General features: G+C 71.6%; 56 protein-coding genes, 1 tRNA gene and 1 riboswitch (2 of these 58 only partly in view). Of the genes, 29 read left to right on the top strand and 28 right to left on the bottom strand.

Annotated elements, in window-relative coordinates; genetic code table 11:
- Nucleotides 1–774 carry the 3' end of a helicase-associated domain-containing protein gene (locus tag ACZ4SF_RS18585; RefSeq protein WP_468385258.1) on the top strand. It extends 1,812 nt beyond the left edge of the window, so only the last 774 of its 2,586 coding nucleotides appear in the window; the start codon falls outside the window, past its left edge; it ends in the stop codon at nt 772–774.
- A gap of 201 nt (nt 775–975) precedes the next feature.
- Here the strand turns inward: ACZ4SF_RS18585 and ACZ4SF_RS18580 are convergent, their stop codons facing one another.
- Complete coding sequence (locus ACZ4SF_RS18580) at nt 976–1,521, bottom strand: hypothetical protein (RefSeq protein ID WP_468385255.1); 546 nt, start codon at nt 1,519–1,521, stop codon at nt 976–978.
- Nucleotides 1,522–1,704: 183 nt separating this feature from the next.
- Between ACZ4SF_RS18580 and ACZ4SF_RS18575 the strand changes: the two genes are divergently transcribed.
- The gene (locus ACZ4SF_RS18575; protein ID WP_468385252.1) at nt 1,705–3,348 is read left to right on the top strand and encodes a DNA repair helicase XPB; all 1,644 of its coding nucleotides are present in this window, start codon (nt 1,705–1,707) and stop codon (nt 3,346–3,348) included.
- A gap of 20 nt (nt 3,349–3,368) precedes the next feature.
- Here ACZ4SF_RS18575 and ACZ4SF_RS18570 read toward each other — a convergent pair whose 3' ends face one another.
- From ACZ4SF_RS18570 to ACZ4SF_RS18560, 3 genes are read right to left on the bottom strand one after another with little or no spacing between them, the layout of a single operon-like run.
- A complete protein-coding gene (locus ACZ4SF_RS18570) occupies nt 3,369–3,698 on the bottom strand; it encodes an SH3 domain-containing protein (protein ID WP_468385250.1) in 330 nt (109 codons plus the stop codon).
- Nucleotides 3,662–4,849: a glycosyltransferase 87 family protein gene (locus tag ACZ4SF_RS18565; protein ID WP_468385247.1), complete on the bottom strand. Its 1,188-nt coding sequence runs from the start codon at nt 4,847–4,849 to the stop codon at nt 3,662–3,664. Before ACZ4SF_RS18565 ends, ACZ4SF_RS18570 begins: the two co-directional genes overlap by 37 nt.
- Nucleotides 4,850–4,867: 18 nt before the next feature.
- Entirely contained in the window at nt 4,868–5,050 is a 183-nt protein-coding gene (locus tag ACZ4SF_RS18560) for a hypothetical protein (RefSeq protein WP_468385244.1), read from the bottom strand.
- Between the two features lie 263 nt (nt 5,051–5,313).
- Here ACZ4SF_RS18560 and ACZ4SF_RS18555 point away from each other — a divergent pair, with 263 nt between their 5' ends.
- On the top strand, nt 5,314–7,383 hold the full coding sequence (locus tag ACZ4SF_RS18555) for a HelD family protein (protein ID WP_468385242.1): 2,070 nt from the start codon (nt 5,314–5,316) through the stop codon (nt 7,381–7,383).
- 42 nt (nt 7,384–7,425) lie between these two features.
- Entirely contained in the window at nt 7,426–8,184 is a 759-nt protein-coding gene (locus ACZ4SF_RS18550; RefSeq protein ID WP_468385240.1) for an LppU/SCO3897 family protein, read from the top strand.
- Between the two features lie 95 nt (nt 8,185–8,279).
- On the opposite strand, the gene ACZ4SF_RS18545 is transcribed toward ACZ4SF_RS18550, so the two are convergent.
- Nucleotides 8,280–8,978 carry a copper homeostasis protein CutC gene (locus tag ACZ4SF_RS18545; RefSeq protein ID WP_468385237.1) on the bottom strand — a complete coding sequence of 233 codons (699 nt, stop codon included), beginning with the start codon at nt 8,976–8,978 and terminating at the stop codon, nt 8,280–8,282.
- 344 nt (nt 8,979–9,322) lie between these two features.
- Between ACZ4SF_RS18545 and ACZ4SF_RS18540 the strand changes: the two genes are divergently transcribed.
- Both ACZ4SF_RS18540 and ACZ4SF_RS18535 read left to right on the top strand, forming a co-directional pair.
- Complete coding sequence (locus ACZ4SF_RS18540) at nt 9,323–9,967, top strand: HD domain-containing protein (protein WP_468385234.1); 645 nt, start codon at nt 9,323–9,325, stop codon at nt 9,965–9,967.
- Between the two features lie 26 nt (nt 9,968–9,993).
- A complete protein-coding gene (locus tag ACZ4SF_RS18535; RefSeq protein ID WP_468385231.1) occupies nt 9,994–11,094 on the top strand; it encodes a GNAT family N-acetyltransferase in 1,101 nt (366 codons plus the stop codon).
- Here the strand turns inward: ACZ4SF_RS18535 and ACZ4SF_RS18530 are convergent.
- On the bottom strand, nt 11,076–11,351 hold the full coding sequence (locus ACZ4SF_RS18530; protein WP_468385228.1) for a DUF4031 domain-containing protein: 276 nt from the start codon (nt 11,349–11,351) through the stop codon (nt 11,076–11,078). The genes ACZ4SF_RS18535 and ACZ4SF_RS18530 overlap by 19 nt on opposite strands.
- A gap of 7 nt (nt 11,352–11,358) precedes the next feature.
- Nucleotides 11,359–11,742: a hypothetical protein gene (locus tag ACZ4SF_RS18525; protein WP_468385226.1), complete on the bottom strand. Its 384-nt coding sequence runs from the start codon at nt 11,740–11,742 to the stop codon at nt 11,359–11,361.
- 56 nt (nt 11,743–11,798) lie between these two features.
- On the opposite strand from ACZ4SF_RS18525, the gene ACZ4SF_RS18520 reads away from it, so the two are divergent.
- From ACZ4SF_RS18520 to ACZ4SF_RS18505, 4 genes are all read left to right on the top strand, one after another.
- Nucleotides 11,799–12,704 carry a MurR/RpiR family transcriptional regulator gene (locus tag ACZ4SF_RS18520; protein ID WP_468385223.1) on the top strand — a complete coding sequence of 302 codons (906 nt, stop codon included), beginning with the start codon at nt 11,799–11,801 and terminating at the stop codon, nt 12,702–12,704.
- Nucleotides 12,705–12,836: 132 nt separating this feature from the next.
- Entirely contained in the window at nt 12,837–13,760 is a 924-nt protein-coding gene (gene murQ, locus ACZ4SF_RS18515) for an N-acetylmuramic acid 6-phosphate etherase (RefSeq protein ID WP_468385221.1), read from the top strand.
- 16 nt (nt 13,761–13,776) lie between these two features.
- The gene (locus ACZ4SF_RS18510; protein WP_468385218.1) at nt 13,777–15,165 is read left to right on the top strand and encodes a PTS transporter subunit EIIC; all 1,389 of its coding nucleotides are present in this window, start codon (nt 13,777–13,779) and stop codon (nt 15,163–15,165) included.
- A gap of 40 nt (nt 15,166–15,205) precedes the next feature.
- The gene (locus ACZ4SF_RS18505; RefSeq protein WP_468385215.1) at nt 15,206–15,775 is read left to right on the top strand and encodes a hypothetical protein; all 570 of its coding nucleotides are present in this window, start codon (nt 15,206–15,208) and stop codon (nt 15,773–15,775) included.
- Nucleotides 15,776–15,911: 136 nt separating this feature from the next.
- On the opposite strand, the gene ACZ4SF_RS18500 is transcribed toward ACZ4SF_RS18505, so the two are convergent.
- From ACZ4SF_RS18500 to ACZ4SF_RS18485, 4 genes are all read right to left on the bottom strand, one after another.
- Nucleotides 15,912–16,643, bottom strand: a complete 732-nt coding sequence (locus tag ACZ4SF_RS18500; RefSeq protein ID WP_468385214.1) for a sulfite exporter TauE/SafE family protein — start codon at nt 16,641–16,643, stop codon at nt 15,912–15,914.
- A gap of 269 nt (nt 16,644–16,912) precedes the next feature.
- Entirely contained in the window at nt 16,913–18,469 is a 1,557-nt protein-coding gene (locus ACZ4SF_RS18495) for a carboxylesterase/lipase family protein (RefSeq protein WP_468385212.1), read from the bottom strand.
- Nucleotides 18,470–18,538: 69 nt separating this feature from the next.
- Nucleotides 18,539–19,666, bottom strand: a complete 1,128-nt coding sequence (locus ACZ4SF_RS18490; protein ID WP_468385210.1) for an NADH:flavin oxidoreductase — start codon at nt 19,664–19,666, stop codon at nt 18,539–18,541.
- A gap of 114 nt (nt 19,667–19,780) precedes the next feature.
- The gene (locus ACZ4SF_RS18485) at nt 19,781–20,083 is read right to left on the bottom strand and encodes a hypothetical protein (RefSeq protein ID WP_468385208.1); all 303 of its coding nucleotides are present in this window, start codon (nt 20,081–20,083) and stop codon (nt 19,781–19,783) included.
- Between the two features lie 115 nt (nt 20,084–20,198).
- On the opposite strand from ACZ4SF_RS18485, the gene ACZ4SF_RS18480 reads away from it, so the two are divergent.
- The 6 genes from ACZ4SF_RS18480 (at nt 20,199) to ACZ4SF_RS18455 (ending at nt 24,428) form a co-directional block, all read left to right on the top strand.
- Nucleotides 20,199–21,038, top strand: a complete 840-nt coding sequence (locus ACZ4SF_RS18480; RefSeq protein ID WP_468385206.1) for a helix-turn-helix domain-containing protein — start codon at nt 20,199–20,201, stop codon at nt 21,036–21,038.
- Nucleotides 21,022–21,219, top strand: a complete 198-nt coding sequence (locus tag ACZ4SF_RS18475) for a DUF397 domain-containing protein (RefSeq protein WP_468385203.1) — start codon at nt 21,022–21,024, stop codon at nt 21,217–21,219. Before ACZ4SF_RS18480 ends, ACZ4SF_RS18475 begins: the two co-directional genes overlap by 17 nt.
- Nucleotides 21,220–21,485: 266 nt before the next feature.
- Nucleotides 21,486–22,307, top strand: a complete 822-nt coding sequence (locus tag ACZ4SF_RS18470; RefSeq protein ID WP_468385969.1) for a hypothetical protein — start codon at nt 21,486–21,488, stop codon at nt 22,305–22,307.
- Nucleotides 22,308–22,365: 58 nt separating this feature from the next.
- A complete protein-coding gene (locus ACZ4SF_RS18465; RefSeq protein ID WP_468385202.1) occupies nt 22,366–22,707 on the top strand; it encodes a hypothetical protein in 342 nt (113 codons plus the stop codon).
- 102 nt (nt 22,708–22,809) lie between these two features.
- Nucleotides 22,810–22,938 carry a hypothetical protein gene (locus tag ACZ4SF_RS18460; protein WP_468385199.1) on the top strand — a complete coding sequence of 43 codons (129 nt, stop codon included), beginning with the start codon at nt 22,810–22,812 and terminating at the stop codon, nt 22,936–22,938.
- A 101-nt stretch (nt 22,939–23,039) separates the two neighbouring features.
- Entirely contained in the window at nt 23,040–24,428 is a 1,389-nt protein-coding gene (locus tag ACZ4SF_RS18455) for an MFS transporter (RefSeq protein WP_468385197.1), read from the top strand.
- Between the two features lie 10 nt (nt 24,429–24,438).
- Here the strand turns inward: ACZ4SF_RS18455 and groL are convergent, their stop codons facing one another.
- From groL to thrC, 4 genes are all read right to left on the bottom strand, one after another.
- Complete coding sequence (gene groL / locus ACZ4SF_RS18450) at nt 24,439–26,061, bottom strand: chaperonin GroEL (protein WP_184965634.1); 1,623 nt, start codon at nt 26,059–26,061, stop codon at nt 24,439–24,441.
- A gap of 356 nt (nt 26,062–26,417) precedes the next feature.
- Nucleotides 26,418–26,621, bottom strand: a complete 204-nt coding sequence (locus tag ACZ4SF_RS18445) for a cold-shock protein (RefSeq protein ID WP_004986573.1) — start codon at nt 26,619–26,621, stop codon at nt 26,418–26,420.
- A 433-nt stretch (nt 26,622–27,054) separates the two neighbouring features.
- On the bottom strand, nt 27,055–27,330 hold the full coding sequence (locus ACZ4SF_RS18440; protein WP_468385193.1) for a MoaD/ThiS family protein: 276 nt from the start codon (nt 27,328–27,330) through the stop codon (nt 27,055–27,057).
- The gene (gene thrC, locus ACZ4SF_RS18435; protein WP_468385192.1) at nt 27,327–28,610 is read right to left on the bottom strand and encodes a threonine synthase; all 1,284 of its coding nucleotides are present in this window, start codon (nt 28,608–28,610) and stop codon (nt 27,327–27,329) included. The genes ACZ4SF_RS18440 and thrC overlap by 4 nt, the downstream gene beginning before the upstream one ends.
- A 17-nt stretch (nt 28,611–28,627) precedes the next feature.
- Nucleotides 28,628–28,784: riboswitch (SAM riboswitch) on the bottom strand.
- Between the two features lie 160 nt (nt 28,785–28,944).
- Between thrC and ACZ4SF_RS18430 the strand changes: the two genes are divergently transcribed.
- Together ACZ4SF_RS18430 and ACZ4SF_RS18425 are read left to right on the top strand one after the other, a co-directional pair.
- Nucleotides 28,945–29,916, top strand: a complete 972-nt coding sequence (locus ACZ4SF_RS18430) for a glucosyl-3-phosphoglycerate synthase (RefSeq protein ID WP_468385190.1) — start codon at nt 28,945–28,947, stop codon at nt 29,914–29,916.
- A 73-nt stretch (nt 29,917–29,989) separates the two neighbouring features.
- On the top strand, nt 29,990–31,444 hold the full coding sequence (locus ACZ4SF_RS18425; protein WP_468385188.1) for an alpha,alpha-trehalose-phosphate synthase (UDP-forming): 1,455 nt from the start codon (nt 29,990–29,992) through the stop codon (nt 31,442–31,444).
- Here the strand turns inward: ACZ4SF_RS18425 and otsB are convergent.
- The 3 genes from otsB to ACZ4SF_RS18410 form a co-directional block, all read right to left on the bottom strand.
- Nucleotides 31,432–32,265 carry a trehalose-phosphatase gene (gene otsB / locus ACZ4SF_RS18420; RefSeq protein WP_468385187.1) on the bottom strand — a complete coding sequence of 278 codons (834 nt, stop codon included), beginning with the start codon at nt 32,263–32,265 and terminating at the stop codon, nt 31,432–31,434. The two genes, ACZ4SF_RS18425 and otsB, sit on opposite strands and share 13 nt — an antisense overlap.
- 306 nt (nt 32,266–32,571) lie before the next feature.
- On the bottom strand, nt 32,572–32,805 hold the full coding sequence (locus ACZ4SF_RS18415) for a DUF3263 domain-containing protein (RefSeq protein ID WP_468385184.1): 234 nt from the start codon (nt 32,803–32,805) through the stop codon (nt 32,572–32,574).
- A gap of 35 nt (nt 32,806–32,840) precedes the next feature.
- A complete protein-coding gene (locus ACZ4SF_RS18410) occupies nt 32,841–34,115 on the bottom strand; it encodes an ABC transporter substrate-binding protein (RefSeq protein ID WP_468385966.1) in 1,275 nt (424 codons plus the stop codon).
- A 112-nt stretch (nt 34,116–34,227) separates the two neighbouring features.
- On the opposite strand from ACZ4SF_RS18410, the gene ACZ4SF_RS18405 reads away from it, so the two are divergent.
- The 3 genes from ACZ4SF_RS18405 (at nt 34,228) to ACZ4SF_RS18395 (ending at nt 37,467) form a co-directional block, all read left to right on the top strand.
- Entirely contained in the window at nt 34,228–35,172 is a 945-nt protein-coding gene (locus ACZ4SF_RS18405; RefSeq protein WP_468385963.1) for an ROK family protein, read from the top strand.
- Between the two features lie 116 nt (nt 35,173–35,288).
- Entirely contained in the window at nt 35,289–36,416 is a 1,128-nt protein-coding gene (gene nagA, locus ACZ4SF_RS18400) for an N-acetylglucosamine-6-phosphate deacetylase (protein ID WP_468385960.1), read from the top strand.
- A gap of 121 nt (nt 36,417–36,537) precedes the next feature.
- Nucleotides 36,538–37,467, top strand: a complete 930-nt coding sequence (locus ACZ4SF_RS18395; RefSeq protein WP_468385181.1) for a 1-phosphofructokinase family hexose kinase — start codon at nt 36,538–36,540, stop codon at nt 37,465–37,467.
- Between the two features lie 20 nt (nt 37,468–37,487).
- Here ACZ4SF_RS18395 and ACZ4SF_RS18390 read toward each other — a convergent pair whose 3' ends face one another.
- Both ACZ4SF_RS18390 and cdgB read right to left on the bottom strand, forming a co-directional pair.
- Nucleotides 37,488–38,420 carry a carbohydrate-binding protein gene (locus ACZ4SF_RS18390; protein WP_468385179.1) on the bottom strand — a complete coding sequence of 311 codons (933 nt, stop codon included), beginning with the start codon at nt 38,418–38,420 and terminating at the stop codon, nt 37,488–37,490.
- A gap of 117 nt (nt 38,421–38,537) precedes the next feature.
- Entirely contained in the window at nt 38,538–40,232 is a 1,695-nt protein-coding gene (cdgB, locus tag ACZ4SF_RS18385; protein WP_468385177.1) for a diguanylate cyclase CdgB, read from the bottom strand.
- Nucleotides 40,233–40,581: 349 nt separating this feature from the next.
- On the opposite strand from cdgB, the gene ACZ4SF_RS18380 reads away from it, so the two are divergent.
- Together ACZ4SF_RS18380 and ACZ4SF_RS18375 are read left to right on the top strand one after the other, a co-directional pair.
- Nucleotides 40,582–41,154, top strand: a complete 573-nt coding sequence (locus ACZ4SF_RS18380) for a flavin reductase family protein (RefSeq protein WP_468385174.1) — start codon at nt 40,582–40,584, stop codon at nt 41,152–41,154.
- Between the two features lie 64 nt (nt 41,155–41,218).
- The gene (locus ACZ4SF_RS18375; protein ID WP_468385172.1) at nt 41,219–41,677 is read left to right on the top strand and encodes a GNAT family N-acetyltransferase; all 459 of its coding nucleotides are present in this window, start codon (nt 41,219–41,221) and stop codon (nt 41,675–41,677) included.
- Between the two features lie 48 nt (nt 41,678–41,725).
- Here ACZ4SF_RS18375 and ACZ4SF_RS18370 read toward each other — a convergent pair whose 3' ends face one another.
- Together ACZ4SF_RS18370 and arfB are read right to left on the bottom strand one after the other, a co-directional pair.
- Nucleotides 41,726–42,565: a sigma-70 family RNA polymerase sigma factor gene (locus ACZ4SF_RS18370; protein WP_468385170.1), complete on the bottom strand. Its 840-nt coding sequence runs from the start codon at nt 42,563–42,565 to the stop codon at nt 41,726–41,728.
- A gap of 162 nt (nt 42,566–42,727) precedes the next feature.
- Nucleotides 42,728–43,165 carry an alternative ribosome rescue aminoacyl-tRNA hydrolase ArfB gene (arfB, locus tag ACZ4SF_RS18365; RefSeq protein ID WP_468385167.1) on the bottom strand — a complete coding sequence of 146 codons (438 nt, stop codon included), beginning with the start codon at nt 43,163–43,165 and terminating at the stop codon, nt 42,728–42,730.
- Between the two features lie 179 nt (nt 43,166–43,344).
- Here arfB and ACZ4SF_RS18360 point away from each other — a divergent pair, with 179 nt between their 5' ends.
- A complete protein-coding gene (locus tag ACZ4SF_RS18360; RefSeq protein WP_094217109.1) occupies nt 43,345–43,920 on the top strand; it encodes a TerD family protein in 576 nt (191 codons plus the stop codon).
- Between the two features lie 535 nt (nt 43,921–44,455).
- On the top strand, nt 44,456–46,009 hold the full coding sequence (locus tag ACZ4SF_RS18355; protein ID WP_468385957.1) for a M4 family metallopeptidase: 1,554 nt from the start codon (nt 44,456–44,458) through the stop codon (nt 46,007–46,009).
- A gap of 36 nt (nt 46,010–46,045) precedes the next feature.
- Here ACZ4SF_RS18355 and ACZ4SF_RS18350 read toward each other — a convergent pair whose 3' ends face one another.
- On the bottom strand, nt 46,046–47,437 hold the full coding sequence (locus ACZ4SF_RS18350) for a M1 family metallopeptidase (RefSeq protein ID WP_468385165.1): 1,392 nt from the start codon (nt 47,435–47,437) through the stop codon (nt 46,046–46,048).
- Nucleotides 47,438–47,508: 71 nt separating this feature from the next.
- Here ACZ4SF_RS18350 and ACZ4SF_RS18345 point away from each other — a divergent pair, with 71 nt between their 5' ends.
- Nucleotides 47,509–48,009, top strand: a complete 501-nt coding sequence (locus tag ACZ4SF_RS18345) for a hypothetical protein (RefSeq protein WP_468385162.1) — start codon at nt 47,509–47,511, stop codon at nt 48,007–48,009.
- A 184-nt stretch (nt 48,010–48,193) separates the two neighbouring features.
- On the opposite strand, the gene ACZ4SF_RS18340 is transcribed toward ACZ4SF_RS18345, so the two are convergent.
- Nucleotides 48,194–48,886 carry a pentapeptide repeat-containing protein gene (locus ACZ4SF_RS18340; RefSeq protein WP_468385160.1) on the bottom strand — a complete coding sequence of 231 codons (693 nt, stop codon included), beginning with the start codon at nt 48,884–48,886 and terminating at the stop codon, nt 48,194–48,196.
- A 403-nt stretch (nt 48,887–49,289) separates the two neighbouring features.
- Here ACZ4SF_RS18340 and ACZ4SF_RS18335 point away from each other — a divergent pair, with 403 nt between their 5' ends.
- Complete coding sequence (locus ACZ4SF_RS18335; RefSeq protein WP_468385157.1) at nt 49,290–50,261, top strand: zinc-binding dehydrogenase; 972 nt, start codon at nt 49,290–49,292, stop codon at nt 50,259–50,261.
- A gap of 147 nt (nt 50,262–50,408) precedes the next feature.
- Here ACZ4SF_RS18335 and ACZ4SF_RS18330 read toward each other — a convergent pair whose 3' ends face one another.
- From ACZ4SF_RS18330 to ACZ4SF_RS18315, 4 genes are all read right to left on the bottom strand, one after another.
- Nucleotides 50,409–50,891 (bottom strand): GNAT family N-acetyltransferase, encoded by a 483-nt coding sequence (locus ACZ4SF_RS18330; RefSeq protein ID WP_468385154.1) that lies wholly within the window; start codon nt 50,889–50,891, stop codon nt 50,409–50,411.
- Nucleotides 50,892–51,036: 145 nt separating this feature from the next.
- Nucleotides 51,037–52,443 carry an NAD(P)/FAD-dependent oxidoreductase gene (locus ACZ4SF_RS18325; RefSeq protein ID WP_468385153.1) on the bottom strand — a complete coding sequence of 469 codons (1,407 nt, stop codon included), beginning with the start codon at nt 52,441–52,443 and terminating at the stop codon, nt 51,037–51,039.
- 10 nt (nt 52,444–52,453) lie between these two features.
- On the bottom strand, nt 52,454–53,107 hold the full coding sequence (locus ACZ4SF_RS18320) for a rhomboid-like protein (RefSeq protein ID WP_468385150.1): 654 nt from the start codon (nt 53,105–53,107) through the stop codon (nt 52,454–52,456).
- 128 nt (nt 53,108–53,235) lie between these two features.
- Nucleotides 53,236–53,312 (bottom strand) — tRNA-Thr (locus tag ACZ4SF_RS18315).
- A gap of 220 nt (nt 53,313–53,532) precedes the next feature.
- Here ACZ4SF_RS18315 and ACZ4SF_RS18310 point away from each other — a divergent pair.
- Nucleotides 53,533–54,669, top strand: coding sequence for an ABC transporter ATP-binding protein (locus tag ACZ4SF_RS18310; RefSeq protein ID WP_468385148.1), 1,137 nt, complete (start codon nt 53,533–53,535; stop codon nt 54,667–54,669).
- 194 nt (nt 54,670–54,863) lie between these two features.
- Nucleotides 54,864–54,884: the 5' end (the start) of a hypothetical protein gene (locus ACZ4SF_RS18305; protein WP_468385145.1), read on the top strand. Its footprint extends 441 nt past the window's final position; 21 of the gene's 462 nt are visible here — the first part of the coding sequence; the start codon lies at nt 54,864–54,866; its stop codon lies off the right edge, out of view.

Genomic DNA, 54,884 nt, shown 5'->3' with positions numbered 1-54,884 from the left:
ACCGTGTACCGGTTCACGCCCGCGTCCGTGCGCCGCGCCCTGGACGCCGGCCGGACCGCCGCCGACCTGCACGCCTTCCTCGCCGAGCACTCCCGCACCCCGGTACCGCAGCCGCTCGCCTACCTGATCGACGACGTGGCCCGCAGACACGGCCATCTGCGGGTCGGCGCGGCCTCCGCGTACGTGCGCTGCGACGACGACACCCTGCTGAACGAGATCCTCGCCGACAAGCGCGCCGCCGGCCTGCGGCTGCGCCGGCTCGCCCCGACCGTGCTGGCCGCCCAGACCGACCCGGCGACACTGCTGGAGGGGCTGCGCGGGATGGGATACGCCCCCGCGGCCGAGTCCGCCGAGGGCGATGTGCTGATCACCCGCGCCCACGCCCACCGCACCCCGCCGCGCGCCGCGCCCGAGCCGGTGCCGGACGGCCCGCCGCCGCCCGACGCCACGCTGCTCGCGGCGGCGATCCGGGCGATCCGGGCCGGTGACCTGGCCGCCACCGCGCCGCGCAAGCCCGCCGGCGAGCCCCTCGCGGGCGGTGAGCTGCCCCGCACCTCGTCCGCCGAGACCCTGGCCACCATGCAGGCCGCCGTCCTGACCGGCGAGGCCGTGTGGATCGGCTACGTCAACGCCGACGGTGCCGCCAGCCAGCGCGTCATCGCCCCGATCCGGGTGGAGGGCGGCTTCGTGACGGCGTACGACCACACCGCGGACGAGGTGCGGACGTATCCGCTGCACCGGATCACCGGGGTCGCCGAGCTGGCGGAGGACTGAGTCCGCCTCAGCACCCCACGAGCCCCGGCCCGAGCCTCAGCACCCCGCAGACCTCAGCACCCCGCGAGTCTGAACCCCCGCAAGCCTCAGCAGCCCGCGAGCCTGACACCCCGCAAGCCTCACCGTTCGCCGGCCTCACCAACCCCCGAGCCTCAGCACCCCGCAGGCCTCACCGTTCGCCGGCCTCACCGGCCCCGAGCCTCAGCACTCCGTGACCGGCGCGTCCGCGGGCAGGTGGAAGCGGCCCCGGGCGGCGGCCTCCAGGTCGGCGAACGGCACCGCGTCGTCGGCATCGGGTTCGGCGAAGAAGCTGAAGTGTTCCTGCACCCATTCCGCGTTTCCCTCGCCGTCCGGCGCCTCCTCGCGCGCCACCACGCGATAGCCGCCGGCCGCGCCCGCGTCCCGCCGCAACCGCACCACCTGCGGGACGACGGAGCCGGAGCACTCCACCAGGGCGCCCCTGCGCACGCCGTACTCCTGGCAGGCCGTGGTCACGCCCGCCCGTACGGAACCGTCGCGCTCGTCGAGATCCCGTGCCGTCGCCCGGCAGAACCACTGCGCCCGGAGGCCGGGCTCCGTCTCCCCGTACCCGCTGCCCTCGGCGTCGGTCACCAGGCGGGCCTCGATCACCGGCCGCACCTCGTCCCACAGCCCCGTGTCCAGGTTCCCCGGCCACTGCGCCCAGGTGGCGGTGGCGGCCAGCACCACCACGGCGCCGGCGCCGGTCGCCCATCTGCCTGCCGACATCCCGTGATCTCCTCACCGCGCCGCCGACGCGCCGCCTTTGCCGGTCAAGACACCCGAGAGGAGGGCGGGGTTGCCCACCGGTCCTTCGTCCCGGGCCGGCCGCGGGTGCATCCTGGGCCTCGGGGCAACCCCGTCCGATGATGCACACTGGACGTTTGGCCGTCGTGAAAGGGTGTGCCGCGCGTGAATGGTCCGCTGATCGTCCAGTCCGACAAGACCCTGCTTCTGGAAGTCGACCACGAGCGGGCCGACGACTGCCGCCGTGCCATCGCGCCCTTCGCCGAGCTGGAGCGGGCGCCGGAGCACATCCACACCTACCGGGTCACCCCGCTCGGCCTGTGGAACGCGCGCGCCGCGGGACACGACGCCGAGCAGGTCGTCGACGCCCTGGTGCAGTACAGCCGCTACCCCGTACCGCACGCCCTGCTCGTGGACATCGCCGAGACGATGGACCGCTACGGCCGCCTCACCCTCACCAAGCACCCCGCGCACGGACTCGTCCTCAGCACCACCGACCGCCCGGTGCTGGAGGAGGTGCTGAAGTCCAGGCGGATCGCCCCGCTGGTCGGCGCCCGCATCGACCCGGACACCGTGGCCGTGCACCCCTCCGAGCGGGGCCAGATCAAGCAGACCCTGCTCAAGCTGGGCTGGCCGGCCGAGGACCTCGCCGGGTACGTCGACGGCGAGGCGCACCCGATCGAGCTGCTGGAGGACGGCTGGGCGCTGCGCCCGTACCAGAAGCAGGCGGTGGAGAACTTCTGGCACGGTGGCAGCGGCGTCGTCGTGCTGCCCTGCGGCGCCGGGAAGACGCTGGTCGGCGCCGGCTCCATGGCGCAGGCCAAGTCCACCACCCTGATCCTGGTCACCAACACCGTCTCCGCCCGCCAGTGGAAGCACGAACTGGTGAAGCGGACCTCGCTGACCGAGGACGAGATCGGCGAGTACAGCGGGACGCGCAAGGAGATCCGTCCCGTCACCATCGCCACCTACCAGGTCCTCACGACCAGGCGGAAGGGCGTCTATCCGCACCTGGAGCTGTTCGACTCACGGGACTGGGGCCTGATCGTCTACGACGAGGTGCATCTGCTGCCGGCTCCCGTCTTCAAGTTCACCGCCGACCTGCAGGCACGCCGCCGGCTGGGGCTCACGGCCACCCTCGTCCGCGAGGACGGCCGGGAGTCGGACGTGTTCTCCCTCATCGGGCCCAAGCGCTTCGACGCGCCCTGGAAGGAGATCGAGGCGCAGGGCTACATCGCGCCCGCCGACTGCGTCGAGGTCCGCGTCAACCTCACGGACTCCGAGCGGTTGGCGTACGCCACGGCCGAGACCGAGGAGAAGTACCGCTTCTGCTCCACCACCGCCACCAAGCGGAAGGTCACGGAGGCCATCGTCCGCCGGTTCGCCGGGCAGCAGATCCTCGTCATCGGCCAGTACATCGACCAGCTCGACGAGCTGGGCGAGCATCTGAACGCGCCCGTCATCAAGGGCGAGACGTCCAACGCCCAGCGCGAGAAGCTGTTCGACGCCTTCCGCGAGGGAGAGATCAGCGTGCTCGTCGTCTCCAAGGTCGCCAACTTCTCCATCGACCTGCCGGAGGCCACCGTCGCCATCCAGGTGTCCGGCACCTTCGGCTCCCGCCAGGAGGAGGCCCAGCGGCTCGGCCGGGTACTGCGCCCGAAGGCCGACGGCCACCAGGCGCACTTCTACTCGGTCGTCGCCCGCGACACGATCGACCAGGATTTCGCCGCCCACCGGCAGCGCTTCCTGGCCGAGCAGGGCTACGCCTACCGCATCATGGACGCGGACGAGATCCTGGCCGAAGGCTAGGGGTCCCGGGAGGACGGGGCCTAGAAGAAGGCGTGGTACTCCATCCAGCCCGTGGTCCTGCCGGACTTGCCGTAGTACCAGTCGCCGCCCTTCGCGGTGCAGTAGACGCGCACGTTGCTGCCCGCGAACACGGACTTCTTGACCTTGGACTTGAAGCTCGGGCTGGTGTGCATGTCGGCGTGGTCCCACTGGACGACCTGCAAGGTCTTGTCCTTGATGTTCTTGGTGCACGCGGAGGAGCCGACGGCGGAGGCGCCGGGCGCGGCCAGGACGGTGGCGCCGAGGGCGAGTGCGGTGGCGGCGGTCAGACCGGTCACCGCCTTGCGGATCGAAAGGGTCGAGAAGGGCATTCCTGTTTCCCCGTTTGCTCGGTCGAAAGGATCGGACAACGGCCGATCATGCTGCCATAAGAGATCAGCAGCCCGATCACCAGGATGGGGTATGCGGCTGCCAACGGCTGCTGCCACCAGGGCAGTTCCAGGTCGAGGGCGCCCTCGTGGGGCAGCAGCCACATCGTGCGGGTGGTGAAGACGAGGGCCACCAGCGCCGCCGTACGGGTACGGCCCTCCGCCAGCAGTACCGCGAGGAGCGGGACGCACCACACCCAGTGGTGGGTCCAGCTGATCGGGCAGACCAGCAGGGCCGTGAACGCGGTCAGCAGGATGCCGTGGCTCTCGTGGCGGGCCCGGCCGGCCAGCACCGAGCCGGTCACGGCGAGCGCCGCTGCGGGGAGCGCCCAGGCGAGACCGGGCGCGGGGTCGTGCAGGACCCGTGCGATCAGCCCCTGCAGGGACTGGTTGTCGACGATCCACACCTTGCCGACCCGGCCGGTCTCGTACAGGCGCCGGGTCCAGAAGTCGGTGCTCGCGACCGGGAGCAGCAGGATGCCGAGCAGGACCGTGGCCGCGAAGCCGGCGGTCGCCGTGGCCGCCTCTCTCCTGTGCCCCCGCAGGAGCAGGAGGACCACGAAGAGGGCGGGGGTGACCTTGATGCCGGTCGCGAGGCCGAGGGCCAGGCCCCTGGCGCGGGCGCCGGGGGGCCGGGTCAGGTCCCACAGGACCAGGCAGGCGACGGCCAGGTTGATCTGGCCGAACGAGAACGTCTGGAAGACCGGTTCGAGCCAGAGGGCGAGGGCGGTGGCGGTGCAGAGGAGGGGCAGGGACAGGGTGCGGTGCGCGAGCCGGGCGGAGAGGGCGACGAGGGCGACGAGCAGGAGCGCGTTGCCCGCCAGGGACGCCGCCTTCAGGGCGGATACGGGGATCCAGTTTGCGGGGACGAAGAGGATCGCCGCGAACGGCGGGTAGGTCGCCGGGAGGTGCCACTTCGTGACCGTGAAGCCGTACAGGTCGGTGCCGTGGAGCACGGCCGCGCCCTCGGCGCGGTAGACGAGCAGGTCGGTCATCGTGGCGTCGTGCAGGACGCAGAGGACGGTGAACGAGGCGAGGGAGACGGCGAGGAGGGTCAGGGCAGGGAGGCAGGGCGTCACCGTCCGTTTATGCACGGATATAACCCTATGCTGTTACTTGCGGCGTACGCCCGCTTCCTCGCCGTACTCGCCGAGGATGACGACGCTGAAGGCCGCCTCCACGAACACCTTCACGGCGCGCAGGGCGTTGCCCAGCAGGTGGTGGTGGGTGCCCTCGACGGCGGTTGCGCCGGACGGGGGCCGTCCGGAGGCCGGTGTGATGGTTGCTGCGCTCATGCCTCCATGGTGGAACCGCGACCCCCTCTCCCGCATCGGTCCACGGGCCCGATACGGAACGGCTCCGTGTAGACCTCCGGACGGACCCGGAGCCCTGACCCTGGGGCCCGCATCCCCCGGGGGACGGAAATTCGTTGGACCCCTCCCGCCGTCACGCCTAAAATCTCCGCTCTTGCCCGCCTCCCTCACGGAGTGCCGTCGTCCGGCCGGAAACCGGACGGCATCGTCGTAGCCCACGCAGCAGGCCCACCGGAGGCACCCCCTTGTCCACGCCCGTCGACGACCCCCTCGGCCCCCTCGACCCCCTCGCCAGGGAGTGCTCACACCTCGCCGCGTCCCGCTCCGCCCTGCGCGCCATGCGGGAGGACGTGGAGGCCCTGGACATCACCGATGTCACCGCGAACTGGGTCAACGCCGAAGTGCTCGCCCGCCAGATCGACGAGCGCATCAAGGCACTGGCCGACCTCAGCGACACCCCCCTGTTCTTCGGCCGGCTCGACTACCTGCACGCTCCGGGCGCCGAGCAGGCTGAGGGGGCGGAGGGGGAGCGTTTCTACATCGGGCGGCGGCACGTCCACGACGCCGGCGGCGACCCCATGGTCATCGACTGGCGTGCGCCGGTCTCGCAGCCGTTCTACCGGGCGTCCAAGAAGGACCCGATGGACATCGGGCTGCGCCGCCGCTTCGGCTACACCGGCGGCGACCTGACCGCCTACGAGGACGAACGCCTCTCCGACCCGGCCGATCCGTCGGAGGCCGCCACCACCAGCAAGCTCCTCCAGCAGGAGATCGAACGGCCCCGCGTCGGCCCGATGCGGGACATCGTCGCCACCATCCAGCCCGAGCAGGACGAGATCGTCCGCAGCGGGCTCGGCGGCACGGTCTGTGTGCAGGGCGGCCCGGGCACCGGGAAGACGGCCGTCGGCCTGCACCGGGTGGCGTATCTGCTCTACGCCCACCGGGAGCGGCTGGCGCGCACCGGCACCCTGGTCATCGGGCCGAACCGGTCGTTCCTGCACTACATCGAGCAAGTCCTGCCCGCCCTCGGGGAGTTGGCCGTGCAGCAGGCGACGGTGGACGACCTCGTCGCCCATGTCGAGGTACGCGGCACGGACGACGCCCCCGCCGCGATCGTCAAGGGTGACGCCCGGATGGCGCAGGTGCTGCGCCGGGCCCTGTACGCGCACGTGACCTTGCCGGCGGAACCGGTGGTGGTCGTGCGCGGCTCACGGCGCTGGCGAGTGCCTGCCTATGAACTGGAGGGCATGGTCCGCGAGTTGCTGGAGCGGGACATCCGCTACGGCGCCGCCCGCGAGGCCCTGCCGCAGCGCATCGCGCACGCGGTGCTGGTGCAGATGGAGCGGGCCGGGGAGGCCCCGGACGACCGGGTGCAGGACGCGGTCGCCCGCAACAGTGCGGTGAAGGCGGCCGTGAAGGCGGTCTGGCCGGCCGTCGAACCGGCGAAGCTCGTGCTGCGGCTGCTGACCGACGCCGAGTTCCTCGCCGAGCACGCCGCCGGGATCCTGGACGAGGACGAGCAGAAGACGATCCTGTGGGCCAAGCCCGTGCGCAGCGTGAAGTCGGCCAGGTGGTCGGCCGCGGACGCGGTGCTGATCGACGAGGCGGCCGACCTGATCCAGCGCACCGCCTCGCTCGGGCACGTCGTCCTGGACGAGGCGCAGGACCTGTCGCCGATGCAGTACCGCGCCGTGGGCCGCCGCTGCACCACCGGCAGCGCGACCGTGCTGGGCGACCTCGCGCAGGGCACGACCCCGTGGGCGACGCGCAGCTGGGCGGAGGCACTGGGCCATCTCGGCAAGCAGGAGGGGGCCGTCGAGGAGCTGACGGCCGGCTTCCGTGTGCCGACGGACGTCATCGCGTACGCGTCCCGGCTGCTGCCGCACATCGCGCCCGGCCTCGCTCCGGTCGCCTCGGTCCGCGAGAACCCCGGCTTCTTCGAGGTCCGCACGGCGGCGGAGGCGGCCGAAGTGGTCGCCGCGTGCACGGAGTTGCTGCGCAACGAGGGCTCGACCGGTCTCATCGCCGCCGACGCCCGCGTCCCGGCGCTGGCCGAGGCGCTGACCGCGGCCGGCATCGGGTACCTGGCCCCGGGCGAGGAGACGACCCGCGAGTCCCGGCTGACGCTGGTCCCGGCCTCGCTCGCCAAGGGTCTGGAGTACGACTACGTGGTCCTGGACGAGCCGCAGGCGGTGGTGGACGGCGAACCGGACGAACGGACCGGCCTGCGCCGGCTGTACGTGGCACTGACCCGGGCGGTGTCCGGGCTGATCGTGACCCATGCGGCCCCGCTGCCGGCGCAGCTGGCCGAGTAGGGTGCTGTGCCGTTCCGGCATGTCCCCCTGGAAAGGCCCCCGTTGAGCACGCCGCATCCGCCGCCCCCGCACCCGTACCAGCAGCAGCCGCCCGGGCCGATCCCGTACCAGCAGCAGCCCTCCGCGTCGTACCCGCACGCTCCGGGGCCCGGATGCGAGGTGTGCGGGGCGATGCCCGCCGCGCCGGTCACGGTGCGCGGGCACCAGGGCATGCTGGTGGTGATGCGGTTCCTGCGCCGGCAGGGCGTGCTGTGCCGCACCTGCGGCCTCGCCGTGTTCCGGAAGATGCAGGCGGACACCCTGGTGCGGGGCTGGTGGGGTCCGTTGTCGATGGTCATCACTCCGGTCACCCTGCTGCTCAACCTCGGTGCGCTGTCGCGCATCCGCAAGCTCCCGCCGCCGACGACGGCCGCCTGGCGCCCGCCGCTGGACCCCGGGCGCCCGGTGCTGCGGCGGCCGGCCGGTCTGTTCGCGCTCATCCCGCTCGCCGGGATCGCCATGCTGCTGATCGCCGTTCCCGTGCTCATCGTCATCGGCGCGTCGACCGAGCCGGCCGAGGGGAGCGGGGTGCACGTCCACCACCGCAAGAACTCCGAGCCCCTCTCGGTGGGGGCGTGCGCGCACAACGACGGCAACTGGACCAACCAGGACCTCAGGAACGTCCCCTGCGGCTCCCCGGACGCCCAGTTCGAGGTCACCGAGCCGGAGGACGGCTACTGCGCCACCGGTGACTACGTAGCCGACCTGCACTACAGCGTGGACGGAGAGACCTCGCTGTGCCTGCACCCCGTGAAGGATTGAGGGGTGCCGTCCGGCGCCCCTGACGAACCAGGCGACGACACCGTCCCGCGCCCGGGAAGGACCAGGGGCCGAAACCGTCCCGTGCCCGGGAAGGCCTAGGCGGCGACGCCGTCCAGCGCCGTGCGCCACCGTGCGACCGCCTCTGTCGAGACGGGCCCGGACCAGCCGTCGGGACGCGCGGCCCCGCCGATGTGGAACGCCTCGATACCGCCGGCCCTCAGCTGCGCCACGTGGTCCAGGCGCAGTCCCCCGCCGACCAGGATCTGCTGCTCGTACCCCGGTTCTCCGCCGTGTGCGGCCTCGGTGAGCAGCGTGGACAGCCCTTCGTCCACGCCCGTTGCGGAGCCGGCGGTGAGGTAGGTGTCCAGGCCGGGCAGGTCGGCGAGCTGCTTGCGCAGGGCGTCGCGGTCGGCGGCCCGGTCGATCGCCCGGTGGAAGGTCCACCGGCAGCCGCCGAGCACCTCGACGACCCGCTCCACCGCGGTCAGGTCGACCCCGCCCGCCGCGTCCAGGAAGCCGAGCACGAACTGGTCGGCACCGGCCGCCCGCAGTTCGCCGGCCACCCCGACGAGCCGCTCCGGATCCCCGGCCGTGAACCCGTCCGCGAGGCGGACCATCACGCGCAGGTCGATGTCGACGGCGGCACGGATCGCGGCGACGGTGGCGGCCGAGGGGGTGAGCCCGTCGGCCGCCATCTCGGTGACCAGCTCCAGCCGGTCCGCGCCTCCGGCCTGGGCGGCGACCGCGTCCTCGACGTCGAGGGCGATCACCTCCAGGACTGCACGCTCGCTCATGGCACCCCATTCTTCGGCGACTACAGGTCTAGTCCAATTCAAGAGTACGCCGGTCCGGGAGCGCCAGGGCGCCCTCCTTCGTCCGACGCCGTTCCGCTCCCCTTCCCCCGCCCCGCCGGCTCACAGCCCGCCCCACCCCGCCCCGGCTCACAAGCCACCCCGACCCACAGCCGGCCCGGAGTCACCAGGCGCCCCGCGCAGGGGCGGCTCGCGGGCGGCCCGCGCAGGGGGCCCGCGCAGGGGGCCCGCGCAGGGGCGGCCCCGACACCACGGGCGACCCGACACCACGCTCAGCCCGGCACCAAGCGACGGCGGAGCGCGCCCCCCACGGGAGAATGGGTTCCATGGCCGACCTCGACGCCCTGCGTCTCCGTTTCGCCCGCGCCCTGGACGCGGTCCGCGCCCCCGGCGGCGGCCCCGACCCGGCGCCGTACGCCGACAACCTGCTCGACCGCTGGCAGGAACCGCAGCGCCGCTACCACACGGTGACCCACCTCACCGCCGTGCTCGATCGCATCGACGTCCTGGAGAAGCACGCCGCCGATCCCGACGTGGTCCGGCTGGCCGCCTGGTTCCACGACGCCGTCTACCTGCCCGAACGCTCCGAGAACGAGGAGCGGTCCGCGCGGCTGGCCGAGCGCGCCCTGCCGGAGGCCGGCGTGCCCGGGGACAGGACCGCCGAGGTGGCCCGGCTGGTCCGGCTCACCGTCACCCACGACCCGGCCGACGACGACCGGGACGGCCAGGTGCTGTGCGACGCCGACCTCGCGATCCTGGCCTCGCCCCCGTCGGCGTACGCCGCCTACACCGTGGAGGTCCGCGAGGAGTACCACTTCGTCCCGGGCGACGCCTTCCGGCAGGGCCGTTCGGCGGTCCTGCGGCAACTCCTGGACCTGCCAATGCTGTTCCGCACGCCGTACGGGCAGGAGCACTGGGAGGCCACCGCCCGCTACAACCTCGCGGCCGAGCTGGAAATGCTGTCGACCTGAGGCCGGCGGCGCCGTACTGTGCGCGCATGCGGACGATGAACGGGGACCAGGTGGAGGCAGCCGTCGCGGACTGCACGGCGACCCTGCGCGCGGCACTGGACCGGGACTGGGACACGGTGAACGCGGCGGGCCTGGAGTGGAGTTGCCGTACCACGGCCTTCCATATAGCCGAGGCCTTCACCCACTACGCGAGCCGGCTCGCCGTCCGCGCCGGGGACCGCCTCCCGCTGCGCATCGCCCTCCCCGAGGGCACCGACGACGCCGGCCTGCTGTCGGTGATCGAGGCGATCGGCGCCCTGCTGGCCGCTGCCGTCCGGACGGCACCGCCCGGCGTCCGCGCCTTTCACCCCATGCCCTTCGGCAGCGCCGACCGCGAGGGCTTCGCCGCGATGGGCGTCACCGAGGCGCTCCTGCACACCCACGACATCGCCCGCGGGCTCGGCATCCCGCACGAGCCCGACCCGGATCTCGCCGCCTCCGCACTGGCCTGGCTCTTCCCGCACGTCCAGCCCGGCCCCGAGCCCTGGCGGACCCTGCTGTGGGCGACCGGCCGCGGCGAACTGCCCGGCCGCGCCCCGGTCACCGAGTGGACCTGGTACAACAACCTCGTCATCCCCGCCGAGCGCTTCACCCTGACCGGTATCCGCCCGCCCGTCGCCGACGATCTGCGCCTGGGCGGCACGGGCGGCCTCGACTGGCTCGAAGGCGGCCCGCACGAGGGCACCCGGCAGTCCTGCGCGTCCCTGGTGAAGGCGTACGAATCGGGCGTCCACCGGCCCGAGTTCGGGGTCTTCGCCCTCGTCCGGCCCGAGGACGGCCGCGCCATCGGCAGCATCTGCTTCCACGGTGCCCCGGACGAGGAGGGCCGCGTCGAGATCGGCTACGACCTGCTCGAAGACGCCCGCGGCAACGGTTACGCCACCGAGGCCGTGCGCACGCTGACCGAGTGGGCGCTGGCCCGGGACGACGTCGACGCCGTCATCGCGACGATCGAGGCGGGCAATCTGCCCTCCCAGCGCGTGATGTCCCGGGCCGGTTTCACCCGCGCGACCGTGGACGAGGAGCGCACCGCCCGCGAGGAGTACGACATGGAGGGCGGGCTGCGGCTCTACCTGCGCCGCGCCTGACGCCCCTTCGGGCGGCGCAGCCCCGCGCCGCGCAGCAGCCGGACCACCTCACGGGAGCTGACTTCCACCGCCCCGGCGGCCACCGCGTCCGCGTACCGGTGGGACGGGACGTCGTAGTGATCGCCGTCGAAGGCCGGGCGGGGCAGGTCCAACCGCTCGGCGAACCGGTGCAGTTCCTCGTACGACACGTCGCTGACCAGATGCGACCACAGCCGCCCGTGGCCCGGCGTGGTCGGCGGGTCGATGTAGACGGTCACCGGCGCCTCACGAGGACGGCGCCCCGCCCGTGGCCGAGCCCAGCGCACCCACCGACGCGACCTTCACGCCCGCCTTGTGGCACACCCAGTGCGGGTCGGGACCCAGCTCCGGCTCCACGTCCAGCGCGTGCGGGTCGCCCGAGCCGCACACCGGGCACAGCGGCCAGCGGCCGTACCGCTCCAGCAGCGCGTCCTGGACGTCCTGCGCGACCAGCCCGGAGACGAAGGCGGCGCCGTCCGGCCACTGCTCGAGCCACCAGCGCCGCTGCGCGATCGACTCCTCCACCAGCGAGACCACGTCCGCCTCGGCGACCTGGCCCGCGACCAGATCCGCGAGCACCAGGGCGCGGGCCGCGTGCAACGCCTGCTCCAGGGGGCTGATGGGGTCCATGCACCCCATTGTGCGCACTCTTGACCGCAACACCGAACCGAAAATATCTTTCAAAGGTGACCCAGGACGTGAAGGAAATTTTCGGCAGTCCCAGTGGCTCCCTCGCCGCGAAGGTGCGCACGCTCGCCCCTTCCATGACCCGGTCCATGCAGCGCGTCGCGGAGGCGGTCGCGGGCGACCCGGCCGGCTGCGCCGCCCTCACGGTCACCGGACTCGCCGAACTCACCGGCACCAGCGAGGCAACGGTCGTCCGCACCGCCCGTCTGCTCGGTTATCCGGGCTACCGGGACCTGCGCCTCGCGCTCGCCGGGCTCGCCGCCCAGCAGCAGTCCGGCCGCGCACCCGCGATCACCACCGACATCGCCGTCGACGATCCCCTGGCCGACGTCGTCGCCAAGCTGGCCTACGAGGAGCAGCAGACCCTCGCCGACACGGCCGCCGGGCTCGACACCGCGCAACTGGGCGCGGCGGTCACCGCGCTCGCGGGAGCCCGGCGCACCGACGTGTACGGCATAGGGGCGTCCGGGCTCGTCGCCCAGGACCTCACCCAGAAGCTGCTGCGGATAGGGCTCATAGCCCACGCGCACAGCGATCCGCACCTCGCGGTGACCAACGCGGTGCAGCTCCGTTCGGGTGACGTGGCGATCGCGATCACGCACTCCGGGTCCACGGGGGACGTCATCGAGCCGCTCCGGGTCGCCTTCGAGCACGGCGCGACCACCGTCGCCATCACCGGCCGGCCCGACTCGCCGGTCACCCAGTACGCCGACCATGTGCTGACCACGTCGACCTCGCGGGAGACGGAGCTGCGGCCGGCCGCGATGTCCTCCCGGACCAGTCAGCTGCTGGTCGTGGACTGTCTGTTCGTGGGAGTGGCGCAGCGGACGTACGAGACCGCGGCGCCGGCACTGGCCGCGTCGTACGAGGCGTTGGCGCACCGGCACCGCAGCGCTTCGCGATAGATGTAGGAACGAGGGTGTGGGGACGTGCGGCTCCGCTGGGGCTGCTCGCGCCCCGCGGCGCAGCCGCACCACGGACACAGACCCGCGCCCCCAGGGAATCGCACCCGACCTGCACGGAGAGAGCCACCCCCCATGACCTCCCAGGATCTGCGTACCGAGCTGGCCTCGCTGACCACCGAAGCCTTCCGGCCCGAGCTGGCCGGCATCGACCAGTTGCCCACCCTCGACATCGCCCGGCTGATGAACGGCGAGGACACGGGCGTACCCGCCGCCGTCGCCGTCCAGTTGCCGCGGATCGCCGCCGCCATCGACGCCGTGGCCGAGCGCATGGCCCGCGGCGGCCGGCTCGTCTACGCCGGTGCCGGAACCGCCGGACGGCTGGGCGTGCTGGACGCCTCCGAGTGCCCGCCCACCTTCAACACCGATCCCGCCCAGGTCGTCGGCCTCATCGCGGGCGGGCCCGAGGCCATGGTGACCTCCGTCGAGGGCGCCGAGGACTCCCGGGAGCTGGCCCGCGAAGACCTCGACGCCCTGAAGCTCACCCCCGAGGACACCGTGGTCGGCGTCTCCGCCTCCGGCCGCACGCCCTACGCGGTCGGCGCCGTCGAGCACGCCCGCGCCCTTGGTGCCCTCACCGTCGGCCTGGCCTGCAACGAGCACAGCGCGCTCGGGGCCGCCGCCGAGCACGCCATCGAGGTCGTCGTCGGTCCGGAACTGATCACCGGCTCCACGCGCCTGAAGGCCGGCACGGCCCAGAAGCTGGTGCTGAACATGCTGTCGACCATCACGATGATCCGGCTCGGCAAGACCTACGGGAACCTGATGGTCGACGTGCGGGCCTCCAACGCCAAACTCCGGGCGCGCTCGCACCGGATCGTGTCCCTGGCCACGGGAGCGGACGACACCGAGATCGAGAAGGCCCTCACGGAGACGGGCGGCGAGGTGAAGCACGCCATCCTGGCCCTGCTCGCCGGTGTCGACGGCCCGACGGCCGCCCGCCTTCTGGAGGAGTCCGGCGGCCATCTGCGTGCCGCGCTGGCGCACACACCCCGCTGACCCGCACGCTCGGGGCGTGCGCAACGACCCCGCCTCCACCGCGACCGCCGTCCTCACCCGGGTCGGCGGCCCGGCCAACGTCACCTCCGTGACCCACTGCATGACCCGCCTCCGGCTGACCCTCGCCGACCCGACGGCCGTGGACGAGGAGGCCCTGCGGGCCCTGCCCGGAGTGCTGGGCGTGGTGGCCGACGGGGACAGCCGGCAGATCGTGCTCGGGCCGGGGGTGGTGGAGGCGGTGACTGCGGCGGTCGCGGCGGCGGTCGCGGAGCAGGTGAGCGAGCAACCGGACGCGCGGGGCGCCCGTTTGAAGGAAGACCTCCGGCGCCGCAACGCCACCCCCCTCAAGACCGCCCTGCGCCGCATCGCGAACGTCTTCCTCCCACTCATCCCCGCGCTCATCGGCTGCGGCATCCTCGCCGGTCTCAACGGACTGTTCGTCAACGCCGGCTGGCTGCCCGCGCTCACCCCCGCCCTGTCCGCCGTCGCCTCCGCCTTCATGGCGCTGATCGCGGTGTTCGTCGGGCACAACACCGCGAAGGAGTTCGGCGGCACCCCCGTGCTGGGCGGGGCGGTGGCGGCGGTGGTCGTGTACCCGGGCGTGGCGAAGGTGACGGCGTTCGGTGTGCACCTGGCGCCCGGCCAGGGCGGGGTGCTGGGCGCGCTCGCGGCGGCGTTCCTGGCGACCCGGGTGGAGAAGTGGTGCCGGGGCCGGGTGCCGGGCGCGCTGGACGTGCTGCTGACCCCGACCGTGACCGTCCTCGTCCCCGGCCTGGTGACGCTGTACGGCCTGATGTACGCGGCGGGCGCGGTGGCGACGGCGATCGGCACCGCCGCGAACTGGCTGCTCGTGACGACCGGAGCCGTGGCCGGCCTGGTCCTCGGCGGCCTCTTCCTGCCGCTGGTCATGCTGGGCCTGCACCAGGCCCTGATCCCGCTGCACGCCACCCTGATCGACCAGCAGGGCTACACGGTCCTGCTCCCGCTGCTGGCCATGGCGGGCGCGGGCCAGGTGGGCGCGGCCCTGGCGGTGTACGTCCGGCTGCGCCATGACCTCTCCCTGCGTACGACGATCAGGTCGGCGCTCCCGGCCGGCCTGCTGGGCGTGGGCGAGCCGCTGATCTACGGGGTGTCGCTGCCGCTCGGCCGCCCGTTCGTGACGGCGTGCGCGGGCGGGGCGGCCGGCGGGGCCTTCGTCGGGTTCTTCGCGATGCTCGGCGACAAGGTGGGGGCGACGGCCATCGGCCCGTCGGGCTGGGCCCTGTTCCCCCTGCTGGCCGGAAACAGAAGCCCCGCCCTGACCGCGGCGATCTACGCGGGCGGCCTGCTCACCGGCTACCTGACAGGCTTCCTGGCGACGTACCTGACGTTCAGACCCGCCCACGCCTCCGCACCCGCCGGCTGACCGGCCCACCTTCTGCGGGAACGCGCTACCGTCGGACACCATGAACCACGCCCAGCTCACCGCCCTCGGCAGGGCCCTCCGGCTCCTCGGTGAGCACGGGGAGGCGCTGACCGCCGACACCCCGGACGCCCGGCTGCACGAGATCAAGGCCGATCTGCGCAGGGCGCTCGACCTGCTGGACGAGAGCGTCGGCTCCACCGCGCCCAGCACCCGGTGCCCCGAGCACCCGCACGGTCCCGTGGACGAGAGCGCCCCCGATCTGTGCCTGCTGTGCGAGACCCGGCGCCGGGCCGCCCGGCGGGCGGAGTACCAGAGCGGTGGCAGGCCGGAGGCAGTCCCCGCCACCGCGCCCTCCCGTTACGGCGTCCGTGCCGACCGGCCCCAGCCGCAGCAGCGCTGGCTGCCCGAGGCGTGGAACGGGCGCGAATGGCAGCTGTGCGGGACGCCCCGCCGGGACCGGCACGAGGCCGAGGCGTATCTCGCCGCCCAGCGGCGCGGCTCCCGGCCCGCCATGGCGTACCGGCTCGTGCACGAGTTCACCGACTACGAGGTGCTGCGGGTGTGGGGGACGCCCGTCTACGTCGACATCGAACCCATGGGCAACCTGTAGTCTCGATCGACCCCGAACCGGGCGCTCCGGCCCGCGTGCTGGGGCGGGACACCGCGATCCGCCTTCTGCAGACGGTCGGCGGACGGAATTCCCCTCCGCCGCCCGATACCGGACCACCTCCAGGGCCGGCGGGCGGTCATGCCCACTCCAGCAGCCCTTTGATCAGTACGGAGCAGCCGCCGGCCAGGGCCAGGGCGAAGATGAGCCGGCGAACCCCCCGCTCCCGGACTCTCGGCGCAAGAGCCCTGCCGATGAGGGCGCCCGCCACCATGGCCGCCACTGTCACCGCCCAGGCTGACCCACTCAGCCGTGGTACACCGTTGACGGCCACTGAGAAGATGTTCACCGCAATGCCATAGAACTGCGCGTTCGGCACGAATTCATGGATGGGCCACCCCGCATTCAAGGCGTACAGCGAGTACGGCGGCCCGCCGACTCCGGCGGCGGAGTTCATGAATCCGCCCATGGCACCCGCGGTCACGGCGCCCTTCGTCCCGGTCAGGGCTGGTATGCGCGTGCCCCCCATCACGAGAGCCACGGCAAGCGTCACAAGAGTCCCGATGCCGGCCAGGAGTACCGGCTCGGAAAGCCGGGCGGCCGCCCATGAGCCCGCAGGCACTGTGCATGCCGCAGCGATGACCAAGGGAAGCATGACGCCGATCCGTACACGCTGCCAACTCGAGGCGAGTCCGACGACGCTGATGACCCCGGCTGCGCAGTTCGCGAGCACCACCCCCTGCGCCGGCCCGAGCATCAGAACGAACACGGGGACCGCGATGAGAGCGAAGCCCATACCTGTGAGCCACTGCACCGAAGCAGCCAGCACGACTATGCCGCCCAGCAGTAGCTCGGCCGCTCCTGCGCTCACCACAGCACACTCCTGTCGTCACCCGGATGATCGGGGTCATCCTCATGAGGCGTTGACCCCGACGGCAATGGCCTGACAGGCAAGTCCTCTCGCTAGCGGAACCCGTCGATTGCGGAATCCACAACGGCGAGAGACCGCGCAAAGCCCCCGAACATGACGCCTGGCCGACCGGCCACGCCGCAGTACAGTGCTGTGAGCAGGGTGGCCAGGTCGCTTGTCACAGAACGATATTGGGCGCCCAGTCTGCGTTCCCGGACGCACCGCCGGCATCAGGAACCATTCGTCTGGGGGATCAGGGGCAGGGGCGGGAACACGTGCCCCTCCCAGAGGCGTCTGCTCCGCTCCTCCGGGTAGGCCGTGACCCGCGGCTGCGCGTCCAGGACCTGCACCAGGCGCGCTTCCGTGTCGTACGCCGGCCAGCCCGGGTCTCCCGTGCGCGCGAACGACGTCCATGCGCGGCGGAAGAAGGAGGACAGGGCCTGCGCCTCGACCGGCGTCTGTGACCCGGCGAAGAGCAGACCGCCCAGCACCGCGCCGTACGTGCCGAAGAGCAGGGCGACGTCCAGGGCGTGACAGGCGCCCAGGACGCCGCCGGAACCCGGCGCCGGCCAGGTGAGTTCGTAGACGTGTGCGGTGCCGCCGCCCGCCCGCTGGGCCTCCGCCAGGTGCAGGGACGGCATGGCGAACAGCCAGTCCGTCTGGACCCGTTCGAACAGGTCGGACGGGGAGGCGTCCGGGAAGGCCGCGCGGTACGCCCGCTCGCCCGCCTCGCCGCCCGGCGCCAGCAGGCGCAGGGTCTCCGTCAGCCGCTCGTCGGTGATCCTGCCGAGCATGCCGCCCATGGCCATGAAGAGCCGGAACTCGTTCCGGTTGTGACCGACCAGGAGGTCCACCTCGCGGGCCGCGCCCGCCGCGAGCGCCTGCCAGGGCGTGGTGGGCAGGACGTCGCCGTCGACGACCGGGGCGTAGGGGGTGACCGTCGGCGCCGCCTGGCCCCATCTGCCGGTGTACTGCGGCATCTTGGCGCTCACCGCCTGGCCCGCCGCCACCAGGAGCGCCGGGTCGACGGCGGCCAGGTCCGCCGCCGTGGGCCTGCGGCCCGCCTCCGCCGCCAGCACCGCCGCCATGTCACGCGCCAGCTCGTCGGAGAAGAAGGTGCCCGGCACGCTCTGGGCCACCGCCCGCCGGAACAGGCCGCGGGCCCTCGGCATGGCCAGCAGCGAGGCCACCGAGCCCGCTCCGGCCGACTCGCCGGAGACGGTCACCCGGCCGGGGTCGCCGCCGAACGCCGCGATGTTCTCCCGCACCCACTCCAGGGCCGCCACCTGGTCCAGCAGGCCCCGGTTCGCGGGGGCGCCGTCGAGACGGAGGAAACCCTCCACGCCCACCCGGTAGTTGAAGGTGACCACGACGACGTCGCCGTCCCGGGCGATGGCCTGCGCGTCGTAGTGGGGCTGGCCGGCGTGGCCCATCTTGTAGGAGCCGCCGTAGATCCACACCATGACCGGACGGCCGGCGGACGGGTCCGCCTCGGGCGTCCACACGTTCACGGTCAGCCAGTCGTCGCCCGCGGGGCCGGTGGCCGTACCGCCCTGGACGCCGAGGTCCTGCGGGGGCGGCGGCCCGAAGGCGTACGCCTCCCGGACGCCGTCCCAGGGCCGCACCGGGCGCGGGGCCCGGAAGCGGGCCTCGCCGACCGGGGGCCCGGCGAAGGGGATGCCGCGGAACACCGACAGGCCCTGCTCGCGCAGGCCGCGCACCGCGCCGGAAGCGGTGCGCACCACGGGGCCGTCGGTGTCCGGGGCCGGGGACTCGCTCGTCGTCATGCTCGCTCCTCACTGGTCATCAGGAGAACGGCCGGCGTCGATCACGAGTGCCCGCTGTGTGACAGGGATTCAGCTCAGGGTCTTCACGGCCGCCGCGTCGTACGGCGCCAGCTCGTCGAAGCGGTCGGAGAGCACCTTGGCCGCCCACTCCGGGTCCTGGAGCAGCGCGCGGCCGACGGCGACCATGTCGAACTCGTCGGCCTCCAGGCGGTCCAGGAGGTTGTCGATGCCCTTGACCTGCGAGCCCTCGCCCTGGAAGGCGTTGATGAAGTCGCCGTCGAGGCCGACCGAGCCGACGGAGATGACCGGCTTGCCGGTGAGCTTCTTCGTCCAGCCGGCCAGGTTCAGGTCGGAGCCGTCGAACTCGGGGACCCAGTAGCGGCGGGTGGAGGCGTGGAAGACGTCGACGCCGGCCGCCGCCAGCGGGGTGAGGATCGCCTCCAGCTCCTCGGGGGTCTCCGCGAGGCGGGCGGTGTAGTCCTGCTGCTTCCACTGCGAGTAGCGGAAGAGGACCGGGAAGTCGGGGGACACCCTCTCGCGGACCGCCGCGACGATCTCGGCCGCGAACTTGGTGCGGGCCACCGGGTCGCCGCCGTACGCGTCCGTGCGGCGGTTGGTGCCCTCCCACAGGAACTGGTCGACGAGGTAGCCGTGGGCGCCGTGCAGCTCCACGCCGTCGAAGCCGATGCGCTCGGCGTCCGCCGCGGCCTGCGCGAACGCGGCGACGACGTCGTCCAGGTCCTTCTGGGTCATGGCCTTGCCGGTGGGCTCGGCACCGGCGGTGACGAGGCCGGAGGGGCCGACGGCGGGGGCGTCCGGGAAGGGGGCGTCGCCCTGCTTGCGGACCATGCCGATGTGCCACAGCTGCGGGACGATGGTGCCACCGGCCGCGTGCACGTCCTCGGCGACCTTCGCCCAGCCCGCCAGCTGCTCCTCGCCGTGGAACCGCGGGACGCGGTCGCTCTGGCCGGCCGACTCGTGACCCACGTAGGTGCCCTCGGTGACGACGAGGCCGACCCCGGCGGCGGCGCGCCGCGCGTAGTAGGACCGCACGTCCTCGCCGGGGATGCCGCCCGGGGAGAACATGCGGGTCATCGGCGCCATCACGATCCGGTTCGGGACGGTGAGGCCGTTGAGCGTGATCGGCCGGGACAGAACCTGGGCCGCGCGGGAGGTGGGGGGCGTGGTGACGGTCACGGGGGGCTCCTCGTGAGTGGCGTGGGTAACCGGTCGGTATGTGAGCACGCATTGTTGCAGCTCCTTAAGTAATCGCCTATGCGCTGCCCCACATTCCGGCCCCGCGGAAACCCCTCAGGTGACCCCGCTCACACTGTCCCGGTTCAACTGCCGCACCCGCTCCCGCAGCACCTCGTCCGGCGACGACGCCCCGGCGCCCCTCACCCGCAGCACGGCCGCCAACCGCGAGGCCACGCCGAGGTTGCAGCGCCCCAGGTCGACCAGGGCGTACGAATCCTCGTCCGAGGTGCTCAGCGGGTCGACCCGGAGGGACGGAAGGACGATGCCCACCTCACGCAGTGCGTCCCGCAGCCGGCCCACCGCTTCCTCGGCGGTGCGGGCGGGCCGCTCGTCGGCGGCCGTGTTCTTCATCTCCATTGCGCCGGTTCCTCCACGCTGAGTGTTCACGTTCACCACACAGCGTGGCCGTCGGCGCCCTAGCCTGGCCAGACACGACGTCCCAACAGACTCTGTTGTCGGACCAGGAGCAGCCATGGCAGGACCGAAGGACCTCGACCCGTCGTCATCGCCCCGCGCACTGCTGGGCGCGGAGTTACGGCACGCCCGCGAGCGGCAGGGGCTCAGCCAGGACCAGCTGGGCCAACGGCTGTTCGTGAGCGGGTCGTTCATCGGACAGCTGGAGGCGGGGACCCGGCGGATGCAGGCGGAGTATGCGCGGATGCTGGACGAGGTGCTGGGGACGGACGGCTTCTTCCAACGGAACTGCGCGGCCGCGGCCAAGTCGAAGTTCGAGGAGCACTTCGAGGTGGTGGCGGAGGCCGAGGCTCAAGCCACGGCGATCAGGGAGTACACGCCGCTCCTGATCCCCGGACTGCTGCAGACGCGCGCGTACGCACAGGCCGTGAACCGCGCGTACGACCCGCTGGCACCGGAGGAGACCATCAAGGAGTGGACGGAAGGCCGGATGGAGCGGGTCCGTCTACTCGACAACCCAACAAAGCCGTTGTTGTGGGCTGTGCTTGACGAGGCAGCGTTACGCCGCGAAACAGGCGGTCGGGCGGTGATGGCGGAGGCCCTGCGGCACGTCGCCGGCCTGGCCTGCCGGAACCGCGTCATCGTACAGGTGCTGCCGTTCAGCGCGGGCGCGCACGCAGCGATGCAAAGCGACCTGAAGCTGATGGAGTTCACGGACGCCCCTCCCCTGGTCTACTACGAAGGGGTACGCACTGGGCGGGTGGAGGACGACCCTGCCACCGTCGCCCACCTCAGGTTCAGGTACGACCTCCTTGTGGCCTCCTCTCTCTCGCAGGAGAAGTCCCTGGCCCTCATCGAGGCGTTGGCGGAGGATTACGCCCATGAGGAACACCCCTGACCGCGACCTGAGCACGGCCGTATGGATCAAGTCGAGCTACAGCGGCGGCGGCAACAACTGCCTGGAAATCGCCACCGATCACCCCACCCTCGTCCCCGTCCGAGATTCGAAGACCCCCCACGGCCCGAAGCTCCTCTTCAGCTCGGACGCGTGGGCCACCTTCACCTCTTCCCTCAAGTGACCCCGAGGCTCAAGCGCCCAGCTCCGAGCCCTCTTTGCAAGGAATGGGGGGAGGGCCTCAACCCACCCTCCCATCCCACGAGTTGACGCGAAGCGACCGACTTGCCACGGACAGTCACAAGCCTCTAACGTCCCGCATAACGAACAGCCCCCGTCAGGTGCGCCAACACCTGCGGGGGCTTGACCAACGAGATCGAAAGCAGTCGATCTGTGGCTGACGCCAAGCTTAGTGCCGCCCCCCTGCCCGCGCACGTGCCCCCGCACCCGATGGCCAATCCGGGCTACGGCAAACGCTCCGCACCGGGCCAACGCCCCCGCACAAACCACGACTTCGCGCACCTCCCACCCCGCGAAGCGGCCATCGCCGCCTACCTCGACCGCCTCCCCGAGGGCACCGACATCTCGGTGAAAACGCTGGCCAAGCACCTCCCGTACGGCCAGTGCGCGCTCCGTACCGCCCTCAACCGCCTCCAGCAGGCCGGCCACCTGAGGCGGGGCCGGGAGCGGCTGGAGACCGACTCGGGGGGCTCCCGCTGGATCACCCGATCGTGGTGGTCCCGTACCGCCCGCGACGACGCCTGGTGGGCGGCGTTCACCCGCGGCGACGTGCCGCGGGACCCGCACCCTCCCGAACGCCCCGGCCCCACCCGTTCCCGCGCCCACGTCCTCCTCGCCGCCCTCGGCCGCACGGCCCCCGTCCTGTCCCTCTCCGCCGCCGACTGCGCCGCGCTCGCCCCGCTGCTGGCGGAGTGGTTCACACGGGGAGCCGCCGACGAGGCCGTGATCCGCACGCTGACCGAGGGCCTGCCCACACCGGTCCACCACCCGGCAGCCCTGGTGCGCCGCCGCCTGATCGACAAGCTCCCACCGGAACCGCTCCCCCGCCCACCGCGCCGGGTACTGGAGTGCGCGGAGTGCGGGGTGCCGGGGCGGCCGGAAGCACTGCCAGGGGGCGTGTGCGGAGGCTGCCGTGGCGAACGCGCCCCCGTACACCCCCGTACGCCTCTGCCCGCCCCCGACATCCGCGCCCGGGCAGGCGAGATCCGGGCTGCGATGTCCCTACGACGACGCGAAAGGACACCCACATGACCGCTCATACGGTCCGGCGCCACAACCCCCGGCACGATGGAGGGAAGGAGGCGACGCCATGACCCCTGACACCGAAGAACGCCCGCAGATGTCCGTCGAGGACTTCGAGGAACTCGTCCGCAGGGCTCCGCGGGAGCTGCGCGACCGGCTGGAGTTCCTCGGCGGCCGCCTGTGCGTACGGCACGGGCCGCTCGACGTGGCGGAGTTCGAGGAACTGGCCGCCGCTGCCCCCGAAACGGTGCGGCTTGAGTACGTCAACGGAAAGGTAGTAGGCCGAGGCCTACCGCAAGGGCCGCGCCGTCACGGACGGTTTCCTCGCCCCCGTGGGCCACTTCAGGGGCCACGGCAACTGGTCGGACACCGACGGCGCCCTCATGGCCGTAGAAATCACCTCGCATGACCGCGACACGGACCAGCGTGACCGGATCGACAAGCCCGTCGGCTACGCAGAAGCCGGCATCCCCGTCTACCTCCTCATGACCACGACAACAACACACTCACGGTGTTCAGCGAGCCGAAGGACGGCCGCTACCGGCAGTCCCCCAGCTGCCGCTGGGGCGCCACGGTCGAACTGCCACCGCCGGTGAGCATCACCCTCGACACCCAGGAACTCAAGGACTACGCCGACTGACCCCGCCTCTCAGGGCCGCTGTTCAACGCCACCGCGAATCCTGTCGACATCAAGTATCTTGATGTCGAGATTACTGGACGCGGCGGAAACGGGGGCTGGCCATGCGACGGGCCGGGGACGGCAAGGGCGGCGGAGACGGCAGGGGTGGGCTGATAGCCCAGCTGCGGCGGCCCCCGGGTGGGCGGGACGCGCGGATCATGCTGCTGGCGCAGTGCGTGGACCGGACCGGGACGGGCATGTGGGCCGCGGCCTCCGTGCTCTACTTCACCTTCGTGAGCGGGCTGGACGCGCGCGCACTCGGACTCCTCCTCGGAGTGGGCGCGATCGCGGGGATCGCCGGGTCACCGCTCGCCGGGCGAGCCGCCGAACGGCTGCCCGTGCGGGACCTGCTGATCGGCTGTCACCTGCTGCGCCTGGGCACGATGGTCCTGCTGCTGGTCGCCGACGACTTCACCACGCTGCTCCTCCTGGTCGCGCTCACGAGTCTGGGCGAGCGGGCTGCCAAGACGCTGGAGATGCTCTTCGCCACCCGGGTCGCCGGTGAGCGGCGCGCCACCTACCAGGCGCTGTTCCGCAGCGTGGCCAACGCCGGATACGCCCTCGGCGCCGGCGTCGCCGCGCTCGGCCTCGCCGTGGGCACCACGAACGCCTACCGTGCGCTGATCCTGGCCAACGCGCTCTCCTACGTCCTGGCCGCCGCGCTGGTCCGGCAGACCAGGGAACCGGCCGGGCACGGGCTGGTCGTGGCACAGAGCGACGGCAGCGGGGGCGGCTCCCCCGCCCCCGAGCCGGCTCCCAGCCCCTGGCGGGACCCCGGCTACCTGCTCTTCGTGCTGCTCGACATCCCGATGAACCTGGACGACGCGATCCTGGGCGTCGGTCTGCCGCTGTGGCTGGTGCACCACACCACCGCGCCGCACGCCGTCGTCCCGGCCTTCCTGGTGATCAACACCGTGCTCGTGGTGGTGCTGCAGCTGCACGTCTCGGCCCGGGCCGAGGGTCCGCGCAAGGCCGCCTCGGCAGTGGGCTGGTACGGCGTGACCCTGCTCGCCTGCTGCCTCGTCCTGGCGACCGCCACCGGCGGTGGGGCCTGGTCCGCATCGCTCGCCATGCTCGCGGCCGCGATGCTGGTCACGCTGGCCGAGCTGCTGCGCTCGGTGAGTTCCTGGGAGCTGGCGGTCAGCCTGGCGCCGCCGCGTGCCCGGGCTTCCTATCTGGGCGTGGCCGGGATGGCGCAGTCGGTGCAGAAGTCGGTGGGCCCCCCGCTGCTGACGGGCGTGGTGATGACGGCCGGTCCGGTGGGCTGGCTGGCGCTGGGTGCCGCCGTCACCGGGCTGAGTCTGGTGCAGCGGCAGGCCGGCCTGCGGCGTCTGACGGCCCTGGCGGCGTCCGCGAGCCCCGGCGGAGCCCGCCGCCTGTGCCCGGAGACGCCCGAGGGCGGTACCCCCGGCCGGAAGCTGGGGGTACCGCCCTCGGAGAAGGACAGGTGATCCGGAAGGATCAGAAGTCCATGTCACCGCCCGGCATGCCGCCGCCGGCCGGCGCAGCGGCCTTCTCCGGCTTGTCGGCGATGACGGCCTCGGTGGTGAGGAACAGCGCGGCGATGGAGGCGGCGTTCTGCAGCGCGGAACGGGTCACCTTCGCCGGGTCGATGATGCCCTCGGCGACCAGGTCGACGTACTCGCCGGTCGCGGCGTTCAGGCCGTGGCCCGGGGTCAGGTTGCGCACCTTCTCCACCACGACACCGCCCTCGAGGCCGGCGTTGACGGCGATCTGCTTCAGCGGGGCCTCCAGCGCGATGCGCACGGCGTTGGCGCCGGTCGCCTCGTCACCCTCGAGCTCCAGCTTCTCGAAGACCTGGGAGGCCTGCAGCAGGGCCACGCCACCACCGGCGACGATGCCCTCCTCGACGGCGGCCTTCGCGTTGCGGACGGCGTCCTCGATGCGGTGCTTGCGCTCCTTCAGCTCCACCTCGGTGGCGGCACCGGCCTTGATGACCGCGACACCGCCGGCGAGCTTCGCCAGGCGCTCCTGCAGCTTCTCGCGGTCGTAGTCCGAGTCGCTGTTCTCGATCTCGGCGCGGATCTGGTTCACGCGGCCGTTGACCTGGTCCGAGGAGCCGGCACCGTCGACGATGGTGGTCTCGTCCTTGGTGATGACGACCTTGCGGGCGCGGCCCAGGAGGTCCAGGGTCGCGTTCTCCAGCTTGAGGCCGACCTCCTCGGAGATGACCTCGCCGCCCGTGAGGATGGCGATGTCGCCGAGCATGGCCTTGCGGCGGTCACCGAAGCCCGGGGCCTTGACGGCGACGGACTTGAAGGTGCCGCGGATCTTGTTGACGACCAGGGTCGACAGGGCCTCGCCCTCGACGTCCTCGGCGATGATCAGCAGCGGCTTGCCCGACTGCATGACCTTCTCGAGGAGCGGGAGCAGGTCCTTGACGGAGCCGATCTTGGAGTTGGCGATGAGGATGTACGGGTCCTCGAGCGACGCCTCCATGCGCTCCATGTCGGTCGCGAAGTACGCCGAGATGTAGCCCTTGTCGAAGCGCATGCCCTCGGTGAGCTCAAGCTCCAGACCGAAGGTGTTGCTCTCCTCGACGGTGATGACGCCTTCCTTGCCGACCTTGTCCATGGCCTCGGCGATCAGCTCGCCGATCTGGGTGTCGGCGGCGGAGATGGACGCGGTGGAGGCGATCTGCTCCTTGGTCTCGACGTCCTTCGCCTGCTCCAGCAGGGCGGCGGAGACGGCCTCGACGGCCTTCTCGATACCGCGCTTCAGAGCCATCGGGTTGGCGCCGGCGGCGACGTTGCGCAGGCCTTCCTTGACCAGGGCCTGGGCGAGCACGGTCGCGGTGGTCGTACCGTCACCGGCGACGTCGTCCGTCTTCTTGGCGACTTCCTTGACCAGCTCGGCGCCGATCTTCTCGTACGGGTCCTCGAGCTCGATCTCCTTGGCGATGGAGACACCGTCGTTGGTGATCGTGGGGGCGCCCCACTTCTTCTCGAGGACGACGTTGCGGCCCTTGGGGCCGAGCGTCACCTTCACGGCGTCCGCGAGCTGGTTCATGCCGCGCTCGAGGCCGCGCCGCGCCTCCTCGTCGAACGCGATGATCTTGGCCATGTGAAGTGGTCCCTCCAGGACTGGGGGTGATTCCTTCGGACCGCGCCCGCGCCCGCGACGGACGGCTCGCCGGCCGCGTGGTTCCTTGCCCCACTTGGCCTGCGGGCCTCACCGACCCGGTCCTTCGTTGTCACTCTCACCTTCAGAGTGCTAACGCCAATGATTAGCACTCGGCATGCCCGAGTGCAAGGCGCACCCGCGAAGCGGGTTCGCCGAAGGGTGGCGGTCCCGGGCGCCGGGCGGGCGCAACCGGCCGGCGCGGCAGGGCACCGTCAGCCGTCCGCGGACACGGGGGCACCGGCACGGCGAAGGGCCCGCACCCTGTGCGAGGTGCGGGCCCTTCGTGCAAGAAACGTTCAGGCGGTGACGCGAACCATGTCGGCCTGCGGACCCTTCTGGCCCTGCGAGATCTCGAACTCGACCCGCTGGCCCTCTTCCAGGGTGCGGTAGCCGTCCATCTGAATCGCGCTGTAGTGGACGAAGACGTCCGCACCACCGTCGACCGCGATGAAGCCGTACCCCTTCTCCGCGTTGAACCACTTGACGGTGCCCTGAGCCATGCCTAACTCCCCTATTACTGGCCCTTGCACAGATCCACACTTCGCGGACCCGGGTCAGACCTCGCCCCCTCAACTGGTCGGGGGCGTGCGCCGGAACGCGTCGACCGCGGCTGAATGTATCTGTCCAACTGCCGTCTGCAACAGGTCAATCGGACGAGAATTCTGGACGCACACGGTCCGAAATGTGGTGAGAATTCGCCCGAATTCAGGGCAAGTCGGGCTCCATAAAAGGAGCAAATGCCGCATAAAACCCGAGTACTTTGGCTACTTCTTGTCGGGCTCTGCGGCATCAATCCAGGGCCCGTGACCCGAAGACCACGGCCGTGTTCCCCAACTGTACCGCGCTCAATCACACAGAATTGCCCCCTCCGCTTCTCTCACGGAGGGGGCAATCGGATGAACAATGGGTAACTGCTGTTACCCAAGGTAATAATCAGCCTCCGGCGACCGCCGGAATGATCGAGACGCCGGCGCCCTCGGGGGTCGCCGTGTCCAGACCCTGCTCGAAGCGGACGTCGTCGTCGTTGACGTACACATTGACGAACCGGCGCAGCTTGCCCTGGTCGTCCAGGACCCGGGCGGAGATCCCGGCGTGGTTCTTCTCCAGGTCGGTGATGACCTCGGCGAGGGTCGCGCCCTCGGCGCTGACCTCGGCCCGGCCACCGGTGTAGGTGCGCAGGATGGTGGGGATGCGAACGGTCACGCTCATGCGAGGCCAGCCTCTCGGAAGGAGTCCAGGGTCGGGCGGATGGTGGCGCTGAGGCCGGTCCCGGCCACCGCGTCGAGGGTCTTCAGGCCGTCGCCGGTGTTGAGGACGACCGTGGTCTTCGCCGGGTCCAGCACGCCGTCCTCGAGCAGCTTGCGGGTGACACCGACGGTCACCCCGCCCGCCGTCTCGGCGAAGATGCCCTCCGTGCGGGCCAGCAGCTTGATGGCGTCCACGACCTGCTCGTCCGTCACGTCCTCCACGGCGCCGCCGGTGCGGCGCGCGATGTCCAGGACGTACGGCCCGTCGGCCGGGTTGCCGATGGCGAGGGACTTGGCGATGGTGTTCGGCTTCTGCGGGCGGACCACGTCGTGTCCGGCCTTGAAGGCGGTGGACACCGGCGAGCAGCCCTCGGCCTGGGCGCCGAAGATCTTGTACGGCCTGTCCTCGACAAGGCCGAGCTTGATCAGCTCCTGCAGACCCTTGTCGATCTTCGTGAGCTGGGAGCCGGAGGCGATCGGGACCACGATCTGGTCGGGCAGCCGCCAGCCGAGCTGCTCGCAGATCTCGTACGCCAGGGTCTTGGAGCCCTCCGCGTAGTACGGCCGCAGGTTCACGTTGACGAAGCCCCAGCCCTCGCCGGCCGGGTCGCCGATCAGCTCGGAGCAGAAGCGGTTCACGTCGTCGTAGTTGCCCTCGATGCCGACGAGTTCGCCGCCGTAGACCGCGGCCATGACGACCTTGCCCTGCTCCAGGTCGTGCGGGATGAACACGCAGGACCGGAAACCGGCCCGGGCCGCGGCGGCACCGACGGCACCGGCCAGGTTGCCGGTGGAGGAGCAGGAGAGCGTGGTGAAGCCGAAGGCGCGGGCGGCCTCCAGGGCCTGGGCGACGACGCGGTCCTTGAAGGAGTGCGTCGGGTTGCCGGAGTCGTCCTTGATGTACAGCCCGCCGGTGACGCCCAGCTCGCCGGCCAGGTTGTCGGCCTTGACGAGCTTGGTCCAGCCCGGGTTGATGTTCGGCTTGCCGGCGACGTCCGCCGGGACCGGCAGCAGGGGCGCGTAGCGCCAGATGTTCGCGGGGCCGGCCTCGATGCGCGCCCGCAGCTCTTCGGTGTCGTAGGCGGAGAAGTCGTAGGCGATCTCCAGCGGGCCGAAACACTCCTCGCAGGCGAACACCGGTCCGAGCGGCACCCGGTGACCGCACTCGCGACAGCTGAGGGCCGCGGCGGGGCCGAGGTCTACGGTGGAACTGCTGGTGGTGGCAACTGTCTGCACAGCCATGGAGGCGAGGCCCTTTCTCCTCATCTTCCTCACGACGCACTTCGCCGTGAGACGGATTTGGCACCTTCCCTAGCCGGGAGCCTCGCGGAAACGATCAAGACTGATCTACGAGAACCGACTGGAGGGTTGCCGGGGCTTCATCGGGCCGTGTCCCTCTGCCCCTCTGGATGAGCTGTATGCGGTTGTGGACGCCGGTGACCCCCGACATGCGATGGTCATCGGCGTTGTTCAAGACTGTAACCGAAGGCCAGGACAGTTGAGATAGTCGTCCGAACCGCGAGATGGATCACACGCTGTCACCGAGTGTGATCACGACAGTGAGGAGCCGCAGACCGTGCTGGAAGAAGTCGAGCGCTGGCTGGCCGAGCGGTCCTGGTCCGTGGCCGATCGACCGCTCCACCGCATCCTGGCCGCCAAGCAGCGCACGGGCCACACGATCAGCGTCGTACTGCCCGCCCTCAACGAGGAGGAGACGGTCGGCGACATCGTCGCGACCATCCGTCACGACCTCGTGGAGAAGGTCCCGCTCGTCGACGAGATCGTCGTCGTCGACTCCGGATCCACCGACCGCACCTCCGAGGTCGCCGCCGGCGCGGGCGCCCGCGTGGTCCACCGCGACGACATCCTGCCCCGCCTGCCCGCCGTCCCCGGCAAGGGTGAGGTGCTGTGGCGCTCCCTGCTGGTGACCGGCGGGGACATCCTCTGCTTCGTCGACGCGGACCTGAAGGAGTTCTCCTCCGACTTCGTCTCCGGGATCGTCGGCCCACTGCTCACCGACCCGGGCCTCGAACTGGTCAAGGCGATGTACGACCGCCCGCTCGGCACCGGATCCGATGCGCTCGCCGCCGGTACGGCCGGCGGACAGGGCGGCCGGGTCACCGAGCTGATGGCCCGCCCCCTGCTGAACATGCACTGGCCCCAGCTGGCCGGTTTCGTGCAGCCGCTGGGGGGCGAGTACGCGGCCCGCCGGTCCCTGCTGGAACAGCTGCCGTTCCCCGTGGGCTACGGCGTGGAGCTGGGCATGCTCGTGGACGCGCTGCACCTGGTCGGCCTGGACGCGCTGGCCCAGGTCGACGTGGGCGTGCGCAGACACCGCCACCAGGACGGGCAGGCCCTCGGCCGGATGGCCGCCGCCATCTACCGCACGGCCCAGCTCCGGCTGGCCCGCGGCCATCTGGTCCGGCCCGCGCTGACCCAGTTCGAACGGGGCGAGGACGGGTTCGAGCCGCGTACCTACTCGGTGGACACCGAGGAACGGCCGCCGATGCTGGAGATCGCCGAGTACGCCGACCGGAAGGTGGCGTGAACGGGCCGTATACGGTCTCTTCCCGGACGGAACGTACGTTTGAGCGTTTCCGGGCCGGGCTAGGTTGAGGCGTATGGCTTCCTCGCGTGGTGCTGCGGAAAAGGCTCAGGTGCTGGTCGCGTCGAATCGCGGCCCGGTCTCCCATCAGGTGAGCGAGGACGGCTCGCTGCACGCCAGGCGGGGCGGTGGCGGACTCGTCTCGGGGTTGTCCGCCATCGGGTCGGACGCGGACTCCGTATGGGTGTGCGCCGCGCTCGGCGAGGGCGACCGGGAGGCCGTACGGCGCGCGGCCGGCGGGCTGCTGCCGGCCGAGGACACCGGCGGGCAGCGGGTGCGGATGCTCGACATCGACGCGACCGTGCACGCCGAGGCGTACAACGGCATCGCCAACTCGGTCCTCTGGTTCGTCCACCACATGCTGTACCAGACCCCGCTGGAACCGGTCTTCGACGCGGAATTCCGGCGCCAGTGGGCGTCGTACGAGGCCTACAACCAGGCGTTCGCCGAGGCGCTCGCCCAGGAGGCCGCCGAGGGCGCGGCGGTGCTGATCCAGGACTACCACCTGGCCCTCGCCCCCCGCATGCTCCGCCGGCTCCGCCCCGACCTGCGCATCGGCCACTTCTCGCACACCCCCTGGGCCCCGCCGGACTACTTCCGTCTGCTGCCGGACGACATCGCGACCGAGCTGCTGACCGGCATCCTCGGTGCCGACCGGGCCGCGTTCCTCACCCGGCGGTGGGCGGACGCGTTCAAGGACTGCTGCCACGCCGTGCTCGGGCCCGGCATCCCCTCCGGCACCCGGATCGGGGTGCACGGGCTGGGCGCGGACGCCGACTTCCTGCGCAAGCGGGCGCACGAGCCCGACGTGGCCGAGCGGATGGCGGCACTGCGGAAGGAGATCGGCACCGCGCCGGACGGTACGGCACGCCGGGCCGTCGTCCGGGTGGACCGCACCGAGCTGTCCAAGAACATCGTGCGCGGGCTGCTGGCGTACGAGCAGCTGCTGGAGGACCACCCCGAGTGGCGGGAGAAGGTCGTCCACGTGGCCTTCGCCTACCCCTCCCGGCAGGACCTCGCCGTGTACCGCGAGTACACCGCCGGGGTGCAGCGGGTCGCGGACGAGATCAACGAGCGGTACGGCACGGCGGACTGGAAGCCGGTCGTGCTGCACGTGAAGGACGACTTCGCCCGCTCCCTGGCCGCGTACCGGCTGGCCGACGTGGCCCTGGTCAATCCCATCCGGGACGGCATGAACCTGGTCGCCAAGGAGGTCCCGGTCGTCTCCGACGAGGGCTGCGCGCTGGTGCTGTCGCGGGAGGCCGGGGCGTACGAGGAGCTGGGCGAGGCCGCCTTCGTGGTGAACCCGTACGACATCGCGGGGACCGCGCGGGCGTTGCACGAGGCGCTGACCCTCCCGGCGGATGAGCGGGCGGAACGCTCCAAGAGGCTGGCGGCAGCGGCGACCGCGCTGCCGCCGGCTCGTTGGTTCCTGGATCAGCTGGAGGCGCTGACCGGTCAGCCGAGCTGAGCCGCCAGGGCCCGCAGGAGTGCGACGACCCCCTCCGGGCCGGCCACCACCAGGTCCGCGCGTTCCGCCAGTTCCGTGACCTCCGTGCTGCCGCTGCAGATCAGGAGGCCGGGGATGCCGTCGGTGCGGAGCTTGTCGATCGCGGCGAAGGCGGGGAGGTCGCCCAGGTCGTCACCGGCGTAGACGACACAGCCGGCGCCGGTGGTGCGGACGTGCTCGGTGAGCGCCACGCCCTTGTCCATGCCCGGCGGGCGGAGTTCCAGGACCAGGCGGCCGGGTTCGACGATCAGGCCGTGACGGGTGGCGAGGTCGGCGAGGGGGGCGCGCAGGGACTCGAACGTGGCCTGTGGGTCGGTGGCACGGCGGGTGTGGACCGCCACCGCGCGGCCCTTCTCCTCGATCCAGGTGCCCTCGCCTGCTCCCGCGCGCTCCAGCAGGGCCGGCAGCCCGGCGCGGACGGCGGCGACGCCGGGGTGCGGGGCGGGGGCGGTGATCTCGCCGGTGGCCGCGTCCCAGCGTTCGGCGCCGTAGTGGCCGAGGACGGTCAGGTGCTCCAGGCCGGGGACGTCGCCGAAGCCGCCGTAGCGGACCGCGACGTCGGCCGGGCGGCCGGTGATCACGGCGACGGAGGCGACCTTCGGGGCGAGGGCGGCCAGGGCGGGTACGGCGTCGGGGTGGGCGCGGGCCTGTTCGGGGTCGGCGACGATGGGGGCGAGTGTGCCGTCGAAGTCGAGGCCGATGACTGCGGTGCGGGGCTGCGCGAGCAGGGTGGCGAGTCCGTGGCGGCCTTGCTGGGTCTGCGGGGTCGGCAGAGGGTCCATACCGCGACAGTATCCGGCGCGGACCGGAGTCACTCCTGGGGCTCCGCCCCAGACCCCGCCAGGGGCTCCGCCCCTGGACCCCACGTCGCCCACCCACCACCCGACTCGGTGGGCCGAAAGGGCACCCTGTGAGGCCGACGCGAGCGGCCCCGGGTTGGTGGGCGGGGACCGGGCTCGGTCGGCCGCGAGGGTGGCTCACAAAGCCGACGCGAGCGGGAATCCCGGCCCGGATGGCGGGCTTCGACCCGGTGGGCCGAAAGGGCACCGCACGAGGGCCGGCGTGGGCTGGAGTCGGATCGGTGGGGGTCAGCGTTCTGTGCGGTGGGCGTCTCGTACCCGTCTGAGTCTGTTCACCGTCACCGGGTCGTGGGCCAGGGCGCGCTCGTCGTCCAGGAGGGCGTTGAGGAGCTGGTAGTAGCGGACCGGGGACAGGTCCAGTTGTTCGCGGATGGCGCGTTCCTTCACGCCGGGGCCGGTGAAGCCCCGGCGCTCCAGCGCGAGGATGGCCTTTTCGCGGCTGCCCAGTTCACCCGGTTCCATGGCGGCCACGGTAGCGCCGGGCAGTGACAGCCGGTCTAGCCGACGTCGCTGCTGTCGGCCGCCATGGCCGTCGACTGCAGCCGGGTCAGCACGCCGGACGGGCTGCCGGCTCCGGTGACCGCCTGGCCGATGTCCTGCTTCACGGCCGCGCTGACCGACGCCCAGGAGGTCTTGCCGACCGGGTACAGCTCGGAGGTGGCGAGCTGGTCCAGGAAGGGGCGCAGGGCCTTGTCCGTGGACTTCTCGGACGCCGCCATGGCGTTGGAGGCGGAGCTGGTGACCGGCAGCAGACCGTACTCGCGCGAGAAGCCGAGCACGTTCTTCTGGGTGTAGACGAAGTCGAGGAAGTCACCGATCTGCTCGGCGTGCCCGCTCTGCTTGAAGCCCATCATCCAGTCGGCGACGCCCATGGACGCCCTGGCCTTGCCGGTGCGGCCCGGCATCGGCACCATGCCGAACTTCACGCCCTTCTTGCCGGCCTGCTGGATCAGCGTGGGGTGCCCGTTGAGCATCCCGACCTGGCCGTCGGCGAACGCGGCGAAGGCGTCCGCACGGTTGAGCTTGCCGGGGGCGACCGGACCGGTCAGGCCCTTGCCGACCAGCTCGTCCTTGAGCCACGTGAAGGTCTCGACGTTCTGCGCGGAGTCGAGGGTGTAGGTGCCGACGTCGTCGGTGTAGCCGCTGCCGCCGCTGAGCAGCCACTGCATGGTCTCGGCCTGTGCCTCCTCGGAGCCGAGCGGCAGCGCGTAGGGGTACTTCACGCCCTTGCTCTTGAGCGCCTCGGCGTCGGCGGCCAGCTGGTCCCAGGTGGCGGGCGGGGTGAGGCCGGCCTTGGCGAACAGGGTCTTGTTGTAGAAGAGCACCCGGGTGGAGGCGGCGAAGGGGATGCCGTACTGCGTGTGCTTCCACTCGCCGGCGTCGGAGAGCTGGGAGATGAAGTCGGCCTGGGTGCGGATGGAGAGCAGGTCGGAGGCCGGGTAGAGCTTGCCGGCGGCGGCGTAGTCGGCGTACGCGCCGATCTGCGCCATGTCGGGCGCGTGGCCGGCGTCGACCATCTCCTTGACCTTGCGGTCGACGTCGTTCCAGGAGTAGACGCTGACCTCGACCTTCACGTCGGGGTGCTTCGACTCGTACTCCTCGGCCAGGGTGTCCCAGTACTTCTTGGAGCTGTTGGCGGAGGAGTCGCCGTAGTCGGCGGCGACGAGTCTGAGGGTCACGTCGGAGGAGCCCGTGCTCCCGCAGCCGCCGAGAACCGCCGTCATGCCCAGTGCGGACACCACCGCGATCGTTCCTGCCGTACGCCGACGCACCCTCAAAACCCCAACCCTGCTGTCTGACCGTTCGATATGTGGACACATAAGGTCTACACCACGCGAGTGGACTAGACCTCTCCCGGGTGGGAGGGCCACACTAGGCCCCGTGGTGAGACATGTCATCGCCCTGGACGTGGGCGGTACCGGGATGAAGGCCGCCCTCGTCGGCGACGACGGCGCACTGCTCCACCGCGCCCGCCGCGCCACCGGCCGCGAGCGCGGCCCCGAGGCGGTGGTCGCGGGCATCCTCGACTTCGCCGCCGAGCTGCGCGCCCACGGCATCGAGCAGTACGGCGAACCGGCCGCCGCGGCCGGCATCGCGGTCCCCGGCATCGTCGACGAGGAGCACGGCACCGCCGTCTACGCGGCCAACCTCGGCTGGCAGGACGTGCCCCTGCGAGCCCTGCTCGCCGACCGGCTCGGGGTGCCCGTCGCCCTCGGCCACGACGTGCGCACCGGCGGCCTCGCCGAGGGCCGGATCGGCGCCGGCCGGGGCGCGGACCGGTTCCTGTTCGTGCCGCTCGGCACCGGGATCGCCGGCGCCATCGGCATCGACGGCCGGGTGGAGTCCGGCGCGCACGGCTTCGCGGGCGAGATCGGCCACGTCGTCGTACGCCCCGGCGGTACGCACTGCCCCTGCGGCCAGCACGGCTGTCTGGAGCGGTACGCCTCCGCGTCCGCCGTCAGCGAGGCATGGGCCGCGGCCTGCGGGGACCCGGACGCGGACGCCGCGGACTGCGCCGAGGCCGTCGCGTCCGGCGACCCGGAGGCCGTACGGGTCTGGCAGGAGGCCGTGGACGCGCTCGCCGACGGCCTGGTCACCGCGCTCACCCTGCTGGACCCCCGCACCCTGATCATCGGTGGCGGGCTCGCCGAGGCGGGGGAAGTGTTGTTCCAGCCGCTGCGGGACGCCGTCCGGCGGCGGGTCACCTTCCAGAAACTGCCCGCCGTCGTCCCGGCCGCCCTCGGCGACACGGCCGGCTGCCTGGGCGCGGGGCTGCTGGCCCGCGATCTCCTCGACTCCGTCCCTGCGACTCCGGAGGTAACCACCTGATGGCCATTGAGCGGAACAGCCAGACTCCGGAGGCGGGCGGCGCGCCCGACGGGGCGCGGGGCGCTGCTGATCAGCGGCTCCGCCGCGCGGCGCGACCGACCCCCACCGGCCCGCAGCTGCTCACCGGCGCGAACGTGGTGCTCCCCACCGGAACGGTGAAGAACGGCCGCGTGGCCGTCGACGGCAAGCACATCGCCGGTACCGCACCAGCCGGCGCCCAGGTGATCGACCTCACCGGCCACTGGGTCGTCCCCGGCTTCGTCGACATCCACAACCACGGCGGCGGCGGAGCCTCCTTCTCCGGCACCCCCGAGGAGATCCTCACCGCGATCCGCACCCACCGCCTGCACGGCACCACCACCCTCGTCGCCTCCACCGTCACCGACAAGATGGACCTGCTGGTCGGCCAGGCGGGCCTGCTGAGCGAACTGGCCGAACAGGGCGACATCGCGGGCATCCACTTCGAGGGACCGTTCATCGCCCCGTGCCGCAAGGGTGCGCACTCCGAGGCGCTGCTGCGCGACCCGGAGCCGGCCGAGGTCCGCAAGCTGATCGACGCGGCGCGCGGCAAGGCGAAGATGGTGACCCTCGCGGCCGAGCTGCCCGGCGGCATCGACTCCGTGCGGCTGCTGGCCGAGCACGGGGTGATCGCGGCGATCGGGCACACGGACGCGACGTACGAGCAGACGGTGGAGGCCATCGACGCGGGGGCCACGGTCGCCACCCACCTCTTCAACGCCATGCCCGCCCTGGGCCACCGCGCCCCCGGCCCCGTCGCCGCGCTGCTTGAGGACGAGCGGGTCACGGTGGAGCTGATCAACGACGGCACGCACCTGCACCCGGCCGCGCTGGAGCTGGCGTTCCGTCACGCGGGCCCGGACCGGGTCGCTTTCATCACGGACGCGATGGACGCGGCCGGCGCCGGCGACGGCCGCTACATGCTCGGACCGCTGGAGGTGGAGGTCAGCGAGGGGGTGGCCCGGCTGGTGGAGGGCGGTTCCATCGCGGGCTCCACGCTCACCCTGGACCGCGCGTTCAAGCGGGCGGTGACCGTCGACAAGCTGTCGGTGGAGGACGCCGTGACCGCCCTGTCCGCCACCCCGGCCCGGCTGCTCGGCCTCTCGGACCGCGTCGGTTCCCTGGAGCCGGGCAAGGACGCCGACCTCGTGGTGCTGGACGCGGAGTTCGAGCTGAAGGGCGTGATGCGGCACGGCGAGTGGGTGGTCGGTCCCCAACTGGCCTGATCCGTCCGGGTTTCCGGAAAAGGCGGCCGACCCGGGACTGGGCCGGCCGCCTTCTCTTTGGCATGATCGAGGCCCCGGAAACCGAAGACAGGTACAGGGACTTCGAGGGAGGTCGGCCCGGGTGATCCTCACGGTCACACTGAACACCGCTCTCGACATCACCTATCACGTGCGGTCGCTGCGGCCGCACACCTCGCACCGCGTCTCGGAGGTCGTCGAACGGCCCGGCGGCAAGGGCGTGAACGTCGCCCGGGTGCTGGCCGCGCTCGGGCACGAGGTGACGGTCACCGGCTTCGCGGGCGGCCCGACCGGCCAGGTGCTGCGCGAACGGCTCACGGACACGCCGGGGGTGGTGGACGCGCTGGTGCCGGTCTCCGGGGCGACCCGGCGCACGATCGCCGTCGTGGACCAGCTGTCCGGTGACACCACCCAGCTGAACGAGCCGGGCCCGCAGATCACACCGGCCGAGTGGGGCGCCTTCCTGGACCGGTACGAGGAGCTGCTGACCGGTGTCTCGGCGGTGGCGCTGTGCGGCAGCCTGCCGCCGGGGGTGCCGGTGGGGGCGTACGCGAGCCTCGTACGCAGCGCACGGGCACTCGGCGTCCCGGTGCTGCTGGACACCAGCGGTGAGCCGCTGCGCCGCGGGGTCGCCGCCCGCCCGGACGTCATCAAGCCGAACGCCGACGAGCTGGCGGAACTCACCGGCTCCCACGAGCCGTTGCGCGCCACCCAGGACGCACGCCGGCGCGGCGCGCACGCGGTGGTCGCCTCCCTCGGCGCCGACGGCCTGCTCGCCGTCACCCCCGAGGGCCGCTGGCGCGCCGCCCCGCCCGCCCGCATACCCGGCAACCCGACCGGAGCGGGCGACTCGGCCGTCGCCGGACTGCTGTCGGGCCTGACGGAACGCCTCCCGTGGCCGGACCGCCTCGCCCGCGCGGTCGCCCTGTCGGCGGCGACCGTACGGGCCACCGCGGCGGGCGAGTTCGACCGGGCGGCCTACGAGGAACTGCTGGGGCGGGTCGCGGTGGCCGGAGAGGCCAGTGCCGCTTAGGGGATGTCGTGCGAGAACCCCTAGCCGTCCCGCTTGACGTGGCCCGGCTTGATGTAGAGCTTCTCGATCAGGACGTTGCACTTGTCGCCGGCCTGGCAGGCGATCGAGAGCGTGTTGGAGCCCTTCTTCAGGGTCGGATACACGTAGGAGGTGGTCCAGCCCTTGGCGAAGTCACCGTCGGCGACGTGCCGGTAGTTCTCCATGTCGATCTTGCTGCCGAAGACGGTGCCGTTGATGGTCACCGACATCTCCTGGTCCTCGACCGCGCTGTAGTCCGCGAACAGCGTGTACGGGCCGTCGGAGGGGATGTCGACCGTCCAGGTGACCGACGCGCCGGCCTGGTTCAGCCCGCCCACATAGCTGCCGTCGGAGGTCTTCGCCCCCTTGATGTCCGACGCCTTCGCCGCGCCGCCCGCCAGCTGCAGGGCGTTCGAGGTGGCGTCGGCCTCCAGCGCACCGCTCGCCGGCGAATTGCTGTTCGCCGGGCGCGGGGAGTGGTTCTGGGACCGGGTGGGGGTCGGGTCGGCCGCGTTGTTCGACTTGTCGTCGTCCGTGTTGCCGTTGATCATCGCGATGCCGATGCCGATGACGACCGCGGCGACCACCGCGATCGCGCCGATCAGCAGGCCCTTGGTGTTCGGGCCGCGACGGCCGGGGGCGGGCGGCGCGGGCTGGCGGGCGGCCGGGGCGCCGCCGGGCAGCGTCTCCGGTGCCTGGTAGTGGGCGTTCGACTGGCCGTAGGCGCCCTGCTGCTGCGGGACGGTGGGCGGCTGACCGTACGGCGCCTGCTGCGGGCTGTACTGGCGCTCACCGACCGCGCGCACCCTGCTGACCGAGTTCGGGTAGCCGTAGCCGCCGGACGGCGGCTGGGCCCCTCTGGCCTGGCCGTCGGCGTACAGGTAGCCGAACGGGTCGTCCTCGGGCGTGCTCGGGCCGTTTTCGCCGGGCGTCATCCCTTGGTCTCCTCAGCAGGTGCGGGTGGATGCGGTACAGGTCTGGAATGGCGAGCCTACCCGCTCTGACTGACCCAAACGGGTGACTCGCACCGCATCAACTCGCTGACCTGCAGATCATCCCGCGCGTCGGTGTTGTTTGGGACGAGATCGTTTCTCGACGTACATCCGCTCGTCAGCTGACTTCAGCACCTCGTCCGCGGTCATACCGCAGTGTGCCCAGCCGATGCCGAAGCTGGCGCCCACCCGGACCGCCCGGCCCTCGGCGCGGATCGGCTGGATGATCTCGTTGCGCAGGCGCACGGCGAGGTCCTGGGCGTCGGCCCGGCCGAGGCCGTCGGCGAGGATCACGAACTCGTCGCCACCGAGGCGGGCCACCGTGTCACCGTCGCGGACCCCGCGGGAGAGCCTGCGGGCCACCTCGATGAGGACGGCGTCGCCCGCGTTGTGGCCGAAGCGGTCGTTGATCGACTTGAAGCCGTCGAGGTCGCAGAAGAGGACCGCGAGGCCCTTGGTGCCGTCGTCGCGGCCGTCCTCGGGGGCGACCGTGTGCTCATGGTGGTCGTAGCCGTCGTACGCCTCCGGCCCCGGCGGGAAGTCGAAGCCGTGGCCGACGGAGGCGTCGAAGGCGGCGGGGTCCCCGGCCCGGGCGGAACCGAGAGCCGGGGGCAGGCCGCCGTAGGCCGCGTCCAGGGACTCCAGCGCGTCGGCGTGCGCGGGGCGCCGGCAGAGCCGGGCCGACAGGCGTGAGCGCAGCTCGGCGGAGTTCGGCAGCCCGGTCAGCGAGTCGTGGGAGGCCCGGTGGGCGAGCTGCAGCTCGCGCCGCTTGCGCTCCTCTATGTCCTCGACGTGGGTGAGCAGGAAACGGGGGCCGTCCGCGGCGTCCGCGACGACGCTGTTGCGCAGCGACACCCACACGTACGTGCCGTCCCGGCGGCCGAGCCGGAGTTCCGCGCGGCCGCCCTCCGCCGAGGTGCGCAGCAGGGTGCCGATGTCCTCGGGGTGGACGAGGTCGGAGAAGGAGTAGCGGCGCATCGCGGAGGCGGGCCGGCCGAGCAGCCGGCACAGGGCGTCGTTGGTGCGCAGGATGCGGCCGTGCTGGTCGCCGCCCATCTCGGCGATGGCCATGCCGGAAGGGGCGTACTCGAAGGCCTGCCGGAAGGATTCCTCGCTGGCGCGCAGGGCCTGCTGCTCGCGCTCCAGACGGACCAGGGCGCGCTGCATGTTGGCACGTAGACGCGCGTTGCTGATCGCGATGGCTGCCTGGAAGGCGTACATCTGCAGGGCCTCGCGGCCCCAGGCACCCGGGCGGCGGCCGTTGCGCGGCCGGTCGACGGATATGACGCCGAGCAGCTCACCGGAGGAGCCGCCCTGCACGCCCGGGGTGTACATGGGCGCGAAGAGCCGGTCGGAGGGGTGCCACTCGTCCTCGAAGCGGGGCGCGGGCCCGTCGGTGTACCACTGCGGGACGTCGTCCTCGTCCAGGACCCAGCCCTCGGTGTGCGGTATGAAGACGAGGTCGCCCCAGTGCTCGCCCATGCTCAGCCGCCGGTCCCAGGACTCGCGGGAACCGACCCGGCCGGTGATCAGGGCCTCGGCGGCGGAGTTCCCGGAGAAGGCGGCGACCACGAGATCGCCGTCCTGGCGCACGAGGTTGACGGCCGCCATCTCGTACCCGAGGGCGCCCACGACGCCGTCGGCGACGGTCTGCAGTGTGTCCGCCAGGCTGCGTGCCGTGTTCATGTCGGCCATGACCTGGTGCAGCTGTCGCAGGGACGCAAGACGGACATACGGCTCCGACTCGGTCTCCATGCTCGCCCTCCCCCCGAGACCTCGCAGGCGAATCAAGGGTTGTCTTCGGCGCTTCTCTACGGTGGCTCTTACGGTGACTTCGACGTGTCTCCTGCGGCTCCCCGCCACTGAATCACAGCGCGCTGCCCACTCGGTACACAGGGTCAACAATTCCTGCCCCTTGTGACTCAAGTCACAGGAGAACGTGAACATTTGAGTGGAGTTTCTGCATTTTCCCTGTGCGTTTACCGAGCGCGAACTTTCCGGATGGGCACAGATGGTGCACGTATGAATGCGCCGCTGGTCCTAGGACCAGGCTCGGGCGCAGGGCCGATGCGGCCCGCACAGGACGGAGACTAGCGTTTCCGGCGTGCTGAAGACTGCCTCTGCCACCACCCCCCTGCCCACCGGGCATGCTGAGGGGGTGAGCAACGACGAGTTCCGGGCCGCCATGTCCCGGCTGGCCGCCGGCGTGGTCCTGGTCACCGCGCAGGAACCGCCGCTGGACCCGGACGACCCCCAGGCACCGGACATGGAGGACGTCGGCATGACCGCCACCGCCTTCATGTCCGTCTCGCTGGACCCGCCGCTGGTGCTGGTCAGCCTGCGTGAGGGCGCCCGCATGGACGACCTGCTCGCCGAGCAGCCGCTGTGGGCGGTCTCCGTCCTCACCGAGAGCCAGCGGCACATCGCGGGCCGCTTCGCGATGAAGGGCCGCATCAGCGACCGGCTGCTCTTCGAGGACATCCCCTACACCCGCGGCGAGGCCACCGGCGCCCCGCTGGTCGGGGGCGCGCTGGCCACCCTGGAGTGCCGCACCGAGCAGCGGGTGGCCGCCGGCGACCACACCCTGCTCATCGGCCGCGTCCTCACCGCGCACGTACCCAGCGCGGAAGGCGGACCACTGCTGTACTTCCGCGGCCGGTACCGGCAACTGGGCTGATCCGGAATTCCGCGTCCGCGATATTCCGTGGCTTCCCGGAAACACGGTTGCCTAAGGTGCCGGGATGACCGTCCGTCTGGAAGTAGTGACTCCGCAGAACTTCGACGCCGCCGTGGGCATCCGCGTCCGGCCCGAACAGGAAAAGAACGTCGCCCCCGTCATCAAGTCCCTCGCCGAGGCATACGTCCATCCGGACGGCGTCGCCTGGCCCCGCCTGATCCTCGACGACGGCCGCCCGGTCGGCTTTCTGATGGCCTTCTTCGACATCGACTGGTTCGAGAACGGCACCGTGCACCGCTCCGGTCTGTGGCGGCTGAACATCGCCGCCGGCGAACAGGGCAGGGGGTACGGCCGGTTCGCCGTCGAGGCCGTGGCCGAGGAGATCCGCCGTCGCGGCGGCAAGGAGTTCTACGTCAGCTGGCACCCCGGCCCGGACGGTCCCGAGGAGTTCTACCTCGGCCTGGGCTTCCGCAAGAACGGGGAGCTGGCCGAAGGGGAGGCGGTCGGCGTGCTGGACCTGTGACCGCCGCCCACCGCCCGCTCCCCCACGCCCGGCAGGGCCCCCGGCCGGCTAGACCTCTTCGACGGTGAAGCCGGCCAGCCGGGCGGGGTCGGAGACGACCTCGATGACCGAGATGTGGTCGGCCACGAAGGCGAAGGTCAGCACGCGCTCCAGGCGGTCGTCCGCGTACACCGCCAGGCCGGTCGCACCGTCGACCAGGACCGGACGCGCGATGCGCGCCAGGCGGGCGAAGCTCGTCGCACCCGCGGCGACCCGGCTCGCGCCACTGGTGACCCCGGCCTCGCTGCGGGCCACCACATCCGGGTCGAGCACCGCGAGCAGGCCGTCGAAGTCCCCGTTCCGCGCGGCGGCGAGGAAGGCGTCCACCACCTCCCGCTGCCGCACCAGATCGGCCTCCGGCGCCTCGACCCCCCGCACCCGGCGCCGCGCCCGGCTGGCCAGCTGCCGTGCCGTGGCCGGGGCGCGGCCGAGGATGCCGCCGATCTCCTCGAAGGGCACCCCGAACAGGTCGTGCAGCACGAAGGCCAGCCGCTCGGCCGGCGACAGCGTGTCGAGGACGACGAGGAGGGCCAGCCCGACCGAGTCGGCGAGCAGCGCGTCCTGCGCGGGGTCCGGATCGGCGGAGGGCGCCGGGTGCCAGGTGTCCAGCGGCTCCTCGCCCCGCGAGCGGCGGGAGCGGAGCATGTCGAGGCAGACCCGGCCCACGACGGTCGTCAGCCAGCCCCCGAGGTTCTCCACCTCCCGGGTGTCGGACCGGCTCAGCCGGAGCCACGCCTCCTGGACGGCGTCCTCGGCCTCGGCGACCGAGCCCAGCATCCGGTAGGCGACGGCCCGCAGATGCCCGCGGTACGCCTCGAACCGCTCGGCGAGAAAGTCGTTGTCGGTCATGGGTGGGCCCGGCCTCTCCGTCGTCCTCGGTGCTCCTGCACCACACTGACGACGCAGAACCCGGAGATGTGACAAGGCGCCGATGTGCCAGGGCGCCCGGACATCACGACCGGGCCTCCCGGCCGCCTGGCCCCGGCCGTCACGCCCGCGCCTCCCGGCCGCCTAACCCCAGTCCCGGCCGGAACGCCCCCGCTTCGTCTCCGCGCGCTGCTTCTTCTGCCGCAGCCGGCGTTCGTTGATGCCGCGCGGGATGCGGGTCGGCTTGCGGGGCTTCGGCGGCGGCGCGGTGGCCTCCGCGAGGAGCGCGGCGAGACGTACGGCGGCGGACTCGCGGTTGCGCCACTGGGAGCGGTGCTCACTGGCCCGTACGGACACCACCCCGTCGGCGAGGCGGCCGGCCAGCCGCTGCAGCGCCCGCTCCTTCCACACCTCGGGCAGTGCCTCGGTGCGGGCGAGGTCGAAGCGCAGCTCCACCTGAGAGTCGCTGGTGTTGACGTGCTGCCCGCCGGGCCCGGACGACCTGGAGAAACGCCACATCAGCTCGGCCTCGGGAAGCGAGACCGAGCCACGGATGAAATAAGGCCCGGACATGCGTTCCATGTTCCCGGTCCGGCCCGGTGCACGTCACCTGGATTTCCAGCTCGGTAAAAAAGGTAAAGGGATCCGGAACCACCGGGACCCCCTCGACGTTCTCCCGGGTGACGGTAGCTTCGTCGGCACACACGTGCACGACGGACGTGCACGGATATGCACGGTATCTAGGGAAGGGACTCCCAATCATGGCTGTAAGCCTGTCCAAGGGTGGCAACGTCTCGCTCACCAAGGAGGCTCCGGGCCTGACCGCCGTCACCGTGGGCCTCGGCTGGGACGTCCGCACCACCACCGGCACGGACTTCGACCTGGACGCGTCCGCCATCGCGGTGAACGGCCAGGGCAAGGTCTACTCGGACGGCCACTTCGTCTTCTTCAACAACAAGCAGACCCCGGACAACTCCATCGTCCACACCGGTGACAACCGCACGGGCGAGGGCGCGGGCGACGACGAGGCGATCAACGTCAACCTGGCCGCGCTCCCGGCCGACATCGACAAGATCGTCTTCCCGGTCTCCATCTACGACGCCGAGAACCGCGGCCAGAACTTCGGCCAGGTCCGCAACGCCTACATCCGCATCATCAACCAGGCCGGCGGCGCCGAGATCGCGCGGTACGACCTCTCCGAGGACGCGGCCACCGAGACGGCCATGGTCTTCGGCGAGCTGTACCGCAACGGCGCGGAGTGGAAGTTCCGCGCGGTCGGTCAGGGTTACGCCTCGGGCCTGGTCGGCATCGCCCAGGACTTCGGCGTGAACGTCTGACGGATCCCCGGGATCACCGGACACCCCGGCGAAGGGGAGCCCGGACACCGGTTTCACCGGGCCCTCCGGCAACGGAAAGCCCCGGCACTCGACGGAAGCCCTGGCTGCGACGGTCCGCGGCCGGGGCTTCCGCGCGTGCGCAGGAAAGCCGTGCGCCCACCGGCCGGGCCTTCGGCCGCTGCTGTGCCGTCCCTGCGCAGGCCCGCTGCGCCAGGTGTGACGCCACACCCCTCAACTGCGCTTTGAACAGCAGCAGTTGAGGCCTTCCGCCGTGTCCGCATAGCGGGTTCCGCAGCACGGCTTTCGGATACGAACACGTAAATTCTTGACCGACCCCTGTCAAACAACCGGGGTCCGGTGTCACTCTCTCCTCGCCCGCCGCAACCTGTGCATCCCCTGTGACCCACCTGTGTCTCCACCCCACGGAGACCAGCCAGAAGGAGATCGAGTGAGACAGCACTCCCACGTCGCCGGCGCCTCCCGTACTCCCCGCAGGACCGCCGTGCGCGCCGCCGCGCTGGCCGGCTCGGCGGCGATGGTCGTCCTCGCACTGCAGAACACGAACGCGACCGCCGCCCCCGCACCGCACCCCTCCGGCGCCGAGGCCGTCGCGCTCAGCGCCCCGGCCCGCGCCGCCGCGCTGACGTCGGCCCAGGAGCACGCCGGTGCGGCCGCCCGCCGGCTCGGCCTCGGCGCCGAGGAGAAGCTGCTCGTCCGGGACGTCGTCAAGGACGCGGACGGCACCGTCCACACCCGCTACGAGCGCACCTACGCCGGCCTGCCCGTGCTCGGCGGCGACCTGGTCACCCACGTGGCGAGGAACGGCTCGCTCAAGGGCGTCAGCAAGGCGGCCAGGGCCCGGATATCCGTGCCCTCGACCACCGCGGACGTCTCCCCGGCAAGCGCACGCAGGACCGCCCTCAAGGCCGCAGGCACCGCGAAGGCCACCGCCTCGGCCTCCCGCAAGGTCGTCTGGGCGGCCGGCACCAAGCCGGTCCTCGCCTACGAGTCCGTCGTCAAGGGCCTCCAGCACGACGGCACCCCGAGCGAGCTGCACGTCGTCACGGACGCCCGGACCGGCAAGAAGCTGTACGCGTACGAGGCCATCGACACCGGCACGGGCACCAGCCGGTACAGCGGCACCGTTCCGCTCGGCACCACCGCCTCCGCCTCCGGCGGCTACGACCTGGTCGACGGCGGCCGCGGCGGTCACACGACGTACGACCTGAACGGCGGCACCAACGGCACCGGCGCCCTCTTCCACGACGCCGACGACGCCTGGGGCGACGGCACCGTGAACAACCGCCAGACCGCCGCCGTCGACGCCGCCTACGGCGCCGCCGTCACCTGGGACTTCTACAAGTCGGCCTTCAACCGCAACGGCATCGCGGGCGACGGCAAGGCCGCCTACTCCCGCGTCCACTACGGCAACGCCTACGTCAACGCCTTCTGGAACGACAGCTGCTTCTGCATGACGTACGGCGACGGCGAGGGCAACGCCCTCACCTCGCTCGACGTCGCCGGCCACGAGATGAGCCACGGCCTGACCGCGGCCACCGCCGGCCTGAAGTACAGCCGCGAGTCGGGCGGCCTGAACGAGGCCACCTCCGACATCTTCGGCACCTCGGTGGAGTTCTTCGCGAACAACTCCGCCGACACCGGCGACTACCTCATCGGCGAGAAGATCGACATCAACGGCGACGGCACCCCGCTGCGCTACATGGACAAGCCCAGCAAGGACGGCGGCTCCGCCGACTACTGGTCGCGCACCGTCGGCCGGCTGGACGTCCACTACTCGTCCGGTGTCGCCAACCACTTCTTCTACCTGCTGTCCGAGGGCAGCGGCGCGAAGACCATCAACGGGGTGTCCTACAACTCCCCCACCTACAACGGCTCCACGGTCACCGGCATCGGCCGGGCCAAGGCCGACCAGATCTGGTACAAGGCCCTCACCACGTACTTCACCTCCTCCACGGACTACGCGGGCGCCCGGACCGGCACCCTCAAGGCCGCGGCCGACCTGTACGGCTCGGGCAGCGCGGAGTACAACGCGGTGGCGGCGGCCTGGACCGCCGTCAACGTCAAGTAACACCCCGCACCGCAGTACGGCAGGCCGGTCCGCCCGTCACGGGCGGGCCGGCCTGCCGTCCCCGTACAGCCAGTCCTTCCAGATCCCGGAGAAGTCCTCGTCCGGGGCCTTCTTCTCCACGAACGCGGTGAAGTCGGCGGTGCTCACGGTGCCGTGGCGGTGGGCGGCGGCCCAGCCCTGGATGATGTCGTAGAAGGTGTCGTCGCCGGTCTTCTGGCGGATCTTCTGCAGGACCATCGCGCCGCGCACGTAGACCGGGCTGCCGGAGATGTGCGCGGCGCCGGACGGCTTCGCCGGCGGGAAGGCCCAGACGTCCTCGTCGTCGTCCTCGTAGTGGTCGGTGAAGGTCCGCTGCACGCTCTGGCCGCCGTGGTCCTCCTCGTACAGCCACTCCGCGTAGGTCGCGAAGCCCTCGTTGAGCCACATGTCCCGCCAGGACTCCGGGGTGACCGAGTCGCCGTACCACTGGTGCGCGAGTTCGTGGACGAGGGTGGAGGTCTCCGGAGCGCCCGGGAACACCGGACGGTTCTGGGTCTCCAGGGCGTAGCCGGCGTCCTTGGGACGGTCGACGATCGCGCCGCTGGAGGAGAACGGGTACGGCCCGAAGTTGGTCTCCTCCCAGTCGAGGATCGCCGGGATCTTCGCGAGGACCTTCGCGCTCGCCCCGGCCTGCTCCGGGTCGACCGCGGTGAGCACGGGCAGACCGTGCGGGCCGGTGGTGCGGGTGATGTCGTAGTGACCGATGGCGACCGTGGCGGCGTAGCTCGCCATGGGCTGCGCGGTGTGCCAGTGGTAGGCCGTACGGCCGCCCTTGTCGGTCCGGTCCGTCAACTCGCCGTTGGAGACGGCCTGGAGGCCCTTCGGGACGCTGACGGTGATGTCGTAGGCGGCCTTGTCCGAAGGATGGTGGTCACCGGGGAACCAGGCCATCGCGCCGACCGGTTCACCGAGGGCGAGGGCACCGTCGGCGGTGGGCAGCCAGCCCTCCTCGGCACCGTCGGGATCGGTGAGGGTCCGCGGGGTGCCCGAGTAGCGGACGGTCGTGCGGAAGGTCTCGCCCTTGCGGAGGTCGTCGTGCGGGCGGACGGTGAGTTCCTGGCCGGTGCGGTTCCAGCGGGCGTCCTCGCCCTCGACGGTGACCGAGTCGACGTGCAGTCCGGCGAGGTCGAGATCGAACGCCGACAGGTCCTGGGTGGCCCGGGCGGTGATGACCGCCGTGCCGGTGAGACGGCGGCCCGCCGGGGTGTAGTCCAGGGTGAGCGCGTAGTGGGCGACGTCGTAGCCCCCGTTGCCGGCCTTCGGGAAGTACGGGTCGCGTACGCCCGAGCCACCCGGGGTGCCCCGAACGCCGCCGTCGCATGCGGTGCCTATGAGGGCGAGGGCGACGGTGGCCGCGACGGCCGGGACAAGGCGCGCAGATCTGGACATGTCAGTGATCTTAGGTGGGCGGCACGCACCGCCGGCAGGGTCCGGTGAACCGGCGTGACACCATCTGCTGCGTGCTCGACATCGGCTATGCCCTCTCCAACCGGTTCCCGGACCCGCCGCAGACCGACTACCGCCGCGCTGACGTCCACGCGCTGCGGCACGACCTGTTCTGCGGGGACGTCTACCTCGCCGACACCGACACGGACCGGGAACTGTCCACAGCCTGGGGATGGGTGCCGGTGCTGGACTTCGCATGGGCACTGTGCGACATCGTGGAACGACTGGACCGCGACCCGATGGGCTCCCGCGCCGCCCGGCCGCAGCGGGCAGAGCTGGACTTCACCGAGTCCACCGACCGGATGCTCTTCGAGCGCCGCTTCGGCTGGGTCGACATCACCTCGGACTGGCAGCCGGCCGAAGAGGCCCCGCTGACCTTCTCCCACACCGCGCTCCGCCGCGAGGCCCGCGACTTCCTCCACGACCTCGTCGCCGACCTCACCGACCTCCACGACGACCTGGCGGAGAACCCGGCGATCTGGACCCTGCAGGCCCGCTTCCCCCGGCTGCCATGAGCCCCTGCCACCCCGAGTGACGCCCTACCGGTCCACGTGACGTCTGCCGGCCCGGGGGAGGTCCCTGCCCGCCCACGTGACGTCTGCCGACCCGGATGAGGTCCCTGCCCGTCCTCGTGCAGGCCGGAGCGTCTCCGCGAACGGCCGGGCCACCAGCACGGTCCCGTGGAGACCGCCCATCCCCTCAGCCCTCCACCCCAATTCCCAGCTCCCCCGCCAGCACCGGCGCCAGGTCCAGCAGCTGGGCCGTGCTGACGACCGCTCCGGACAGGCGGTCCAGGCCACGCACGATCTCCAGCGGGGCGGCACCGCGGAGATCCACGTCCTTCAAGGTCGCACCGCCGAAATCCGCGCCCTTCAGCGCGCAGTCGACGAACTCCACGCGTTCCAGGCGCGCACCGGCGAAGTCCGGTTCGACCAGGACACAGGCCTCGAACACGACGTCCCTGAGCCGGGCCTCGCGCAGATTCAGACAGTCGATCTTCCCGCCCCGGATCACGACCCGCTCCAGCACGGCGCCGTGCAGCTGGGTGCCGCCCAGCCGCGGGTCGACCACCTCGACGTCCCGGAACGTGGACTCGGCGAGCTGCGTGCCCACCCCGCGCAGCCCGGTCAGCACCGAGTCCAGCACACGCGCCCGGCCCAGCGCCGTCTCGTCCACCGCGCAGCCCGCCAGCGAGCAGTCCATGAACCGGGCACCCGCCCCGTCCTGCCCGGCCAGGTCCAGGTCCCGGAACTCCAGCCCGTCATAGTCGCCGTCCGGCTCCAACTCCCCGCCGGCCCAGGGTTCCACAGCCGGCAGCCGCACCTCCGGCCGTCGCGCACCCTTCACCGTCTGCCGGCCCGCCGACCGGCTCCCCGTCGCTCGCCTCACCATGCCCCCCATGCTGCACCTCACCACTGACAACGGCTCCCGAGCTGGGAAAACACCGTAATGTCCGATTCCGCGGAGCCCAAGCCGTCGTAACCCCGCACCCCGCACCCCGCACCCCGCACCCCGCACCCCGCACCCCGCACCAGGCGAACCGACCCCTGCGACACCCCATGCACCAAGTCACCGGCACCGTCACAGGCACAGGCACAGGCACAGGCACCGGCACCGGCACCGGCACCAACAGCGGCCAGCGACAGCGGCCAGCGACAGCGGCTTCGCCCGACAGCGGGTCTCGGCCGACTCCCTGATCCTCGACCGGCCCGCACTTGACCTCAAGCACACTTGAGGCCGGAGGCTCGGACACACGGAAAGCCGCTGTACCAAGCCGTCCGACCTGGGGGGTCCCATGCACGCCGTCCGTCTGCACGCCTTCGGCCCGGCCGAGAACCTGACGTACGAGGAGGTCGCCGATCCGGTGCCGGGCCCCGGCCAGGTACGGATCGCCGTCGCCGCCGCCGGGGTGCACCTGCTCGACGCCGCCCTGCGGGAGGGCCACCAGGGCCCGCTGCCCGAGCTGCCCGGACTGCCGACGGTGCCCGGCCGGGAGGTCGCAGGGGTGGTGGACGCGCTCGGCGACGACGTCGACGACAGCTGGCTCGGCAGACGGGTGGTGGCCCACCTGGGGACCGTGCCCGGCGGATACGCGGAACGCGCCGTCACCGGGGCGGAACGCCTCCACGAGCTGCCGCAGCACCTGGACTTCGCCACGGCCGTCGCCATGATCGGCACCGGGCGAACGGCGCTGGGCATCGTTCAGTTCGCCGAACCGGGACCGGACGACGTGGTGGTCGTACCGGCTGCGGCGGGCGGCATCGGCACCCTCCTCGTGCAGTACGCCAAGAACGCCGGAGCGACCGTGATCGGGCTGGCGGGCGGCCCCGAGAAGACGGCCCGGGTACGGACGGAGGGCGCCGACCTCGCCGTCGACTACTCCGACCCCGGCTGGCCCGCCGAGGTCCGCGCCCACCTCGGCGGCCGGACGGCCACGATCGTCTACGACGGCGTCGCCGGCGCGGTCGCCCGGGAGGCCGTCGCCCTGCTCGGCCCCGGCGGCCGGCACCTCGTCTTCGGCTGGTCGGCCGAGGGCATCGGAGCGGGCCGGGGTCATTTCGTCGAGGGCGTCTCGGAGTCCGTCCTGGGCCCGGCGATGCTGCGGAAGGCGGGCGGTCTGCGCGCACTGGAGCTACGGGCCCTCGACGAGGCCGCCCGGGGCCGGCTGCGCCCGGCGATCACCCGCTTCCCACTCGCGCAGGCAGCAGCCGCGCACCGGTCCCTGGAACAGCGCGGCACGATCGGAAAGGTGGTATTGGAGCCGTGAGACATCGGAGTCACACGGCCGGCGCGACAACACGGCCGAGGCGAGCTACCAGGCCACGACCAGGCCGAGCACACAGCCCCACACAGCCGGGCTGAGCACACGGCCGGGCTGAGCCACCGGGCCCACTCTGCCAGGGGCGGCCGGCTGTCAGCGGGCCGCCCCCGCGAGCTTGTCCAGGGCCCCGTCCGTGAGGCGGTACACCGTCCACTCGTCCTGCGCACGGGCACCCAGCGCCTCGTAGAAGCCGATCGCGGGCTGGTTCCAGTTCAGCACCGACCACTCCAGCCGCTCGTATCCGCGCTCCACGCAGATCCGCGCCAACTCCGTCAGCAGCGCCCGCCCGTGCCCGCCGCCGCGCGCGACCGGGCGGACGTACAGGTCCTCCAGATAGATCCCGTGCACCCCGCGCCACGTGGAGAAGTTCAGGAACCACAGCGCGAACCCGACCGGCTCACCGCTGTCGTCGTCCACCGCCATGTGTGCGAAGGCCGCCGGCCGCTCCCCGAACAGCGCCTCCCGCAACTGCTCCTCGGTCGCCCGCGCCTCCTCCGGCGCCTTCTCGTACTCGGCCAGCTCGCGTATCAGGGTGTGGATGACGGGGACGTCGGCGGAGGTCGCGGTGCGAATCATGGGGGGAGGGTAGCCGCGCCCCCTCTCCCCCATCACCCGGTTTCCGCTCCCCCACACCCGGTATCGCCCGGCCCAACCGACGACCGGCCACATGGGCACGCTCACCACCGAGCGCGAGTCTGTACGCGATCCGGCCCCTGACGCCTCAGTGCCGCCCGGCCACCCGGTCCGCCACCTTCGCCAGACGCGAGGACTCCGTACCCGGGTACCGGCGCTCGCGCTCGTCGGCGGCACGGTAGGTGGCGTACATGCCGTGCACACCCAGCCAGCGGAAGGGCTCCGGCTCCCACTTGCGGACCTTGTGGTTCACCCACGGCAGATCCGTCAGCCCGGTCCGGCCACCCTGCCCGGAGTCCTGCTGAACGAGGTCACGCAGGGTCCGGGCGGCCAGATTCGTCGTGGCGACACCGGAACCGACGTAGCCGCCGGCCCAGCCGAGGCCCGTGGAGCGGTCCAGCGTGACCGTCGCACACCAGTCGCGCGGAACACCGAGGACACCCGACCAGGCGTACTCGACCCGGACACCCGCCAGCGACGGGAAGAAACGGGTCAGGATCTCCCGCAACGCCTCGACGGTCGCCTGCTGCGTACGGCCGTCGTTGTCCGTGCGCGAGCCGAAGCGGTACGGCACGCCGCGCCCGCCCAACGCGATCCGGCCGTCGGCCGTCCGCTGCGCATACATGTACGCGTGCGCCATGTCACCGAGGGTCTCCCGGCCCGCCCAGCCGATCGCCGCCCACTGCGCCTCGCTGAGCGGCTCCGTGGCGATCATCGAAGAGTTCATCGGCAGCCAGGTCCGCTTCTGGCCCTTCAGGGACGCGGTGAAACCCTCCGTACAGCGCAGGACGTACGGCGCGCGGACGGTGCCGTACGGGGTGACCGCATGCTTGGGACGGATCTCCGTCACCGGCGTCGACTCGTGGACGGTCACCCCGAGCGCCTCCACGACCGCCGCGAGCCCCTTCACCAGCTTCACCGGATGCAGCCGCGCCCCATGCGGAGTCCAGGTCGAACCGACCGCGTCCGCGATCCGGACCCGCTCGGCCGTCTCCCGGGCCCCGTACAACTCCCGGTCCTTCTCACCGAACGCCAGCTCGTGCTCGTGGAACGCCTTCAACCGCGCCAACTGCGCCGGGGTGGTCGCCACTTCGAGCACCCCGCCCCGGTGCACATCGGCGTCGATGCCCTCGGCCTCGGCGACCGCGATCACCTCGGCCACCGTGTCGTTCATCGCCTTCTGCAGCCGTACGGCGGCCTCGTGACCGTGCAGCTTCGCGTACCGGTCCCGGCCCGCGATCCCGTTGTACAGCCAGCCGCCGTTGCGGCCGGAGGCGCCGTACCCGCAGAACTTCTGCTCCAGCACGGTGATCCGCAGAAACGGCGCCGCCTTCTTCAGGTAGTACGCCGTCCACAGGCCCGTGTACCCGCCGCCGACGATGACGACATCGGCCGTCGCATCCCCGGACAGCGGCTCCCGCACCGCCGGGAGACCGTCGTCCGCGTACCAGAACGAGACACCACCGTTGACGACACTGCTTGCCGAGCTGCTCATGGCCGGGACGTTAACCCCTGAGCCCGGCCAGTGTCTCCTTCGGATTCCATGCTTTTCCCCGGCCCCTGACCAGCGGATAACAGGCAAGACCGAGCAGCACGGCGACGAAGTGCCCGAAGTCGGTGAAGGTCGGCCCCTCCGTCAACGGCAACCCGAAGACGAGCAGCACCGCCGCCAGATACCCGTACCGCCAGGGCACCGCGAGCCGGTAGGCGAGCACGGCGATCACCCCGGCCAGCGCATAACTCACACCGATGTCCAGCGTGTCGACCGCCGAAGGCGGGGCCATGCCGTCCTGGATCGCCTTCAGCAGCACCCCCTCGCTGATCAACGAGGCCAGGACGTGCGCCGGCACGCAGACCGCCAGCCAGCGAGCCGTACCCAGCCAGCGCTCCGCCGGCGCATGGAACACCGTGTACAGAAACGCGTACGGCACCCAGTGCCCGCCCCCGATCCACATCGCGCTCGTCACCAGCACCCGCACAGGGCTGCGCGACAGCTCGTGGATGTTCGTCGACCGGTGCCGCAGGAAGTGCGCCTCGAACTCCGGCGACATGCGGTGCAGGGCGACCGTCGTGACGAACAGGATCCCGAGCCACACATACGTGCCGGGAGCACCACGGACGTACGCCCACACCCCGCTCGGGCCCCGCTGGATTCGCATGAGCCGATTCACGCACGCCCGCATCGTCCGACCCGTGATCGACATTCCCGGCGAACCGCGGCCCGGCGGGGATCGCCCGCCGCCTGACATGGAAAAGCCCAGGCAGGAGCAGGTCCCACCTGGGCTGATGGAGCCCCCTGTCGGATTCGAACCGACGACCTTCGCTTTACAAGAGCGGCGCTCTGACCAGCTGAGCTAAGGAGGCCTGCACGCGCGCGTGAAGCCCACGTGCCTGTGCAGTGTACCCACGTCCCAGCGGGGGCCTGTCGAAAATTTCCGCGAAGTTCACAGGGGTCCAGGTACTGACAGAGCAGGTGAACGGCAGGTACCGTCCTGACCCAGTTCACTCCGGTGGACTACACCAACCACCTTCCTACAACGGATCGTCCGGCACGTTCCTGCCGGTAGAAGGGGGCCCATTCACCATGGCCACTGTCACGTTCGACAAGGCGACCCGGATCTACCCGGGTTCCACCAAGCCCGCCGTCGACCAGCTCGACATCGCGATCGAGGACGGCGAGTTCCTCGTCCTGGTCGGCCCGTCGGGTTGCGGAAAGTCCACCTCGCTGCGGATGCTCGCGGGCCTGGAGGACGTCGACGGCGGAGCCATCCGCATCGGTGACCGCGATGTCACGCACCTGCCGCCCAAGGACCGGGACATCGCCATGGTGTTCCAGAACTACGCGCTCTACCCGCACATGACGGTCGCCGACAACATGGGCTTCGCGCTCAAGATCGCCGGCGTCAACAAGGCGGAGATCCGGCAGAAGGTCGAGGAGGCCGCGAAGATCCTCGACCTCACCGAGTACCTGGACCGCAAGCCGAAGGCGCTCTCCGGCGGTCAGCGCCAGCGTGTCGCCATGGGCCGCGCGATCGTGCGTGAGCCGCAGGTCTTCCTCATGGACGAGCCGCTGTCCAACCTGGACGCCAAGCTCCGTGTGTCGACGCGTACGCAGATCGCGTCCCTGCAGCGCCGCCTCGGCATCACCACCGTCTACGTCACCCACGACCAGGTCGAGGCCATGACGATGGGTGACCGGGTGGCCGTGCTCAAGGACGGCCTCCTGCAGCAGGTCGACTCGCCGCGGAACATGTACGACAGGCCCGCCAACCTCTTCGTCGCCGGCTTCATCGGCTCTCCCGCCATGAACCTGGTCGAGGTGCCGATCGCCGACGGCGGTGTGAAGTTCGGCAACAGCGTCGTGCCCGTCAACCGCGAGGCGCTGACGGCCGCCGCCGACAAGGGTGACCGTACGGTGACCGTCGGCGTCCGCCCGGAGCACTTCGACGTGGTCGAGCTGGGCGGCGGCGTCGCCGCGACCCTGTCCAAGGACACCGCGGACGCGCCGGCCGGTCTCGCCGTCTCCGTGAACGTCGTCGAGGAGCTGGGCGCAGACGGCTATGTGTACGGCACCGCGGAGGTCGGCGGCGAGATGAAGGACCTGGTCGTCCGGGTCAACGGCCGTCAGGTGCCGGAGAAGGGCTCCACGCTGCACGTCGTGCCGCGGCCGGGCGAGACCCATGTGTTCTCCACCTCCACGGGCGAGCGGCTGTCTGACTGACGCTCGCATCGCAACCACGTCGCAGGGCCTCGCGGTCAGTCCGCGGGGCCCTTCGCGTGGGGTGCGGATACCCCGGCAGAGGGATCATTTCGGGCGAGGTGCGTCAACCCTCTACCCAGAAAGCGGCGCCATCTCATCCCCCATAAGGGTGACTCAATGTCTCCAAATCATTACTGGGCGCTACCCTCACACGCGTGAAGCACTCCACCACCCCA

Source organism: Streptomyces sp. NPDC027663 (assembly GCF_055566415.1).
Note: the sequence above shows the minus strand (reverse complement) of the source record. Positions and strands in the feature narration are given on the sequence as shown.

Excerpts from the sequence above, each read along its gene's own strand:
- ACZ4SF_RS18320 (WP_468385150.1), bottom strand. The coding sequence starts at position 53,107 with ATGCGAATCCAGCGGGGCCCGAGCGGGGTGTGGGCGTACGTCCGTGGT.
- thrC (WP_468385192.1), bottom strand. The coding sequence starts at position 28,610 with ATGGCTGTGCAGACAGTTGCCACCACCAGCAGTTCCACCGTAGACCTC.
- ACZ4SF_RS18485 (WP_468385208.1), bottom strand. The coding sequence starts at position 20,083 with ATGGAGATGAAGAACACGGCCGCCGACGAGCGGCCCGCCCGCACCGCC.
- ACZ4SF_RS18325 (WP_468385153.1), bottom strand. The coding sequence starts at position 52,443 with ATGAGCAGCTCGGCAAGCAGTGTCGTCAACGGTGGTGTCTCGTTCTGG.
- ACZ4SF_RS18540 (WP_468385234.1), top strand. The coding sequence starts at position 9,323 with ATGGCCGACCTCGACGCCCTGCGTCTCCGTTTCGCCCGCGCCCTGGAC.
- murQ (WP_468385221.1), top strand. The coding sequence starts at position 12,837 with ATGACCTCCCAGGATCTGCGTACCGAGCTGGCCTCGCTGACCACCGAA.
- ACZ4SF_RS18475 (WP_468385203.1), top strand. The coding sequence starts at position 21,022 with ATGAGGAACACCCCTGACCGCGACCTGAGCACGGCCGTATGGATCAAG.
- ACZ4SF_RS18445 (WP_004986573.1), bottom strand. The coding sequence starts at position 26,621 with ATGGCTCAGGGCACCGTCAAGTGGTTCAACGCGGAGAAGGGGTACGGC.
- ACZ4SF_RS18310 (WP_468385148.1), top strand. The coding sequence starts at position 53,533 with ATGGCCACTGTCACGTTCGACAAGGCGACCCGGATCTACCCGGGTTCC.
- ACZ4SF_RS18470 (WP_468385969.1), top strand. The coding sequence starts at position 21,486 with ATGGCCAATCCGGGCTACGGCAAACGCTCCGCACCGGGCCAACGCCCC.
- ACZ4SF_RS18415 (WP_468385184.1), bottom strand. The coding sequence starts at position 32,805 with ATGGAACCGGGTGAACTGGGCAGCCGCGAAAAGGCCATCCTCGCGCTG.
- groL (WP_184965634.1), bottom strand. The coding sequence starts at position 26,061 with ATGGCCAAGATCATCGCGTTCGACGAGGAGGCGCGGCGCGGCCTCGAG.
- ACZ4SF_RS18355 (WP_468385957.1), top strand. The coding sequence starts at position 44,456 with ATGGTCGTCCTCGCACTGCAGAACACGAACGCGACCGCCGCCCCCGCA.
- ACZ4SF_RS18370 (WP_468385170.1), bottom strand. The coding sequence starts at position 42,565 with ATGACCGACAACGACTTTCTCGCCGAGCGGTTCGAGGCGTACCGCGGG.
- ACZ4SF_RS18330 (WP_468385154.1), bottom strand. The coding sequence starts at position 50,891 with ATGATTCGCACCGCGACCTCCGCCGACGTCCCCGTCATCCACACCCTG.
- ACZ4SF_RS18360 (WP_094217109.1), top strand. The coding sequence starts at position 43,345 with ATGGCTGTAAGCCTGTCCAAGGGTGGCAACGTCTCGCTCACCAAGGAG.
- ACZ4SF_RS18480 (WP_468385206.1), top strand. The coding sequence starts at position 20,199 with ATGGCAGGACCGAAGGACCTCGACCCGTCGTCATCGCCCCGCGCACTG.
- ACZ4SF_RS18350 (WP_468385165.1), bottom strand. The coding sequence starts at position 47,437 with ATGTCCAGATCTGCGCGCCTTGTCCCGGCCGTCGCGGCCACCGTCGCC.
- ACZ4SF_RS18495 (WP_468385212.1), bottom strand. The coding sequence starts at position 18,469 with ATGACGACGAGCGAGTCCCCGGCCCCGGACACCGACGGCCCCGTGGTG.
- ACZ4SF_RS18440 (WP_468385193.1), bottom strand. The coding sequence starts at position 27,330 with ATGAGCGTGACCGTTCGCATCCCCACCATCCTGCGCACCTACACCGGT.
- ACZ4SF_RS18525 (WP_468385226.1), bottom strand. The coding sequence starts at position 11,742 with ATGGACCCCATCAGCCCCCTGGAGCAGGCGTTGCACGCGGCCCGCGCC.
- ACZ4SF_RS18545 (WP_468385237.1), bottom strand. The coding sequence starts at position 8,978 with ATGAGCGAGCGTGCAGTCCTGGAGGTGATCGCCCTCGACGTCGAGGAC.
- ACZ4SF_RS18570 (WP_468385250.1), bottom strand. The coding sequence starts at position 3,698 with ATGCCCTTCTCGACCCTTTCGATCCGCAAGGCGGTGACCGGTCTGACC.
- ACZ4SF_RS18455 (WP_468385197.1), top strand. The coding sequence starts at position 23,040 with ATGCGACGGGCCGGGGACGGCAAGGGCGGCGGAGACGGCAGGGGTGGG.
- ACZ4SF_RS18465 (WP_468385202.1), top strand. The coding sequence starts at position 22,366 with ATGACCCCTGACACCGAAGAACGCCCGCAGATGTCCGTCGAGGACTTC.
- ACZ4SF_RS18390 (WP_468385179.1), bottom strand. The coding sequence starts at position 38,420 with ATGACGCCCGGCGAAAACGGCCCGAGCACGCCCGAGGACGACCCGTTC.
- ACZ4SF_RS18580 (WP_468385255.1), bottom strand. The coding sequence starts at position 1,521 with ATGTCGGCAGGCAGATGGGCGACCGGCGCCGGCGCCGTGGTGGTGCTG.
- ACZ4SF_RS18535 (WP_468385231.1), top strand. The coding sequence starts at position 9,994 with ATGCGGACGATGAACGGGGACCAGGTGGAGGCAGCCGTCGCGGACTGC.
- ACZ4SF_RS18560 (WP_468385244.1), bottom strand. The coding sequence starts at position 5,050 with ATGAGCGCAGCAACCATCACACCGGCCTCCGGACGGCCCCCGTCCGGC.
- ACZ4SF_RS18340 (WP_468385160.1), bottom strand. The coding sequence starts at position 48,886 with ATGGTGAGGCGAGCGACGGGGAGCCGGTCGGCGGGCCGGCAGACGGTG.
- ACZ4SF_RS18425 (WP_468385188.1), top strand. The coding sequence starts at position 29,990 with ATGGCTTCCTCGCGTGGTGCTGCGGAAAAGGCTCAGGTGCTGGTCGCG.
- ACZ4SF_RS18505 (WP_468385215.1), top strand. The coding sequence starts at position 15,206 with ATGAACCACGCCCAGCTCACCGCCCTCGGCAGGGCCCTCCGGCTCCTC.
- ACZ4SF_RS18375 (WP_468385172.1), top strand. The coding sequence starts at position 41,219 with ATGACCGTCCGTCTGGAAGTAGTGACTCCGCAGAACTTCGACGCCGCC.
- ACZ4SF_RS18335 (WP_468385157.1), top strand. The coding sequence starts at position 49,290 with ATGCACGCCGTCCGTCTGCACGCCTTCGGCCCGGCCGAGAACCTGACG.
- cdgB (WP_468385177.1), bottom strand. The coding sequence starts at position 40,232 with ATGGAGACCGAGTCGGAGCCGTATGTCCGTCTTGCGTCCCTGCGACAG.
- otsB (WP_468385187.1), bottom strand. The coding sequence starts at position 32,265 with ATGGACCCTCTGCCGACCCCGCAGACCCAGCAAGGCCGCCACGGACTC.
- arfB (WP_468385167.1), bottom strand. The coding sequence starts at position 43,165 with ATGGAACGCATGTCCGGGCCTTATTTCATCCGTGGCTCGGTCTCGCTT.